Raw genomic sequence first — 57,671 nt, 5'->3', positions numbered from 1 at the left:
TTTTCATCAGCAAGTGCAACATTGTCATATATTGACTTCTTAAACAGCTTACTGTCTTGAAATACGAATGAAATGCTTCGTATAATAGCTTCTTTTGAGTATTCTTCAAGTCTGTGGCCGCCTATCTTAATAGCTCCCTTATCCACCTTGTAAAATCCTGATAAAAGCTTTGCTATTGTAGACTTTCCTGAACCTGAATGCCCTACCAGAGCGTATGTTTTCTTCTCCTTAAGTGTAAATGACAAATCCTCCAAAACTTTATTTTCACCATACGAAAAACTCACATTTTCAAATTCAATATCATAGTTGTCAAAGTCAGTTCTATCTCCGTATGAGAGCTTGTCTTCCTGCATTTTTTTATACAATTCTTCTAAGTGGTCAATGGCAAAGTTCGCATTAAAAATATTCATGCTTGCCCACATTATCTTCATAAATGAAACCATGATTACGCCACTTATAAAAAATATCATAATAAGCTCAACCGCCATAAACTTCGGATTTTTTACCTCTGCAAGGAAGACGCTAAGCGGTATGCTTATAATTGCAATCAATCCTAGGAATATCAGCTGGTATAAAACATACGGCCTTTTACAAGAAATAGAATAATCAAGGGCATACCTTGAATAATCCGTAATAGCATCGTATAAAGCCTTAAAGGACTTTAACCTGGTACCAAATATTTTAACAACCTGCATACCTCTGATATACTCAACAGTTTCTGAACTGAGTCTGTCAAGGGCTTCCTGATACTTTTTCATAAAATCTTTGTTTCCCATCATCATGCACATAATTAGTCCACAAACAACCGATAATACTACAATGAGAATCCCCACTCTAATGCTTATTAAAAATGACAAGACCAGTGTAAAAATCGGAACTAAGAAAGCTTGTGAATTGTCAGGCAGCATATGTGCCACTGCCATATGTGTCTTGGCTGCATTATCATCTATTGTTTTTCTGATATATCCTGAAGAATTCAGGTCAAAAAATCTAAAACTTGAGTCTGTAAGCCCGTCAATTCCTCGTTTTCTAAGGTTTGTCTCAAGGCGGAATGCCAGCTTATGTGATACAAGCCCGGATGTAAGATATAGGGCAGCACTTACGCATAGAAAAACTACTATTTTAACCGAATACACTCCGGCATTCTCATAGTTATCATTTACGATAACTTCATTCAAAAACAAGTATATGTAGTAATATCCATATACCATTAAAAAGGCAGATACCGCCGAGATTAATATTGCCAAATAGCCAAGCAGTTTAACCTCCGGAACATACCTGAATAATTTTTTATAAACTCCCATTACCATTCTCCTTTCCCTGTTCAAACAAATAAACCATCATGTCCTCCAAATACCTCCTGTTCTTCTTAAAGTTCTCTCTAGCGTCTAATACATTAGAAGCCAGTATTAATGCGTTCATGTAATCAGTAATAAACTGAGCTATATTAGGATTAAATAGCCATTCTGAATCATTTTCAAAGACTCCCTTAAAGCTCTCCATAGTCTCAGTCTGTAAATCAAGCATCATAGTCTTTAATTCCGGATTTCTTTTCCCGGCGATTAGGAACTCTACATAAAGAGGCATATAGGGGTTGTCATCAATTATCTTGTCTACAAGCTGTCTTGCCATAAACTGCATCTCCTCTCCCTTTTTACATTCGCTTAAATGCTCTTTTATGACATTGTTTCTGTACTCAATTCCAAACCTCATAATATCCTTAAATATCTCATTCACGCTTCCATAATAATGATATACACCCCCTTTAGATAAAGTAGTTCCAGCGATAATCTCCTCCATAGTTGCCTTTTCCAATCCCCTTTCGGAGATTACCTTTGCCGCCGAATTCATTATTTCTTTCTTTCTTTCAGCCGCAGTAAGCCTTTTTGTGTCAGTCATATCGTCAACCTCCATTTTTACCGACGCTATCGTCGGTAAGAATATTATAAAACTGTTAGACTAAGCTAACAATAGGTTTATTGAGAATAATTGTCAATAATTCAAAAAATTTTTCTATAAAAAAACACCCAGGTTATTCACCTGAGTGCCATAATAACTCTCCTTCATCAATGCCATCACTTCGTAGTTATACCAATCTCAACCTTTTCTTCTTTTGACAATGTTCTGCCTGAAAGAATCTCATCAACCTCCTTTGATGCCTCTTCTTCACTTAAAACCCTGTATATGGAAGTTACCATATCGTAAGACCAGTCACTTATTTTTTCACCACTTTTCTCAAAATAATCTCTGTCTATAGTTATTAACTTACCATCAGGAGAAATGTTACCGCTCACATTATACCTCCTTAATGCAATATCAAGAGACAGCTTTAGCTTTCCTGTTGAAAAATCGATTAGATAACATTTTCTATCTACATCATTGTTTCTGATTATCATTAGTTTATCAGTGTTTTCATTATATAGGTTTACATCATAAAAGCTCTGAGGTGTCTTTAGGCATTCATCATCCATATCCCAGGAAGAAAGCCCTGAAGTACTGCTCCACTTAAATATGCTGTTTTTCTTGATTCCTCTTACTATTATTTCATCTTGTGCTTTTTCGACATTTATAATCTCGCCGTTAATCTCATCTATCCTCTTTCCTGTCTCAAGATTATACAAATATGCAGTTCCGGATAGCATATTCACCGCCACTATCTTAGAATCCTTAGACAGCTTGATATTTAATACATTATCTTTTATCTCACTATAGTTCTTTACCAGCTTCAAATCGCCTACATCATAGACGTTTAACCCCTCTGCACTGTCCACTACAAAGATATTCTTTGAGTCATCAGAAAAGGTGATTACTGAAGCCGCATTATTTATCTGTATCATCCTTTTCTCATTCTTAACAAGGTCGTAAAGCTTAAGTGCCTTAGGTGCAGCATCAGATATATCCTGCTTAAATATCAGGGCATAATATCTGCCATCATTAGATATCTGGCAGAGATTTGTATTTTCTGAGAGAGAATACGTAGATGGTTCATCTACAACAATTTTCTTCATCGTCCTTGCGTCATCATCTGAAACTGCCAAGTCTTTACCATCAAAAAGCAAAAGATGTGAGCTGTCGTTTGAGCTAGCCATTATCCTTGCATTGATAGTATCAGCCTCTACCTTTGATTTTAACTCTATTATCTTAATCGTCTGGCTTTCGTGAGAGTTCGCAAGTATCTTACTTCCGTCTTTTAAGAAAATGAATTCAGTTGGCACACCTCCACCATAACTAAGTCCGGATTCTACTACAGTCTTATCTCTCCAGATTGAATAATTCCCATTTTCTCCAAATCCCACCACAGTATTAGTTGCATCATTATAGGTAAAATACCTCATATTTAAGTTTGGAAAATATATTTCATCAGTTACGTCACCACTTTTTCCATCTAGTATAAATACCTTAGGACTTGACTTAAGTACAATCTTATCGCCGTTGCTACTTTCTATAAGCAGGTTTGATTCGATTATATTATTCATTGTAAGCTTTTTATTAAATACCTCTTTACCTGTTTGTCTTGAAAGCTTCAGGACTTCTGAGTTTGTAAGCAAAAGAAGATTATCCCCGTCTAGTGAGTATTTTGCAACCATATAAGGCTTTTCAACTTCTGCTCCTCCAAGGCCCTTCCCTTTTTGTCTCGGTATCACCTCAAGAATCTTGCCATCAACCACATTTCTTCTTGTAAGCTGCTCTTCAGAGTTAGAGTTTAAGGCTACAAGCATTTCATTTCCATCTTTGCTTATATCAATTGATATTATCGGTTCATTTACCACAAATTCGCCCAGTTTTTGCCAGTTAGCTGTATCATAAGTATAGAAAACTATGGCATTATTAGAATTTACGGCATAAAATAGCCTTGTTCCATCCTCAGAGAACCTTGCAAGCATCGGAACTCCCTCTATCTCAAGCTTTGCAGCCTCTTTTCCACTCGCAAAGTCATATACAATACAGGTATTGTCAAATGATGCTGATGCCAGATATTTATTATCCTTTGAAAAATCAACCATTTTTACCTGCTGGCTATGCCCTGTAAATACCTTAATAACCTCGCCATTTTCCACCTTTGCTACTGCCGTATCATTGTTCTCAAGTCCATAAGCCACATATTTCTCATCATTGCTTACAGCCATAAAGGTAAGATTGTTTTTAGTTGAAATGGTCGTAAGCGTGGATGCACCGCTGTGGTATAAGCTGCTGTTTAATATATACTCTTCATCGGCTTTTAGGGAAGAATAATACTTCATGTCCTCACTAATCATTCCCATAGCCTCTTTTGCAACCAGAACTCCTTTTAGGTAGTCTCCCTCTTTGAGGAATTCCTTAGAGGTCTTCATAAGTATATTGGCATTTGACTGTACAGCCTCTATTCTTGCCTGCTCAGCCTTTTGATAAGCATTTGCCATAAATATGCCAAAGAGCAGAAATGCTGCTCCTGATACTATAGATATATTTAATATTCTCTTACTTCTTCTCTCTTTATCCCTCTGTTTAAGGTCGCCAAAGGTACAGCCAAGGATGGCTGCCATTATTCTGTACTTTTCAGTTTTTAATATATTGAGGGATTCTTTTGTAAGCTCCTTAAGGCTCTGTCTGTCATTATCCTGAAGATAGGCATATCCCTTAAAATCAGATTTTAATACCCTCTCAGGTCTTAAATCCGCTGCCAGTATCTCATACTCCGCTTCCTCATTACTACTTTCTTTTCCTCTTAGAGCCTCAGGAAAAGCCTCAAAAGGCTCACCCTCTACCAATACAGGGATAATTCTCTCTTCCCCGTGTATACTCTTAAATATCTCGACCTCTTTCTTACACCACTCAGATAAAGGGGTACGCTTTGAGCAAATCACAATCAGATATCTGCTGGTTTCAAGTGCCTCTTTTATAGAGGTGCTAAGGTCTCTTGCGGCTAATTCTTCTCTGTCTCTAAACACTCTAAATGTCGGTCTTTTGCCATTCTGATAGAACTCCTTAGGGGCTTTGAAGGTCTCTATCATCTGATGAACCTGCCTTGCTATGCTTTGGTCAGGCTCCACATGTCTATAGCTTATAAAGGCTGTGTACTTGTACTCTTTCTCGTTATAAAAAGCTTCTGCTTCCTCCATCCTTTCAGATGAAGTGCTGTCTATATGCTCTTTTTCCATTTTATTTCTCCGTTTTAAACAATGTAAATACCGATAACAAATCATACTCAGGATGACAGATGTCAAACTTATCACCTATGATTATGTCCCAATCATCTATGAGGCAGGGATGAGTTTTTAAGTTCTCATCCTTATTTTCTCCGTAGACAAAATTCATTGCATAGTAGCTGTTACACCACCTTTTATGCTCAAGTCTTGATAGAAAGTCTAGTATAGGATTGTCACTTAAATACCCTCGAAATCTTATCTTAAACTCTTCCCAGTCTTGTTGCATAATATCCTGCAAGGCACCAAACTCTTCAAACTTTTTAGATAAATAATTCCTTATTTCATCATCTGAATTGTCAAAGAAAATTTTTCTAAGTATCTCTTCCTTAACTCTGGCATGAGTAGCTGACAATCTTGACGATGTCCTCTTTACATAGGAGAGTTCGTTCCAACTGCTGCCACTTCCCATCCCTGACATTTCCACGGCTTTATTATAGCTGTCATTGAAAGTCTTGGCCCTTTCATCAAGTGACTCCCTTATCATAATATCGCTTGTCATTATCTGAGAAACATCGCCAAATACAAGGATATTATCGCTGTTCTTTGGTAAAACATAGCTTAGGTCGATATTGGATACATTTCTAATTATCTTAGGAAGACTTCCAAAATATCCTGTCAATGTCTTAAGGTATTTAAGGCTTTTCACCACATCCTCATCCATCATAAAAATAAGCGATAGGTCTCCCTCATTTTTTATCTTGGTAAGCCCCTCCTGCAGCGAATTCCTACTGCTTCCAATATCAATAGCCTTTAAGTTCAAGGCATTTTTTAGTCCCTCATTTTTGTCAAGTATTGCTGCCATCTTAGAGTCCGCTGCCTTGTCCATTATACTTACTTTGGTATTTGCTTTGAGGCACAAGGTCATATCATTTGCAATGTGCTTTAATAAGACCTCAGTCAGTTCATTCACGCCTAGAATGAGGATATGCATATTTCTAATGCTTTCACCAATTTTTTCTAAAGAAATCATATTATCCATTTGTGACAGGTCATTAAGACTGCTTTTTAGGCTCTTAAGTACGCATTTATCCGACATAAGCATCCTAACAGTCAAATCCCTCTGGTCAAAATGTACGGTATCTATCTTCTTAAGAACCTCTGCCTCCTCTCTCGCGCGGGTGATGACATCTTCAATGTAAGAAGATACTGTCTTTGATTCACATTTTACATAACAGGTAATATTTCTTTTTGGCTTAATTCTCTTTATTACATTGGCATATAGAGCATAGTTTACAAGGTCTGCTTCGGAGCAGAAAAACATATATTTAACCTTATTTATATTTACAGTATTTAAGAGCTCCCTTATCTCATTTTTACCGCTTTTTTCAAAATCAATCTGATATGTAGCTATCCCCTTTTTCTCGTATTTAGCCTTAAGATTGTCATCAATAAACTGCCTTGATATAAGGGAAATCTTATACGGAGTCTTTTCATTCATCAGATTGGTGATTAACGTCTCTGACATCAGGCTTTTTTCAAAAATTAAAATATGATTCCTGCTAAACTTGTTGATTACTATGTTTTTCAGGTGAAGTAAGGTATTGGATATCTTGGTAAATACGAAGGCGGAAGTAAGAATCGGTGCCATCCACTTTGCGATTTCATAGATAATCCCCGGACTGTCATCGGGTGATATCGGAGGTGTAAATAAGAACATCTTTAAAATGCCAAACAGTACATTGGAAAGCCTTAAAAAAGGATTCTCTATGCTCACACTATAGTATTCATAAAGACTCTGGAAACCAAAAACCAGAGTCATAGCAAATAGAACAAAATATATTTTTTTCTTGTAGTAAGTTTTATTTTCCTTCATTATACCACCCTAAACATTGTACAAATCTTATCTATTGATATACAGCACCGTCTTATCAAAGCTTTTCATATCCTTAACACAGGTATACATCATCATTTCCCTAAGTTCTTCATTCATTCTTATCATCTTCTTAACTACACCGTCTTTACCATCCTTTAATAGAGGAGGGAGGATGCCTCGTCCGACTGAAACCGCGTCTGCTCCAAGAGCCAGAGCCTTATAAGCATCATAGCCTGTATCCATACCGCAGTCTACAAAGATTTTCATATCTGAGTTTTTAAGTTCCTCTTTTATCTTAGGGAGAATCTGGAGAGGAGCTATTGCAAAAGGAAGACGGCCATGGTGATGAGATACAACTATTCCTGCACAGCCTGCGTCTCTTGCTTTAAGCGCATCCTGTACGGAAAGCACACCCTTTGCCACAAATGGAAGGCTAGAAATACTTACATATTCCTTTAAGTCCTCGAAGCTAACCATTCCCATAGGGAAGCCGTCAACTACATCGTATTTTCCGTCTGTTCCGGGTACATGGTCAATATCCACGCCAACTGCAGTACTTCCACATTCGATGGCAAATCTAATCTCTGATATGATTTTTTCCTTATCTGCAAATGGCTTGATAATGCGTACAGTATCAGGATTGTGACTTGTTATCGAACGGTAAGCCTCATCATCCTCCATGCCTACCCAGTTCAGGCAGTTCATCTCTTTTGCAGCCAGACTGTATTCCTCCATAGGAGTACGCCCATTTTCCAAGACTTTATTTAGATGTGAAAATGCAGGCGTCATTATAGGGGAAGCATATTTTTTCCCAAATATCTCTGTCGTAGTATCAACTTCCGTGCTGTCTATCACACGCATTTCAACGTGGATATTATCAAGAAAAGCACGATTATATACATTGGCGTCATCTGCCTTTCCACTGGTTACAGGTATTACACCCGGCTTACCCGGCCAGATATTTTTTGTCTCTTCCATAAAACCTCCTTTTTAATTACTATGTATTTGTCGAAGTTAAAACTTAACTCAAGTTTCAAACATTGTTAACTTCTTAACAGATATTCTTAATCAATATTTCAAAATAACCCTTAACAAATGCCTCATCTGCAAATGGCATCACATTGTAATTGCCTTTGATGTCTAAGTTACGAAGGCAGTTGCTTATAATAAAAACTAAGAGCAACATAGACCACCAATGCTATTAATAAAAATAGAGAAATAAATGCCGAAACAAACTCCTCCTTTTCCTCCGAATCCAAGATTTCCCTTATCTGCAAAGGTACAGGGAAGCCTGTAGGACAATAAAAATACAAGATTACTCCCAAAGAAAAGACAGGACTATCCATTTTCTCAGGAAATACCAGGAAAAACGAGGCTATTATCCCACTACAAAATATGAGTCTGATAACTGCCAACTTAAAAAGACTTGATAAATAACCTTTCTTTAGCCTTATACTATAACCCAGGCTAAAAAGAATTAGTCCTGAAACAGGCGCTATTATCGCATTCATTGTATTTTCATAGATTGAGCCAAAGGTACTGCTTTGTGACAGCAGTCTCTGTAAGCCCGTCAAATTGGTAATAACTGCAAGCAGGGCCGCTATTACAAAGGGTGCTGAAATTACCTTTTTCACCAGTGGCAATAACTTTAGCTCATCTTTGCGCCTTATCTGTAAGACCGTAGGAACGAAAATAAAGTTAATTAGGATGCCCGCAAGGTCAAAGGGAATCAGATTCAAAATATAGGATGAACCCACAATACTCAAATACAAGGGAAGAGCAACAGCCCCTCCCTCGCAGGTTAAAAGTAAAAATGGAGATAAATCCCTTAAGTTCTCCGGCAACATCCTACATATTATCTTTCCTAAAAAGTAAACGACAATCCAGACTCCTATTAAATATATTATTTCGAGAGCAATATCTCTGTCAAGGACAGAGCCTGCAACTATATGGTAGATAAGAAAAGGAAATAATATATCTAATGCGATAGTCTTTAGTCCGTTATTTTGTTCGTGATTTATCCATCCCTTCTTTCTTGCGTATATGCCTAAGAAGAGAATGAAAAATACAGGAAAAATAGTAGATATTGCTTGCATATTATCCCTCATAAATCGGATACTTCTTAGTCAGGCCTGAAACCTTAGAAAGTATCTCTTCCTTGCTGTTTTCAAAATCAGTTGCAACCTTATAGAGGCAGTCTGCTATCACAGCCATATCCTCTTCCTTAAATCCTCTAGTAGTTACAGCAGGTGTACCAATACGAACTCCTGAAGTTACAAATTTTGAGCGAGGATCATTAGGAACACTGTTCTTATTCAGAGTAATGTTTACTTCATCGCAGAGGTTCTGCATATCTTTACCTGATACCCCTTCGAAATTAGTCAAATCTACAAGCATAAGGTGGTTGTCAGTACCTGAAGAAACCAGCTTAAAGCCCCTCTTAATCAACTCGTCTGCAAGAGCTCTGGCATTTTTTACAACCTGCTCTTGATAAGCCTTGTACTCAGGCTTAAGTGCCTCACCAAAGCAGACAGCCTTAGCTGCAATTACATGTTCAAGCGGTCCGCCCTGGATACCCGGGAATACTGCCTTATTGAAGTTATACTTTTCTGCCGCTTCCGCTGTAGAAAGTATGATACCTCCCCTTGGACCACGCAAAGTCTTATGAGTTGTGGATGTAACTATGTCTGCATAAGGTACAGGGCTTGGATGAACCCCTGCTGCAACAAGACCGGCTATATGAGCCATGTCTACAAAAAGCACAGCTCCTACCTCATCAGCTATCTCTCTAAACTTCTTAAAATCAATTACTCTAGGATAGGCAGATGCACCTGCAATAATCATCTTAGGCTTGTGCTCCTTTGCAAGAGAGAGGATTTCATCATAATCTAAGAAACCTTCGTCTGTAATTCCATAAGGCACAATATTGTAAAAAAGTCCGGAGAAGTTCACCGGTGAGCCGTGAGTAAGGTGTCCGCCTGCATCAAGGCTCATACCCATAATAGTATCTCCCGGGGAGCATACAGCCATTGTAACTGCCATATTGGCCTGAGCTCCTGAATGTGGCTGTACATTGGCATATTCAGCTCCAAATAGCTTCTTCACTCTTTCAATAGCAAGTGATTCCAATACATCTACTTCTTTACATCCGCCATAGTAGCGCTTTCCAGGATATCCTTCGGCATATTTATTGGTAAGAATAGTTCCCATAGTAACCATTGATGCAGTAGACAAAATATTTTCTGAAGCTATCAGCTCGATATTGTTCTGCTGCCTCTCATACTCAGCTATTATCCCTGCTCCTACCTCCGGATCTATCTCACGGATGTAATTCATAATCTCTTTAACCATACTTCCTCCTCCAATCAAATGTGTTTTAGTTTGCACTATATAGACCATTATATGTGTTTATAGCTGTATAGTAAATTAGGAAAAACTTATTACCCCTTATAACTTAATTATCTTTAATGAGTCTTATTGTTTATCAAAAAGTATCCGTTCTCATCATATCGCGGTTTCATGCTTTTTTCAACAATAATTATTTTCTTATATCTTTGTCTTCTTTTACCGTACAAAATTTGTTTCCTGGTGTTCTTCCTTTTCAGGTAAACCGTACTTTTCCTTTCCAAGTGCTATACTCTTCAAGAGAAATGTTATATTTCTTGCAAGAACTCTCATTGTCTGCAACCCTTCCTCATCCTGCAGAGCCTCTCCTTTGTCCGTGCCATGAATGCTATTCCAGTACTGGCTGGATGCAACAGGCATGCCACAAATAGTGAAATACTTATTAAGCTCATCGAAGGTTGCAGACAGTCCTCCTCTTCTTGCACAGACTACACTGGCACCTACTTTCATTGACTTATCAAAATGTGAGCTATAAAACAGCCTATCAAGACAGGCTATAAGTGTCGCATTTGCAGAAGCGTAATACACTGGAGATGCCACTACCAAGCCATCTGCCGCTTCAAACTTCGGAGCTAGTTCATTTACAACATCATTAAAGACACATTTTCCTTTTTCATAACAATACCCGCAGGCTATGCAACCTCGTATATCTTTGTTTCCAATCTGAACTACTTCAGTTTCTACACCTTCCTTTTCAAACACCTTTACCATCTCATCAAGGGCAATGCTTGTATTTCCCTTGACACGTGGGCTTCCATTGATAATTAAAACTTTAGGCATAATCATTCTCCTTTCGTACACTGTAAGTATATGTGTATATTGTTCTCTTTCCTGTCATGACCTCTGCTTAATAAGGTAGCTTATTTCTGAAGCTCTTTGTTTGCCTTCTCAACCTTTAATCTGAGTAAGATAAGAGTTATTAAGAGATTAAAAATCATCGGAAGCCAAAGGTACATAACAAAGAGCATATTAACAAAAGACTGTGACTTAATTGTGGAGTTTTGAACCATCATCCCTCCAAATATGCTTCTCAGGATTACACCATCCACTTATATAATCCAACATATCTCCAATCCATTCTTTAGATAATCCATCCTGTAAGCCATCGTAATATTGAAAAAATAAGTTATATGTATCTTCCTTACTAGTACCCATATCATGTATTCTAACTAAAATACCATATCCCTGCTTACCATAGTCATAATAGTTTTCCTCCGTAATATCATTAGATAGTTGTTTTATCTTAGAAAATAAATTTACAAAATCATCCATTGTACCACCTCTAATTTCTTTTTAGCTGTATTTAAGTCAGAAAACTACATTTCAATTTCATCAACAAGCCTTTAAGCTTAATCTCCTTGACTAGTCCACAGTTTCATGATAACAACAAGGGCAAAGAAATGGGGTTTCACCGTGTATAGATTATTTCCGAAAGGACTTGCTCGTTTCTTTTTTATATCACACATATTTAATATACGCAATACTATCAGTTTGATATATTTGCCAATATTATATCCATATTAGAATAGAACAGCGGCAAATTAAGCTTTTTTAACTTCCCAGTCTCATAAACACTTTTGCATCCATACATAATATCCGTTAAATCATTATGTAAAGTCATGATTCTTCGTGTAAGTTCATTGTTTTTAAACATCATCTTCATGATTATGCCCGCGGGCCTTGCGGGTATTCTATATGGTAAAAGTTCATTTTTATATGGCCTTAAATCTACCCCTCTCGCCTCTACCACCTTAACAGTTTCTCTTATCGTTTTTACTGCAATAGCAAGCATTTGTGGGCTGTTCATTAGGTTTATGGCAAGCTGTTTTGGTTTATTGATATTTCCTCCCTGCGCAGCAGAAGAGGTAACCCCTGCATTGATTGCCATATGAATCCATATCCACTCTACCATGTCGTAAGGAATTTCTGTTTTCAAATCTGCGGATACAAGAAGTTCTATTAAAGAACTGTAATTAGTGATGTTTGATTTTCTTTCGCTTTCAACCATTATATGGTTAAATAACACACAATCAAGCATATTCAGCGTCATACTTCCACCAGCTGTAGGAAAACCTATAATATAGCTATAATCGCCAACTATTTTTTCAATTTCTTTACGACTATACCAAAAATTGCAGAATAAAATCAGGCTTCCTGTAATATTGTTTTTATTAAGTGTCGTTATGGCGTCCTTTATCTTCCCACTAGCCACACTCAAAATAATGAAATCATACTCTGTATTTGGCTTTGCAATATTCACTGTATATTTATCTGATTTTTCTTCTCCTTTTTTATTATAGCGGCCATCCAATATTTTGATGTTTAGGCTTGATGGGACATTGGGGGTATTCATCTCTCTAAGCAAATGTTCAACTTGATGACCCGCTTTTTTAAACACATAGCCATAAGTTGTACCTATTACACCTAGCCCTAAAATACATATCTTCATTTATCCTTACTCCTTATGTTTCAATTTAGTTATTACTCTATCTGATATCATTACAAAAACATATGCCCTTTATAGTAAGCCTATTCATCCTGCCTTTTCGCTTCTATTTTCCAACCTATAATCCAGGCAATGACTAGAAGATAATTCTCTAAAGCACCGATTAAATTAACAATTTGATGCACCTGTAGATAATGTATAAAATGATTAGTCCCAATACCTATTCCACCTAGAATAAGAGCAAGTAAAATTGATTTAAGATAAATCCAATTGTAATGCCTATAAGCAGTAATCAATATAACTAATACCGCAATATTCCAAAAGCCAATTTCTCTTTGCCACCCTGTAGAAATGCCATAAGCAGCATTCCTTCCCATATATTCAGGAGCGAAAATCTGAAGCAATGCTGCCCCGGATATTGCAATAATGAGAATTATAAATAGTACTCGCAAATAAGTACTCATTTTTTTCTGATTCATTGACTTAACCTCCTTATAATCATAGTAAATAGCTTTCTTCAATACTTGGATTTAGGCAGGAGAATGAACTTGTCCCTCCAATAAAAACTCACTTATAAAACTCATTATTCCTTCCTTTGCCCCAAGCGACTTCTCTAGCATATCTACATACACCTCAATATCCTTGTTGCTATAAGCCCCATAATCGAACATATTCTGACTCATAATCAACAACATTTTAACTCTCTCTTCAACATTGGTACACGCAAATATTCCCTGCGCTATCCCTTCTCTTACAATATCTGAAAGAATAGGAACTGCCACTTCAACAATTTTCTTACCAATTTTATCGTGCATTACAATATTTTCTTTTCTTTCCAACACATCTGTTATAACAATCTCATCTTTGTTTGGCTGAAAAGCATACACGACTGAAGCCAGTTTCTGCGGTATAGGCACAGGATTCATAAGAGCTGCTTTCGCTATATTTTCAGCTTTCTCAATCATCATTTCAATAACTGCTTCCAATGTTGCCTCTTTACTTTCAAAATAGTAATAGTATGTTCCCTTTGCAATACCCGCCTCAATAATGATATCGTCTACGCTTGTATTCTCATAGCCTTTTTCAATGAACATACGATATGCAATATTTAGCAGATCTTGCTTTCTTCGCTCACCTTTCTTCATATTCACACCTCACCCTCGACTTTAAGTCGGTTTTTATAATATAACGCCAATTTGTTTTTGTCAATATTTTTTTCGACTTTTAGTCGATAATAGTTATTAAAATTTTTCAACAAGCAATTACTATTAATAAATACTAGCTTAAATCAGTAATCTCCCACACAAACTTTCACCTGAAATAAGACAATATTTACATACAACAAAAAAAGATACACACTCTCACTAATATGTGTATCTTGTGAAACTCAAAGAATTCTTGAATATAATAGCACAACGGATAAGCGCGATAATACTTTTGCTGTAACCCCATAATCGTTAACGAACTGTCTTGTCACTCCCGAAACTTTAGCCAAAAATCGCAACAATCATCGCCTCGTCCTAAAGTCTTTGTTCGCCACCAGAACAATTTTGGATTTAGGTTACCGTATCCTGCGTCATCTCCATCGCAAAATGCCATTGTAATTTCAGGACAGCCGTAGCGTTTGCAGGTATCAAAGTATGGACAGCGAACCATATTGAAGCGTGCTTCATTACCACAGCTTTCAGGAAACTCATAGATAAATCCCGCATCTGTACCAAAACTTTTCTGTATTATTTTAAGGAAGATCTTTGGCATCTTCTTTTCTAACCTAAATAGTTTTATTATCCTCTGAAGATGTGGCTCAATCTTTTTGGCGAGACGTTGAAAATACTCACGAATGTACCAAACAGCCTTTTCCTGTTCAATGCCTTCCGCCAACAAGGTTTCATATACTGCAATACAAGGATAAATACGCTTATATGTATGGGCTTTAAGAGCTTTCGAATCATTGCTGTTTTCGGCACACAACTCCTCAAGCCTTTTTTGTGCATTCTTTTTGATTTTATCGGCTTTAACTTTACCAATATCATCTGCTGCAATATCACAAACACTTCTGATTATTTTATTAAGTTTCATTGCATCTCTCCAAAGCAAATTTACTGTTTTATAACTTTACAGTCATTTTAATAGACAATAATCGTTCAAGTTAAATGCATGTATTCGACTTAAATAGTTTACAATTTTGATTTTATCTCGCCCACCAACTCGTGTACCGTTGTACAAGGACACATCTCTGAGGGTTTTGTTTTCCCCTCTCGTATACACTGTTCCAGCTTTTGCCTTGCTATTTGCAATGCTTTTTCCTCATTCCCTGCTTTATAAAGTTTTGCATACATCTTCTCATCAGCCTTTAAGTACTTCTGTCCTATCATCTTCTCATATCTACGTCCAAATTCAGCGCAACAATTCCAAGAGTCCTGTACTGCAGGCATTGAACCTAGATATGCATGCAACCATATTTCAAAACAAGGATTTGACCAACCAACCTTAATCCCTTTACTCTCAGCTTCAAAAATAATTTCGTCAAAATCCTTAACCTTATCTCTATCAAATACAATCCAAGGAACTCTATATTGCGCATCATAAGCTGTAAGTTCCAGGCATTTATCAATCATTATCCGTGTTTTTGTTTCTATAACTTTAATAACAAGTTTATTTCTTACGCCCGCCTTCAATGATTGATGAAGCCCTGTAAAGAAGCACCGCTCAGTAGCCTCCGTATCTGTAACAATCAGATAGTAGCCTAGTTCCGGATTTTTAAGTTTTCTACTCTGTTCACGATTTTTCCTAATACCTGACCTATCTATTTTCGCCATGCTATTCCTCCTTTAAAATATCTATACTCTTTAAGGTAGGAATCGCGCCATACTTCCCTATCAGATAATTTTTCTCATAGCTTTCGTCCTTTCGGATACGAGCTCCATCTTCATCCACAAAATCTGCTAATGAATACAGGGCAGAGACACCTTTTTCATCCTTTTCAACAAACCAGATTTCATCACGTCTCAATAGCTGGTTAGATAATTGCCAGGTATCATGCGTAGTAAATATAATTTGTGCGTGATTAACGTTAATTTCAGGATTCAAAAATATAAGCAAAAAATTCCTAACAAGCAATGGATGTAAACGTGCATTTAACTCATCTATGAAGAAAACGCTTCCTCTTTCCAAAACTTCTTGAAGCTCAGGATATAAGGCAAACATTTTTAGCGTTCCTGCCGATTCCCCTCCTAGGGGAATTTCAGCCATTTCATCTGAGTCATTCATCTTATGAAGTGCAATTATTTTGTAAGCCTCTTCTTTAGTCTCTCCCTCTAGAGGTACTTTTTCAATTCGAAAGTCTTTAATATGTTCATCGAACGAAGAAAAATACTCAATTATCTTTTGCTGTACACTTTTGTCTTCCACAAATCCCTTAGGCAGCCTTCTTGACAAAAAGAAATTGGTAAATGGATTTCCAAAATCAGCAAATTCATTTGCTAAAAACCAATCTCTAATTACTTTACACTTGCCAATTTTTAATTTTGCACCTAATGAAATAATGAGAACCTGCTTTTCTAAAGCAACATTGATATTCTCTCTGCTACTTTTAGATATTCCTGATAAATCTAGCTCGTCAGCAGTCTTTCCACGATAAAATACAACACTGTATTTTCTAGCGGTTTTTGCCTTTGAATTAAGCCATTCCTCTGTCACGCCCTCTTTATTTATACAAAATCCATAGTTAAAAACCTTTTCTGTCTTATCATCAGGCAAGGTAAAATAAACCTCGAAACTTGATTCATCATTAATGGATTTTGAGTCAAATAAAAAAGGCGTTGGGCTAAACTCTTCAAACTTTTCATCTTCATCACCATATTTAAAGGATTCAGAAACATAGTTTGACATATACCCAAAGGCGTTGTAAATATTAGACTTTCCACTTGCATTTGCTCCGTAAATAGCAGCAACAGGCAATATCTTTTCGTTTCCTATGGTAACTACTCTCTCAGAAAACTCTGTCATCTTTGTTGCAGATAAATCCAAAGCGGCTTCTTCTTTAAATGATTTATAATTTTTAAAATTAAACTGAATCAACATATTAATTACCTCACATCCTTTCCTGCTTATTATTATATACTGTTTTTACCAAAAATCAACCCTTAAATGTGATAATTTCTCATTTGACTGTATATAGACCCTTTAGCCCAAGCTTAGTTATTAATTGTCCACCCCGATATTTCCTCTCTTGATCGCAGGAAATCCCTATATAAGCCTTCTTTTCCTGCAAGTTCTTTGGGACTTCCATCCTGTACTACCCTGCCATCTTTAATCGCAATGATATGATCTGCATTTTTAATAGATTTAATACGATGCGCTATCATAATTACTGTCTTATTTTTAGTAAGGGCTTCTATAGCAGCGATGATTTCGTGTTCATTCTCAGCATCCAGTGCTGCTGTTGCTTCATCCATTATGATGATTGGAGCGTCTTTTAGAATTGCACGAGCTATTGATATCCTCTGCTTTTCACCTCCTGAGAGGCTGCTGCCTCCTTCATCAAGCACTGTATTATATCCATCAGGAAGTGCCTCGATAAATTCATCGATATTTGCAGCCCTTGCAGCCCTGCGGACTTCCTCAATCCCTGCCCCCGGTTTACCGAATGCTATATTATTATATATGCTGTCCTCGAATAAATATACTCTTTGAAATACCATGCTGATTCGTTTCATTAGTTCATCATAGTTCACATCTCTTATATCTACTCCTCCAATTTTGATACTTCCTCTGTTTATATCGTGAAATCTCGGAATTAGCTCACATAAGGTAGTCTTTCCGGAACCTGATGGTCCAATAATTGCAGTAAGGGAATTTTCTTTGATTGTTGCAGACACCTTATGCAATACCTCATTATCTCCATAAGAAAATGTCACCTCATTAAGCTCTATGTCATTATTTCCCATAGGTTTAGGATTATCGCTCTGTCTCATTGTCTGTGTGGCTTCAACCTCTCCAACCTCCTTAAGCCCACTATCTAACAGCCCCATCATAGATAAAATTGATCCTGCCTGATTTAGAGAAACATATGCCATAAAACTAAATATAATGAGAATTATTGTCTTAAAAAGGGCAAGGCTTCCTTCCTTATACATCCAAAGTGTAGAGACAATAATCAACATTTCAAATATTGCTATTACAAGTCTGCTTAAGAACTGCGATGGCATAGATTTATTGGTTAGACTTATATTAGCTTCCTCGCTGTCCTTAATAGCCTCATTTAACTGAACATTTCCTTCCTTAACGCTAAATGTTTTTGTGACTTTAATACCCTGAACGAAGGTAAGAGTTGCCGCCGCTAAAGCGCTCTGTGCTTTTTGTAAAAATGGTGCATTCTTCCTTGATAGTCTCATCTGAAAATCCACAGTAAGAAGATAGATAACCATGCCAACTCCTGTGATAACACCAACCTTTAACTCATAAAAACAAACGGTTATAAACATGGCTAATGCACTGAAAATACCCGACACCGTAGTAATCATTGCCATTGCCGCACCGGTTTCAATACCACTAAGAGTAGTAGTAAGTGTAGCTACAATTTTCCCCGATGAATTGTCACTGAAAAATCCAAGCGGAAGTATCTTTAAGAAGTTCCCCAGTCCAATTCGCTTATCGGCTGTCATGTAAAAGCCGACAGCCACACTGCCGGACTGTTCAAAAAATGATGTTATAAAGCTTCCTAGTGCACACACTATGGTAAGTATAATAATATTCCTTATTGCAGTGGCTGTAGGTGTACCATTTATTATTACATCTATAACCAGCATTATTGCAATAAGCTGTGTAACTCCAATAAATGCATGTACAAGCGACATAATCAGTGTGATGATAAAAGTTTTATGCTGATATTTACTAAATTCCCAGAGTTTTTTAACTGTATTTATCATATTAGTCCTCCCAAGCAGGAGTTTTATCCCCCTCTGATAGCTCCCACATCATCCTGTAATCAGAACAAGATCTCATCAGTTCTTCATGTGTGCCCATCTGTTTAATGCGTCCGTCCTCTATATATGCTATTTGATTTGCATTCTTAATAGTCGTCAGTCTATGCGCTATAACAATCAGAGTCTTACCTCTTGCCGCTGCAGACAAAGATTTCTGAATGGACGCTTCATTTTCAGGATCAGAACTTGATGTGGCTTCATCAAGTATCATAATAGGAGCATTTTTCATCATAGCTCTTGCAATTGTAATTCTTTGCCTTTCACCACCTGAAAGGCTGCCTCCACCAGAGCCAGCCATAGTCTCATAGCCATTAGGCAGTGACAAAATGAACTCGTGGCAACCTGCTTTCTTTGCAGCCTCCTCTATCTCCTCATCGGTAGCATCATTATTCCCAAGGCGAATATTATCTCTAATTGTTTTATCAAACAGGAAGGTGTCCTGGTCTACAAAAGCAATTCTTTCGTTTAGCGCCTCTTGTGAATACTCCCTTATGTCACAGCCCCCTATGGTTATACTTCCATAATCCACATCCCAATATCCTGCAAGAAGCTTGCCGACTGTGGATTTACCACTTCCTGAAGGCCCCACTAAAGCCGTCATACTTCCTTCTTTTATCTTAAAAGAAACATTATCGGCTGCCTTTTTGTTTATATTAGCTAAAGCCTTTCCCAAACCATCATTAGAGAATTTATCATAGGAAAAACTTACTCCTTTAAACTCTATATCGTTATTGTTAAAGTCTGTTTTATCTCCTCTTCTAAGTTCGGGATAATTTAATACATTCCTGATTTCCTTAGCGTAAGTGCCCATTTGAGCAACCTGGTCAATATAGGTTAAAGCTATCATAAGGGGTGAAAATATTCCAAAAGACAGTATTATCAAGAGGAAAAACAAGGATGTCTTTAGACTGCCGTCACTCCAAAATATCAGTCCTGATATAAGAACAGGGAATATTGAAAATGGTGCAATTGCCATACCCAAGGAGGAATACACCTGAGTTTCTCTCATCCACCCAACATTATAGTCTGCATGTCCTTTAATAGCCTCTACATACTTTAGATAGCTTTCCTTAGTTCTACCAAAGTTCTTGATTACTTCAATACCACTTACAAATTCAACTATAGCCTGGTTCATACTTTTTGAGGCTTTTAGCTGGCCCCTAAACTTCTCTTCATAACCCCTCATCATACCCATGGTGACAGAAAATCCAAGTAATATCCATATAGTCATAGCAAGAGCTACTCTCCAGTCTATAAAGAACATCCATACAATAAGGAATAACGGCCCTATAAGGTTACCCGTCATCTCAGGTAACATATGAGCAAGTGTCTTTTCCATTCCTTCAATGTTATCAACCAATATGGTCTTAAGCCTTCCACTACCATTTACTTCAAAGTATCCAAGCGGAAGTCTGAGCATCTTCTTGGCAAAAGCTATTCTAATATCTCTTAAAGTTTTGAATGCTGCCTTATGAGACAACCAGGTGGACAAATTCATTGCAAGCCCACTACCAATTTTGCATAAAGCTAAGAAAACTCCAAAGCTTACAATCTTACTCCAATCCGAATGGGAAGAAAATAATTCTACAACTATCTTTCCTGCAAAGATATAGGTGCCTACATTAAGTAATACTGAGAGTACGCTGATAATTACAGACGAAGAATATCCACCTCTATACGGGCGCATAAATCCCCCTAGTTCCTTAAAGAATGATGCCGATTCTCTTCTAGTACCTTCTTCAGTTTTCATCTTCATAATCTCCTTTGTACATTAAGATTTGTTTCCTAAGTTCTTAGAACAGACTAAATTAGCGAACGACTGATTTAAAATGTAGTTAGTTAATACTAACATAATACCATATCTTTTCTTAATCTTCAAGGTTGTTTCGGAAATTGTTCATACAGTAATCAATACCATGATTTTAAAAAAAATAGTAGAGGTGTTTTGCACCCCTACTATGCAGAATAAAATTCCTTAGCTTATTGTGTGAAAAATTATTTTTTATTTTTTAAACTCTTTTAAGAACTGCTCACCTGTACCGTATTTCTCATATACATAGTCGATATCCTTATCTCCTCGACCTGAAAGATTGACAAGTATTGTACCTGAGTTCTGATTTTTAGCATGCTTAATTGCATACGCCAAAGCATGTGAGCTCTCTATTGCAGGAATGATACCTTCATAACGTGAGAGCAAGAAAAATGCCTGCATAGCCTCATCATCAGTTACGGCTTCGTACTTTACTCTTCCACAATCTTTCAAATATGCGTGTTCAGGACCTACAGACGGATAATCAAGTCCGCTTGCTATAGAGTATACAGGCAGTGGCTCCCCATTTTCATCCTGTAAGAGCAGGCTTTCAAAGCCGTGAAGAATTCCCTTTTTACCAAAGGTCATACTTGCAGCATGGTCTCCTACGCCACTTCCTCTTCCTAGTGGTTCTACACCAACAATATCAACAGGTTCAGGAAGAAACGCTTCAAACATTCCTATGGCATTGGAGCCTCCTCCAACTGATGCACAAACAACATCAGGTAGATTGCCTGTCATTTCCTTAAACTGATCCTTCGCTTCGATGCCTACAATTGACTGAAAATCACGAACAATCATAGGAAATGGATGAGGTCCTACAGCAGAGCCTATGCAGTATATTGCATCCTTATATTCTTTAAGATATGCTTCAAATGCAGCATCCACAGCCTCTTTAAGCGTCTTAAGTCCGTGGGTTGCAGGGATTACATTGGCTCCAAGCATTTTCATCCTTATTACATTAGGATGCTGCTTTGCTATATCAACTTCTCCCATGTAAATATCACATTCAAGACCAAAGTATGCCGCAGCAGTTGCAAGTGCAACTCCATGCTGTCCTGCACCTGTTTCAGCTATGAGCTTTTTCTTGCCTAAGAATTTGGCGAGCAAACCTTCACCCATACAGTGATTTATCTTATGTGCGCCGGTATGGTTAAGGTCTTCTCTTTTAAGATATATCTGACATTTTCCTAGCAATGAAGATAAGCGTTCACAGTGATAAACAGGGGTAGGTCTGCCTTGAAATTCTTTTCTGATACGTCTTAATTCATTAATAAAACGTGCATTATTGCAAATCTCCGCATACGCCTCGGTAATGTCCTTAAAAGCAGGAACTAGTTCAGGAGGTAATATCATTCCTCCGTATTCCCCGAAATATCCCTTTTCATCAGGAAAGTTCTTTAGGTAGTTATCAAAATCACGATAAGTTTTCATAATTACTAATTCCTTTCATAATAAAATTAAACGTCTTATCTCGTAAAAATAATTAATGTTATCATTACGGCATTTTATTGTCAAGGGATTATTTTAATGAGTTTAAAGTGCCCCCTTCGGGCAATTCATAACACATTCCATGCACTTAATACACTCCGTTCCGTTTAACCTATTTCTCGAATTGTCCGTAACGTCCACATTCATTGGACATACCCTTTTACATTTTCCGCAATTGATGCACTTTTCTTTATTACAGGTTATACGCATCAAAGAGAAGTAAGTCATCGGTTTAAGGAACACTGTGATTGGGCAAATATACTTACAAAATGCCCTGTTGTCCTTAAAGGCAAATGCCAGTGCTATCCCTACTGCATAGTATACAATGTTCCCAATGATAAAGGCCCAGAACATGATGCGTTCTATGTTTCCGACCTTAGCAAGAAACAACGCTGCCACAAAAATAAAAGATGCTGCAAAGGTTATGTACCTAATCCACCCAATGTTCTTTCTTGGGTTTTTAGGTATCTTGTAAGGAAGAAAATCCAGAACCATAGCCGTCCAACAGGCATATCCGCACCATCCTCTTCCAAAAAGCAGCGGCCCAAATATCTTTGCTACCGCATAGTGAATAGTTGCTGCCTCAAATACGCCTGTAAACAGGTAGTACCAGAATCCCTCTATCTGCATATTCTCGTTACAAATAAGTCCAAGATAAACAAGCATATAAAGACCTACCAACAACTGGACTATACGCCTAGCATGCTTGTATTTTCTGATAAACAAAAAAATACCTAGCGATATGGACAGTCCTATGTAGCTAAAGTTAAACAGATAAAAGAGGTTATCTTTCGTCAGCCACAGCACTACTGCCACTGTTTCAAATATCGAAAGCATAATAATAGGCAATAGATATTTTTTTATTTGCATAAACACTACCTCTTTTCCTTTTTATAGTTCCAGGCTATTCTCATTTAGTAAGAAGTCATATATGCTCATTGTGAGGATTCCATCATTATCATGCAATGTCTTTACAACATCCTTCATCAGTTCGGCCTCTCTTTACAACCACACCGATAGTATCACAAACAAGCCCAAGTTATGCAACGAATAGGCATTTTCTACATTCTATTTTCTCAGATGCTCAAGCACTACAGGATATGTATCGGTCCATAGAGGAAAACACTTCTTCCAAGCTAAAATATCCTGCCTTTCGTATTGCCTCCTTTCCTCCAACAAAAGCGAGTACTGCGGGTGCTCCCAAGATATTTTCCTGTGCTGCAAGCGAAATATTCTCCTCCAACGGCACATAGCCACAAAATACCTGTGGATGAGACTCATTCCAAGCTCTAATTTTCTCCTTTAAAGCTTTGCAAGGGATGCACTTTTCTGAACCAAATAGAAATAGACTAAATTTCTCTTGTTCTTTGAAAGTTATATACTCTTGTGATGTTTGAATTATTTTCATTTCCTGCATAAATATCCTTCTTCGCCCAATTCATAACACATTCCATGCACTTAATACACTCCGTTTTGTTTAACCTATTTCTCAAATTGCTTTGCAATATAACAAACTTTCTATCATAACCAAAAACAAATTTTCCTGATTTATTTCAAATCCCTTGGCTGTAATTCTCTTATTAAAATATTTAACTGATTTATCGTGATTGAGAAATTTATTGACACAGAGATACTGCTCAATCTCGTCAAGTACAAAAGCACTTTCCTTCAGAGATAAATCACTAAAATTGTTCGCATAATGAACACTTTTCATAATTGGTTTTAGCTTTGTATTAGGATATTCTTCCCCTAGTGTATCTCTTAATAAAATCACAAGGCTGTTAAAAGTCTGACATTTCAAATCCTCTACGCTAACATTTTTAATGATGTTTTCATTGCGTAAATGTTCAATTAGTTGAATCAAGCTTTGTTTTAAGTCAGTAACGATATTTTCACTCATTAAAGCACTTCTCCTTTACAAATTTATGATTTAATTATCAAGCATATTCTTCCACATTTTCAAACACTCTTCTAATTATATCTTCATAGCATTTACTATCAAAATCCAACTTATGCTTTGCCATTTTCTTCTTAATGATATCCGAAAGCTCCAAAAGATAGTCATTATACATTTTAAGAAACTTACTTACATTTTCTTTCTTACCAGAATTCCACTCATTAGAACAAAAATGAACATATACAATAAATTTCTTAGTTTTAAGATAATAACTTGCCTGATAAATTCCAGACTCTGAATAATATTTTGATATATTTCCACTAAGGCAAACGCAAATATCCATCTTCTGCAATGCCTCTATCTCAAAGCTTTCAAATAAAGATTTCATTTCTTTTCTTATTGTTCTTGCAGCAGATAATATACTATTTAACTCATCATCCGTTCCGCCAACAATAACATTCATATTGACTTTCATATTTATTTCCATTCCTTTCGCTTTGCTCAAGGCACAAAACGTTATGAAAATGTTTCCTTGAGCCTATTTTTTATTTATAATTCTTCTTGTAGGGAACTCGGTATACTACAAATCGCGGGGAGGTGAGTGGGCTGTCCGGCTTGCCGGATGACCTCATATTTATATGTGTAGTACGCCTTTTCAAGCACAAATAAGTGTGTCGTTGAACACGTAATCTTATCTTTGTATAAACAATCTCGTTTATGGCTTAGGCGTTCAGTCAATGCCGTCTCTCCCTATAATCTCTAATGAATCTTCTGATTCTGAAAGGAGTCCCTATGGCTTTAAAAATCGTGTACAAAATCTGTTGTGGTATTGATGTCCACAAAACTTTTGTAGTTGCCTGTATCGCTTCTACGAACGATAAAGGTGTCACTTCTTATGAGAGCCACCGGTTTTCTACCTACACGAGCGGTCTGAAAACTTTGTTACAATGGCTACTCAAACGGAATTGCAAGGATGTCTGTATGGAATCCACCGGTAAATATTGGATTCCTGTTTATAATATCTTAGAAAATGACTGTTCGATTGTCCTTGCTCATCCCAAATATGTTAAGGCTATCCGTGGAAAGAAAACTGACAAGAAAGATGCCAAATGGATTGCTGACCTGTTCAAGCATGATCTTGTTGCCGGTAGCTTTATGCCGCCCGCTGACATCCGTCAGCTCCGTGACCTTATGCGTTACCGTTTCAAACTGACCTGCTTTCAATCAAGCGAAAAGAATCGTTTGCAGAACTGTCTCACGGTTTCCAATATCCAGTTGGGAAACGTTGTTTCGGACACCTTCGGCAAATCTGCTCAGGCGATACTGGATAAACTTTTGGAAAATCCCGCAGATACCTCTTTTGACCTTGAACCCCTTGTTTACAAAAGTTTGAAAAAGAAACTTCCTGAACTCCGTGACGCTATTGACGGTTATATCACTCTGGAACAAGCCGGCAAACTTAAGGTAATCAAAGCTCATTATGAAAGCTTGGAATCCCGGAAAGCAGAGCTTGAAGAACTCATTCTTGCGCTCGCCGCTCCCTATCAGCAGGAACTTGCCATTCTCCAAACCGCTCCCGGTATCCGTAGCGACTTTACTACCATCGGAATCATTTCCGAAATCGGTACCAACATGGAGGCTTTTCCTTCGGCGAAACACTTATGCTCATGGGCCGGTCTTACTCCGACCAACAATGAAAGTGCAGGGAAGAAAAAATCTGTCCGGGTTTCCAAGGCCGGATGCTATATCAAACCTTTACTGGTCCAGTGTGCAAATGCTGTTGTTACCAGCAAAAAGCATCCGGAAATTCGCAACCGCTATCTCCGTCTCAAAAAGCGTCGCGGTCACAAGAAAGCAATCATTGCCATTGCAAGAATGCTTCTGACTGCATTATATCATATGCTGAAGAATGGTGAAACCTATAATGCGGAACTTTATCGGAAATCCGATTTGCCTCCTGTTGACCGGGAAATCACGGTAGAACAGGCAATTATCATCGCAAGAAATCAAGGTTATAAAATCAAGTCAGCAACTGCATAGCCTTAACTTTTAATATTCAATTTTTAAAGCAGCCACCGAAAGATGGCTTGTTTGTCATGCGATTAAGGGAATGGATACCCTCTACTTTTCATTTTCAATCTTTTCCCTCAAATTTTAGCTGTATAGTGTAAAAACTGCCTGTTTATATTGTATCAGGAAAAGCTTTCTACCTGTTCTACCAGCTCTAAAATAAGTGATGAAAAACTCTCTGCAATTTCCTCAAGGTCAGCATAGTCATTGTTATATCCACGCACTTTACCGCTTTCCAAGTCTATAAATACGATACTTCCATCGCCTAACCCTCCGAAAGGAAACGCAGGGCCGTGTTCACATTCACTCATATACTCCTCGTATGCCTCATAGTTCTCCTCTAGCTCTTTCAAGCCGAAAATCCAAGGTTCTGCCAAATAGCAGCCACCTAAGTTAAGTAGCAGCCAGCGGTATTCTGTCGGAATAGATGCATATTTTGCTTCAAACTGTATTATTCTATCTTCTGTTTCAGGACAGATCCCTTCTGTAAATGCACTTACTTCGTAAGCAGCCTTAATCCTATCAAAGTATTTTGCTAAAACAACATTACTCATATGCTCCCCCTCGTAACTTGTTGACCTATTTCTGTTTTTCCTGCATTTTCTTCAGTAGTTTCACTATTCTTTCCCTATTCCCTGCGGTTTCACTCCATTTGCCTCAGCCCTTATTCACCTTGAATCTGTACTTCCCTTTTCCGTGTCCGTATACTGGTTCGATAATATTCTTCTCAACCAACTCCGCCAGCAGTTCAGATGCCCTTGAAGATTTTATAGCAATTACTCTCATCACATCTGAACGTCCAAAGATATCCTGATTAGTAAATGCCTCACGAAGTTTCAGAATATGGCTCAAGGTTTTCGACTGGAATTTTTTCTCAATGTCCATTTTCACAGCCTCAATGTCCGGTTTTGCAGTTCCAATGTACGGTTTTGCAGTTCCAATGTACGGTTTTTCTGATCCCTTAAAAGTGCCACTGATATGTAACCTCCTGTTATGAAGCGGATGATTCTCATTCAGAAGAAGGTTTCTCAAGAACAGCTCCAAAAACTCCGTAGTTTCATGTATACCGTTTTTTAAGTCATTATAGTTTGCCCTGACAAGCGCATTGCGGAAATACCACGCATTCTCAGCGAATATGTCATTTGTTACGTCAAAACCGAGAGTGCGTAGGTACTTGATAAAGAACACCGCAGTCGTTCTGGTGTTGCCTTCACCAAAGACATGAATTTGCCACAGTCTGGATATGAACACCGCAATATGATGTATGATTTCATCCATCGAAAGATTCTTGTAAGAGAACTTTTTTTCTTCGAAAAAATCGTAATCCAGTGTTGCTTTCAACTCTGTTGCACTGCCGTAAAGCACTGTAGCACCGTCAAGCACCCATTCTTTTTTCGTGATGTTATAATCCCTGATACATCATGCATGGGAATAAATCCCAGTGAAGAGCTTCCGGTGGATGGAAATGTACTCATTCGGTGTAAAACTGAACGCCTTCTCTGAAAGAAGTGCTGCGATTCTTGCCGAAACCTTGTCAGCTTCCTCGGTGCGATTGTCTGTATCGCTGACGGGATTCTCTTCATAATAGCTCTGCAAGAGGGCATTCGCTTCCTCAAAGGAAATCTCGCCTTCGATATTCCGAACGGCAGTATGCACCAAGTATTCTGATGTTTTAAGTCCGTCAACTGCCTGCAGACCAATAGCCGTATGCCATGCATAGCCTTTGTCCCGCTTATTCGGCTCTGACTCCTTAATATATTCCTTAAAAGGATCTTCATTCACCAATCATCACCTCGCTTTTCTTTTTTCTATGCCATCTCTCAAAGCCGCCTTAATCCTATCAAAGTATTTTGCTAAAATAACATTAACATTATAGTTTAATGCAAAGTGTAGCTATATAGTCATTTCCATAATGTGATAATCTGTTTCTCTTATCACACGATTCATAAAAATCTATCATAGCCAGACCATTTTTAAGTTGTCCTCTAATCTGGGTTTCTAAGGTATGGCTAAATTCATATCCATATTCCGGATTTATGGTTATCTTGCCTTCCTCTTCAAGCTCTTTTGAATTAAAAGGCAGCGAATACTTTAATAGTAATTCCTCATCGGGTTTGTCCCATACGATGTCAGCATCATACATGTATATCCAAGGATTCATAAATCCGACCATTAACAATCCACCCTTTTTCAATACTCGAGAGGCTTCTTTATATACGTTTTCTAAATCTTCTACATACACATTTGAAACCGGATTAAAAATAATGTCAAAAGTTTCATTTTCAAATGGAAATGGTTTTGTCATATCGCTTTGAACTGTATTGATTCTTAAGCCTTCTCTTTTAGCAACCATATCATCTCTTTGTAATTGTGATTTAGAAAAATCCATTATGGTTACATCATAACCTTTTATAGCAAAAACCGGTCCTTGCTGTCCACCACCACAGGCTAAACCTAATATCTTTTTCCCGTTTGCTTTTTCAAACCATTCTTTGGGAACTTTTTTCCCAACAGTTAATGCAACAGAAATTGGATTATTTCTAACTTCTTCTAATTCTTCATGTGTCAATGGCTCAGTATAGTCATTTTTTACATTATTCCATCTGTCTTCATTTAATTTTATATAGTTGTTCACAGCTGGTCTCCTATCGATATTTACAATCGGCTAAGTGGTCATTTACAATCCCGATAGACTGCAGAAAAGAATACGTGATGACCGGGCCTACAAAACTGATGCCACGTTTCTTCATGTCTTTGCTCAGTCGAGTAGAAACATCAGACTCTACAGGTATTTCTGAGAGTTCTTTCCAATACCTGTCTATTTGCAGTCCGCCTGTAAAGCCCCAAAGATATGAATCAAAAGAGCCGAACTCATTCTGTATCTTCTGTACTGCCAATGCATTCTTGCGGACACTGAAGATCTTGTTGCGGTTTCGTATAAGGCCTGTATCTAGCATTAAAGCCGTAAGTTCTTCATCTGTCATAACTGCACAGGCATTAATTTTGAAATTGTGAAATGCTCTGCGGTAATTCTCCCGCTTACGCATTACCGCTGCCCAAGAAAGTCCGACACTTGCCCCTTCAAGGCATAGCATCTCAAATTCAAAATCATCATCATGACTGATCTTGCACCACTCGTGGTCATGGTATTCTTCAAGTATTGGATCATCTTTCGTCCAAATTCGACACTGACTGCTCATTGTGTTTCCTTTCTCATATACTCAATTTTATAATTTGTCTCGCTTTCCGCTTCTATAAAAACGGCACCATATACACAGGGATATAATTAATGCCATTTTCCCACTTATAATCCTTCGTATGAACGACGTATTTATCTCTTATACGGCTACTGAATTTTCTACAAAAATTGTCCAGCGATTTATGATTTCTATAGTTTCCTGATTTAACTTCCACCGGACATATTTTATCGCCTGTTGATATTAGAAAGTCGATTTCATGCAAATGATTTGAAGTTTCACTCCCCATTGTATAATAAAAAAGTTTATTTCCTTTAGCAGTTAGCATCTGTGCGACTGCATTCTCGTATACATACCCCAGGTTTGCCTCTAGTTTATCAGAAAGCAGTTTATTATAGATTATATTTTCAGTGTACTTCTTATCTCTGAAAGCAAGAGTTACAAACAATCCTACATCAGATGTAAAAAGCTTATAGCGCCCCGCATCCTTCTCAAGCGGCATTCCTACACTTGGATTATTAGCATGATATGCAATAAGCACTGTATATGAACTCAACATATCAGGGATAAGATCCTTCATTTGTTCTGATTTGATGCCAGTTCTAGCATTTGCCAAAACATATCTTGATGCATTACCACTAAGGCTAGCTGGAATCGCATCATAGATATCTCCCGCAAGGCCTGTCCCATCTATTTTTGTGAAATCTTCCTCGTATAAATCTATAATTTCTCTTTTAGCTTCATCAACTGCCTGCAGATTATTATCTGCCACATACGTTTCAACTGCCTGTGGCATACCTCCAACAAGCATATACAGCCTAAAAATACGCATCAGGCTCCTATGCATCGCATTACCGGCCGTCCTTTTATTTTCCAATAGAATTCGAATTGTATCTGCAGTTACTTCATCTCTAATTGCCCATAGAAATTCTTCAAAATCCATGGGGTACATATCTATTTTATGTTCCTCACTTGGTATGAGAATATCCTTCGTATTTTTCCTTATAGACAAAAGTGAGCCCGTCTCTATATATTTATATCTTCCGTCCGCAACAAGGTACTTAATAGCCTGCCTTGCCTTAGGCAGAAGCTGTACCTCATCAAATATGATTACTGATTCCTGCTCATACAGTCTAACACCAGTCAGCTGTTGCAGTTGGAGAAAGAAAAAATCCAGATTATACATATTCTCGAATAAGCTATTGATATCTTTACTGGTACGAGCAAAATCAAGCAATATATATGATTTGAATTCTTTACTTGCGAACTCCTCGACAATCGTTGATTTTCCGACACGTCTAGATCCTCTTATCAAAAGTGCATACTTATCGCTGCGATTGTTTTTCCATTCAAGAATTTCATTATATATTTTCCTTTTAAAAACTGTTGTCTCCATATACATCACCTCACTATAATGATTTTACTCCAAATCCCCATTTATGTAAAGTGCAATATGCCTTAAATCCCCATTTTAATATTTATGAATTTTCCTCAAATCCCCATTTGACAGTCTTACTTTTGTAACATCTGCCTTTATAAAATACATTAAACTGATTTGCCATGAGCAATTCGTCTTTCTTCGTCATAAGCTTCAATGCCCCTAACCCTCTCGTATATATAAATCAATATCCCATTGGTTTAATTCAACACTTTGTTTAGTAAAATCAGTTAAACATACATGAATATTATTATGTGCATTAAATTGTTGTATTTCTTTTATTTCTCTTTCACATTTTTAAAGAGTTTCTCTTGATTGACTTCATAATATGATAAAGCGATATTCTCTTTCTAAAGGGAATCCATATACTTGAGGTAGTACGGAAAAGCGTATTTTTTGATATCTTCTGTTTCCTAGTATTAGCTATAAATCAGGGATATGTTCCAATTTAGTCTATTTCCATCGCAGAGCGCAAGGCTCACTCTAGGATGCCTACACCTTCTTATAATAGCCTATGAATAAGCCCTTATTTTCTACACTTTATTTACTTATTGGGTGCAACTTTTGACATCAATATCACACACTCAACTTGCTCATCATTGTCCAAACTTATATTTAGATCCTCATCAATGATAGGTAGCTTAAAAGTAATGGATTTTAGCCATTGTCCATTTGGTTGCTTCTCTTCATAAATTTGAATTTCAGAAATCAAAGCTGTAATTAACTGTCTACGCTCTACATCATTCATTACCTTGTAAAGTTTATCAAAATAGATCAAAATCTTATATATGTTATCTCCTGTAAGTTTCTCAGCTTCAATAGTTTGTTTCTTTGCTTTCGCATCAATTAACAATGATTCTAAGTCTTCAATCTTATCATACATACGATAAAGTCTATCGTCTAAGTCCTGTTTTCTTCGTTTGTAGTGCTTATCATCAGCATCCAAATTATCTATTTCCTCAATTAGCTTAAATTTCGTAGAATGGCTCTTCCTCAATTCTTTCTGGTAATTATCTATCTCTTTTTCTATTTCAGAGGTATCTACCTTCATGTTAATTTTTTCTTGCATCATAGAAGCAAATTTGGGATTGCTTACTATCTTTATAATTACCTCAGCAACTGCATCATCTAACAATTCTTCTCTGATTTGTTTATTGTAAGTACATTTATGACCTCTTATCATATGCCTATGTTTACAGCCATAATAATAAAAATCTTTATACTTTGTACCATCTTTCTTTTTCTTAATACACTTGTTTCCAAACATTCCCACTCCACATATTGGACATTTTACAATTCCTGAAAGCAGATGTGTGCGTGTATCTTTCCCTTTATTCACATGCTCATATTTCTTTGCTTGAGATTTTAACTTAACTTGAGCTGCTTGCCATAGCTCATCAGAAATTATAGCTTCATGAATACCTTCAGCTATTAAATATTCATCTTGTTCAACTTGCTTATATTCATTTCTTGTTCCATGAACTTTTTCTAAAGTTCTTCTTCCAAAGGCTATTTTCCCGTTATATACAGGGTTTTTTAATATCTTTCTTATAAGACCTGCGTCGAACAATGGATTTTTCCCATTTTGTCTTGGAATTTTTCTTATACCATGATTTTCTAAGTATTTAGAAAGTCCATTAGCTCCAATGGTTGTATTTACATACTGATCAAAAATAGTTCGTATCGCAACTGCTTCTTCCTCATTGATTATCAATTTCCCATCAATCAGTTGATAACCGTAAGGAGCAAACCCTCCATTCCATTTGCCTTCTCTTGCCTTTTGAATACGCCCTTCCATCGTTTGAACACGAATATTTTCCCTTTCAATTTCAGCCACAGCTGATAAAACTGAAATCATCAATTTACCTGCATCTTTAGATGAATCAATCCCATCCTCAACACAAATCAAATTGACTCCAAAATCTTGCATTGTTTGTAGAGTTGATAAAACATCAGCAGCATTTCTTGCAAATCTTGACAGCTTAAACACAAGAACAAAAGATACTCCATCCTTTCCGGATTTTATATCTTCCATCATGCGAGTAAACTGTATTCTTCCCTCAATAGATTTTCCAGACTTTCCTGCATCTTCGTATTCTCCAACAATTTCATAATCATTATAAAGAGCGAAAGCCTTCATTCTTGATTTTTGTGCCTCTAAAGAATAGCCATCTATCTGTATTGATGTAGATACTCTTGTGTAGAGGTATACTTTTATTTTTTCTTTTGACATAGCATTAACCTCAATATATTTCTCTATATCTTTATAGTTTCTAAAAAAAGTTTGGACTTATATCTCAAGTATATTATAGCACTTTTATTTCTTTTTCTCAATCTGTGTTTTTGCCATGTCAAAAATATCTTCATTTTCAATGTTATTATCTACTGGCATTGGATCTGGCAGATTATCCAAATCTAAAACACCAGCATACTTTGTAATCAGATTTGCAAACAAATCAGCCAGTCCATTCCAGTCATTATCCACATACATCCCCCTTTCTTCAAACTCTTATATAATCAATCTATAGCTTTCTCGTTTAACTAAGTTTTATGACATTAACGGGTGCTTAGGATTAGCAACATTGGAATCTCACCACCGCCCCTGTTAAGATGAGCCGGCTTTCACTAAAGAAGTATCATTATCATTACTTAGGTCAACGCTTACATAGTTATCCCGTTCTTTGCTTTAAGAGAATTTATTTATCGCTCGTTTCCTTATATCCTTGTCTTTGACAGTATTCATTTAAACCGAATTTAATCAGCAGGAAAGTCATGGCGTAAATATCTTTTGCTCACTAAGTAATTAAAAGTCCCGTCTTGGTCTATTCAATTGTCAAAGAACAACTGCCTAATGGCTATAAGAGAGAATTCCCTTTAAATATCTTGAATTTCATTTCCTATCTTCTAAAAAATTAAAGAGGACAGATCTCCCTTCACTTTATAAAGGAAAATCCGCCCTCACATACAGAGTATTTTCTACAATAATTTTTCTAAAATCTCTTTGAGCTTTCTTAAAATTCTATCCTTTCGCCATTGTATAGTCTGATAAGTTACTCCCTTATCTCTTGCAACACTTGATAAAGTTTCATCATTGAAATACAAGCGTTCAATAATATCTCTTTCTTCTGCATTGAGCTTGGATATAGCGTTTCTGACCGCTTCAATCATCATCTGTGTTTCCACAATCTTTTCGACATCAACGCTTTCATCAACAAGTGTTTCTGCAAAATGTCCATCCTGATCCAAAGACGAAAAAAAGAGCAAGTGGTTTTTTCTGTCCACCTGCTCTAAATACTTTTCATGTTCTCTTTCCCGCCAGTAGACTTTGTATATCTCCTCACTGACTTTAACCTTTTGTCCGTTGACATAAAGGTAATATTCTTTTTTCATTTCGAAGTCCTCCATTTCTTTTGACTGACTGTTTTTCAGACAAAAAAAGGAGGACTTCTGCATCCAGGCATAAGAAGTCCTCTAAAATGAACGAAATTCGTTCTTTTTTGAAATGTATTTAATTGTTTAAGAGAGTATGCGTAAGCACAGACAACTACAAGGATTATAGAAAAAAGGAGTATTTTTATTCCATTTCAATTCTACAAGGAAACTTTTACACTTGTTCATCTCCCTTTCCCTCCATTCATTATTGATAAATAGCATCCATACCCTCAGCCTCTTTTGATTATTTTCGCTTTTATATCAAATGTCCTTATCTTTATGCTTTGTCTTTCCCCATTTTATTAAGTTCACTAAGCATCATAAGTATTCCAACAGTAATCATAATGAAATCTACCAGTGGTTGTGTGAACCATACTGCTTTTATTCCAAATACCATTGGCAAAAAGATCATTGCAGGAACAAATAAGAATAACTGTCTAAGCATAACAATAGTTCCGGCTTTCTTTCCATTTCCGATTGATTGGAAGAATGTAATCGTCATAACCATCACGCCATACAAGATAAATACAGAATAGAACAATCTGAAGTTTCCTACTCCCTGTGCAATAATGCCTGCCTCTACGCCGAACAAGGAAAGGATCTGACTTGAAAACAGTAAAGATGGAAGCCAAAAGATTGCTGCAAGGCTAAGTCCTCCAATAGAAAATACCTTCATACCTTGTCTTACTCTATCAAACTGTTTTGCTCCGAAGTTTGTACCAACCACAGGTTGCAGCCCCTGACTCATTCCCCAAAGCGGAATAAAGGAAAAGGCATATACACGAAGCGATGCTGCCATCAAAATTCCGTTCGTATCTCCACCATATTTAAATGCCATTTTATAAAGCATGGTCTGCTGTATCATAAATAGGAGCTGCATCATCATAGCGGATGAACCGACAGAAAACATTTCTTTTTTAATTTCCGCATCAGATTGTATCTTATGAATTTCAACGACCTTACTCTTTTTCAAGAAATAATGTAATGTTACAGCAGCTTGAACAAACTGTGCTGTGATCGTTGCAAGTGCAGCACCTTCAATGGCATATTCACCCATAACGGTCATTAGTATCGGATCAAGGATGATATTAAGCAAAGCACCAAATCCCATAATCAGCATGGCTTTTTTCATCAGTCCTTCTCCACGCATTACCATGTTGGCAGACTGTGTAAAGTTCACAAATAGAGAACCGATGAAAATTACTCTAAGGTATCTGATTCCATAGGCTTTGATTTCACCTGTCGCACCTACCATATCTAAAAAGTGTGGTGCAAGAAGGATTCCTCCAACTGTGATGATCGCTGAAAACAAAATCACCCAAAAGATTAGATTACCCATGATTTTATCTACGGTTTTCTGGTCTCCTTTTCCAATTGCTCTTGATAGGACAGACGCAGAACCTACACCAAGCAAGGTTGAAATACCGCTGTTAAAAAAGGTGAGAGGCATTGCGACACCACAAGCGGTCATTGCTGTTTGTCCTATAATTTTACCCGCAAAAATCCCGTCCATGAGAGGATATAAACCGATGACTATCATTCCGATTACCGCTGGAATAGATAGCTGAAAGAGTAAGTCTATCGGTCTTTTGGTTAACAGTTGTTCTTTCATGTTTTCTTTCATATATTCCTCCTATTCGTACAACATCTATATTTTTATAGGCATTCACTTTTTTGATAAAAAAATTTTTCAATTAGTTTTAAATTTTCTTCATTCATAACACCATGCCACTTTACTTTTCCATTCTCTAAAAACATATAATAATCACAACAACAAGCTACTAATTCAGGATCGTGGGTAATAATGAAAATAGTTTTGCCGGACTCTTTGAGCCTTATCATTTCGTTTGAAACTTCTTTCATATTTTTAAAATCAAGACCGCTTGTAGGTTCATCTAAAACCAGAATCTCTCTATTAGAAGCAATAGCACTTGCGATCGCCACTCTCTGTTTTTGACCTCCTGATAAAGACATTGGGTGACAATCCAAAAATTCCATCAAGTTAAGTTTTTTGCATATCTCTTTTACCATTTGTTCTTCATTCTCATTATCTTCAATACTCAATAGAATTTCTTCTTTAACTGACTCCGTAAATAGTTGGTGATTGACATCTTGCATCACCATAAAACACTTTCTTAGTCTTTCTCTCGTAGAGTAAGTATCCGTTTCTATCTCTAAAACTCCTTTTGCTTTTTCTTCAACTCCACATAAACATTTTGAAAATGTTGACTTCCCTGAACCGTTAGAACCTAAAACAGCAATAATAGCATTCTGAGGTAATAAGGTGTTTTTAATATTAAGAAACGGAGTCTTGTTATAGCTAAACTCAAAATTCTTAATATTTATTTTGCTGTCAACCTTAATAAAGTTCTTAAGATCTTTAAAATTAACAGGATTTATACTTCTAAGCCCCATATTGTTTAAAATATCATTAGATAATCTTTTAAATTCTTCATTCGTGAATATAGTGTGTATCTGTCCATCTTTCATATAAATGAATTTATCTGCAATATCTATTAAATACCGTAATCTATGTTCAGCAATAATTATAGTTGCCTTTTTTTCTTTCCATTTGTTTATAATAGCTTTTAACATTTCTATCGTTCCAATATCTAAATTAGAAGACGGTTCATCTAATACATATATTTCAGGCTCCATAACAGCCGCTGAAGCACAAGCAATTTTTTGCTTTTCACCGCCTGACATTGAAAACAAATTTCTATCAAGTAAATTTCTTATGTTTAATTCTTGTGTTACCTTTCCAATTCTCGTACATATTTCTTCTCGTGGAACTTCAAAATTTTCACAAGCAAGTGCAATTTCACTTGTAGAATCTACATTAAAAAACTGTGTTCTTGGATTTTGAAATACTGATCCTACATATCTGCTCAATTCATCAATTGGATTTTGTGAAATTTTATAATCCCTTACTATAACTTCTCCCTCCAATGTTCCCGTATAATATCCGGGAATAAGTCCATTAATCAATCGACTTATAGTAGTTTTTCCACAACCGGATTCACCACAAAACACAATCACTTCTCCATCGTCGATCTTTAAGTTTACATTATAAATTCCTGCATTTCTATCAACACTGTCATAAGTAAATGACACATTTTTAAACTCGATCATTCCTTATCCCCTCCTATACAAAAATAACCCTATAAGAGTGATTGAAATACATAAAATAAGTGCATCATATATAGTAAAACATACTTTGACTACACTGGTTCTTTTTCTTAAACCTCCCAATCCTCTACTTATTGCAGCTGCTGATAATTCATCCCCTATTTTAGCAATAGACATAATTAAAGGGATTGTTACATATTCCAAGTACAAGCCGGGATTTTTCCATGCTCTTTTGTTTTTAAAATGAATTCCTCTCATTTTCATAGCAATTTTAATTGAACTATGTTCTTCCTTTAAAGTTGGAATAAACCTGAAAACAACTGCTGTTGGAATAATAAATGCATTTGGAATTTTCCACTTTACCATAGCTGCTATAAACTCACTTGTCTTTGTAGACATTACAATATAATAACCCAACATAAAAATCGGAAATAGCCTCAAAATTAAAGCATTCAACAAAACGGAAATGGTATTTATAAGAGTAGGGAAGGTGTACATATCTTTTGTAAAGTGTGCTATCAAAGCCAAAGCAAACAACCCCCCATAAATAAAAGCAATTCTAAACTGCTTATTAGATAACAGCAACATTATCGCCACAATGGCGGATATAAGGCTAATCACAATATCCTTATATCCGACAGACATTATGGTTGTGATAAATATCATAAAGAGAATTTTAGTACGAGGATCTAAATAAAAACCCTTCGGCTCATTAGGTCTATATACCTCATACTCTTCCATTAAACGATACCTGCTCTTTCAAAATGTTTTTTAAGCATTTTTCTTCCCAAATTCGCACCAATAATTGAACCAATCAAAATAATTACAAGTGCGGCAATTCCCATCCAAGATGGCATATATTTCGCAAGTTCTGTTGCATATTGTTCTCCCATTTGTTGCTTAACACCTTCCATGTAGGTATCCGCCATTACCCACATTGGCATTTGGCAGCCTATCATTCCACAAGAAAATAACCAAAACCCCACAATGTTCTTTTTGAAACTTTTAAAGCCTCCCGACCTCATAACTAAATCACTCAGTATACCGAATGGTATACATCCTACTAATGCTAACCAAGTGTAACCCATCAGATACCAGAAAACCCCAATAATAATTGACATAATCGTAACCATGCCAAATTTCTCTGTTTTTGTTAAAAACAACATGAATGGTATCCCTGTAACAATTGGAATTACTAAATAAATAGCCGGGTATAAGATAGGAATGGCATTCATCATTCCTGCCACAAAAAATATGACCAAATAAATCGCTGTGTAAATCCCGACATTAATTAAATCTTTTGCTGATAAACCTTCCTATAATGTCAAGCCCTAAATCATTTAATTTCAGGCTTTTCTTTAAATATTTACCTCATAAAACAGAGCAAAAAATGTATGACAGTCATTGTATTTTATACTGAACAGCTAAAAGAGGGTGTAGTTTATAAAGCATCCCATTGTTTTGCTTTATAAAGGCTATAAATCCTCTGCTAACTATGATGGTGAACCTTCCGTGTCTAAAGGGATCGTGTCCCAACTTCCTTCGTCCCACCTGTCCATACACCGAGTGCCTGCTAAGCTTTCTAACAGGGTCATGCCCTACGGAGAGAACTACTGCAAGCTACAGCTCTTGTTTGTTTTTTGATTTTACTGACCTGCATACTCCACAGGGTACGGATATTCCGTGGATGCTTACCCTGACTCGTTTTGCTGGTCATTGTGATGATGCAGCACCTGTAGCGCTCCATCGTTATCGGGTTTCCTTCCAGAACCCTGCCCGATCTCGGAATAATCCGACACCCGGCAAGGCTCTGGAATAAATTTTGCTGTCGACTGTTTTACGCTACAATAGCTTCCTTATTTTCCGGACGTCTGATGTCCATCAACATCTTCTTCGGAGCATATTTCGTACCAGTATTCAGAATCGTATAGATAATCCTCAGAAGCTTGCAGGCTATCACAATCAATGACTGCATCTTTTTCAACGGATTATCGGCTCGTGTCGTATAATACATATGGAGTTCTTTGAATTCCTCTGCATGGGCCACTGCTGACTTTGCTGCCTGGAACAACCAATACCTTAGTCGTTTACGTCCCCTGTGGCTGATTTTGGTTTCTCCCTTATGCTTTCCTGAACTGCATGCCACAAGGCCTAATCCGCTTAATTTCTGTATTTCCTTAACATCATCAAATCTTGAAATATCTCCCATCTCTGCAAGAATACCGGAAAGTGTATTTTCTCCAATCCCAGATATCTCCAGAACGTTACCTGTATGCGGTATCTCCTGACATTTCTGGTTGATCTGGTTCTCTATAACAGCAAGTTCAACATCCAGTTCCATGATTTTCTGCACGAACCACTTTACAGCTGCCTTGCTTGCAATAGATCCATCCTTAATCCCAACACTTGCTTTTGCGTACTGTAAGATTTCTCTGGCTCTGCTGTACCCGCGTCCTCTAAGTTTAGCAGCATGCCAAATCTGTCTTATCCCTTCTTCTCCAAGTGCGGTCAGTTCATCCGGAAATGGTGCCTCTTTCAGCAGTTCAAGGCTAAATGCTCCATCGACTTTTCCCAATGCTTCCTTATACTCCGGGAAATATATCTTCATCTCCCTGTGCATCCGGTTGATTGTTCGAATTCTGTCTTCATTCAGTTGGTCTCTGAACATGGATAACCTACGAAGTTCAGCATAGATTTTTTCTGGAAGATATGGCATACCAAAGTTGCCATCCTTGACAAGATTTGCTATCAGTTTTGGATCCTTCCTGTCATCCTTCAGCTGGCTGTTATCTTCAACCTCCTTTGTCTGCTTAACAGCATAAGGGTTTACCTGAACAACACTGATTCCATTTGCAATCATCCAGGTAGCAAGGCAGAACCAGTAGTGACCGGTCGGCTCTAAGCCAAGTACTATCTGACTCTTATCATGTTCAGCAGCTATCTTTACTGCCCATTCTTTTGCACTCTGGAATCCCTCATAATCATTGTTGAAAGAATATGCGGACTTACTGAGTTCCCGTCCTCTGGTATCAATTGCTCTCACATAGTGCGTTTCGCTGCCTACATCACATCCCAAGATAAGCATGTCATCGCTGATAAAAGAGAGTTTTTTATTTTTATCGAACTTACCATTGGTTTCCAACTCACGCCAGGTTGAAGCTGTGAGATTTTCCTTAATCACCTCCGATTTTTTCAAAAGTTCCTGCTGTTCAAAAATATTTGCTGTTACTACTTGATTTTTTTTCTTTGTGCCTTTAATATTCATTTTAGATACCTCTTGTGTTTTTTAGATTTTACCAACTGGCAGGTCAGTAATAATCTAAATTTACTTGAGGTATTTTTTTATGTCAATCTCTTGACCTATTTATAGTATACAGGAAGCTTTCTTCTTCTGTAAGGGAATTTAATGCCTTATTCAATTCTTCGATTTGCATTTTTACTTCTATAATTTTTTCAATATCAATGCTTTCATCTACGATGTTATCTACAAAATGTCCGTCATAATCCAGTACTGAAAACGGTATTACATTATTTTTCCAGTCTTTCTTAATAAGGTATTTTTCATGCTCGGTTATCTTCCAGTAGGCTTTATAGACTTCTTCACTGACCTTAACCTCTTTTCCTTTGACATAAAGGAAATATTCTTTTTTGTCCATTGTGTATTCCTCCTTTTCTGTTCTCTGATTTTGCTTTTTGAGAATAAAAAAGGAGGACTTCTACACTTTGGCGTAAAATGTCCTCCGAATTGAAAAGAGTTTACCTTTTCTTTAGATGTATTTAATTGTTTGAGAGAATAGACAACTATAAGGCAAATAGAAATTTTTGTTATCTATTTCTTTTGTATATAAAGATTTTTCCATTTTAATCACCCATCCCTTATAGTTAAACAATATTCATACATCAAACCTTTCTAATTTTTTATTTTGTCTTTTAAGCTACCTAAAACTGTTTGTAATTTGTTGTTTTCCCATCTTCCTAAGTCCATTAAGCATTAAAAACAGTCCTAACATAATCATACTAAAGTCTACGATAGGTTCTGTCCACCAAACTGCTGACGCTCCAAACACCTTTGGAAATAGTAATATTGCAGGAATAAATAAAACTAACTGTCTAAGCATTACAATCATGCCTGCTTTTTTTCCATCTCCTATGGATTGGAAAAATGTAAGTGTCATAATCATAATTCCATATAAGATGAATGTAGAATAAAACATCTTAAAATTTACAACACCAACTTCAATAATCTCCCTTCTCACACTGAATAATGATAGTAATTTTTCTGAACAAAACATTGATGGTATCCATGAAGCTGCTGCAAGAATTGTTGCACCATACATAAAAATCTTCATCGTATCTTTTACTCTTCCGTATTGTTTTGCTCCGAAATTAGCTCCAATAACAGGTTGTAAGCCTTGACTCATACCCCACAGTGGAATAAAGGAAAACATATATAATCGCATTGTAGCAGACATCAAAATTCCCCAATCATCTCCTCCATACGCAAAGGCTTGCTTAAACAAAAATGTTTGCTGTACTGCAAATAAAATTTGCATCATCATTGCCGAACTTCCTATACTAAACATTTCGCTATAAATTGCCTTGTATTTTTGAATTTTATGGATACCCACAAAAGCACTTTTCTTTGAAAAATAGTGGAATGTCAATATTGCTTGTACAATTTGAGATATAACAGTGGCAATAGCTGCACCTTCAATCGCATATTCACCCATCAACTTCATAAAAATAGGATCTAAAATAATGTTTAATATAGCTCCCGCTCCCATAATCATCATAGATTGCTTTAATGCACCTTCGCCACGCATTGTCATATTTCCCGCTTGAGCAAAATTCACAAATATAGAGCCAAAGAAAACTACTCTTAAATATCTCACACCGAGTTCTTTAATATTTCCTTTAGCACCTACCAAATCTAAAAAATGAGGTGCAAAAATCAAGCCAAATATTGTGATAATTACAGAGAAAAATATTACCCAGTAACAAAAATTCCCGAATATTTTATCTGTCGTTTCTTTATCGCCCTTTCCGATTGCTCTTGATAATATTGAGGCACTTCCAACGCCAATCAATGCCGATATTCCACCATTGATTATTGTTAAAGACATGGATACACTAATGGCTGACATAGCATAATCACCAATGAGCCATCCTGCAAACACACCATCCATAAATGGATACAACCCTATGACAATCATCCCGATTATTCCGGGAATTGCCAACTTAAATAACAGTTCTTTAGGACTTTTTGTTAATAGTTGTGTTTTCATATCTTCTTTCATCGTATCATTCTCCTTTACCTATATTTATTTCACAAACTCATATACTTTTCCGTTACATCTATCTATAAATTCATAATCGTGTGTGATTATGATAATTATCTTTCCTTGTTCGGTCATTTTATTAAGAAATACAATCAAAATATCCATCTGCCTTTTACATAGTCCGCTTGTCGGTTCATCGAAAATTACGATGGGCTTCCTGCTCAGCATTGACATAGCAAGTAATAATCGTTGTTTTTCACCTCCTGATAATGAATTTGGGTGCATTTCTTTTTTATCAAATAAGTCTACCATCCTCAAAATTTCATTTTTTAATTCATCCTCTTTAGTAATAGTTGAAATTTCTTGCCATACAGATTCTGTAAAAAGTTGATAATTAACATCTTGCATAATCGCAAAAATATTTTCACATCGTTTTTTTACTTTTACTCCGTTATAAAACACCTCTCCTGTTCCTCTTGTCAGCCCCATCAGCAAATTGATAAAAGTGCTTTTCCCAACACCATTTTGACCAATGATGAAATTGATACCGGATTCAAAGGCAATACTGAAGTCAAAGATTTCCTTTCTTTCATATTTTTTTTTGAAATTCAAACAAGACAATGCTTTACAATCAAGATCTGAAGAATTTTTCTTTAACACTTCTACTTGCTTATATTTCCTGCTTAAAAAATTGTTTTTAGAAATCGCATTAAAACTCCTTAGATTGTGTTTTTCAGAAACCTGTTCAAAGAAATCATCACAAAACTGCTCTTTTGTGTATTCTTTATAAGTTCCATTTTCTATCACACACAATTTATCAAGCATATCTTTCAGATAAAACAATCTATGCTCCACAATGATGATAATTTTCTTTCTTTTTTTCAGTTCCATAATGGCATTCTGTAAATGCTCTATTGCAACCTGATCTAAGGAAGATGAGGGTTCATCCAACAAGATAATTTCATTTTCAGAAATCCCACAAGCTGTTACTGCAATCAACTGCTTTTCGCCTCCAGATAGTTCAAAGATATTCCTATCTAATAATTCCTTTGTACCTAAAACCGCTGAATAATACTGAATTTTATCTAAAATCAAATCTTTGTCTATGTTTCTATTTTCCAACTGAAAAGCCAGTTCATCGGTTGAATTGATACAATAAAATTGTGTTTTAGGATTTTGAAACACTGTAGATATAAATTTAGATCGTTCCAATATTGTCAAGCCAAACAATGATTTTCCGTTAAATACAATATCTCCTTCTAATTCTGCATTATTGTATTCCGGAATGATTCCATTGATAACTTTTAGCAAGCTACTTTTTCCTGTTCCTGAATGTCCTGTAATGACGGTTACTTCACCGGGTTTGAAAATCATATTTATATTTTTCAATATGCTTTCACCGTCAAAACCCACTGTTAAATTTTGTAATTCAAGCATATTTTCCCCTTATATATAGATAGATTATCCATGCCATTATTAAGAAAAACATAAAGTCAACAAGTCCCATATATGTTTCACTAATACTTGTTCTCTTTTGATTTACAGCCAACCCTTTCGTCATAGCTGATACCGTCAAATCATCTGCTGCCTTTGATAAGCACATCAATAATGGCACTAATCTATATTCAAATAATAAAATTGGACTCTTTATTAACCTTTTAAGCGTCAATCCTCTCAAACGCATAGCTTTTTTTATATTACTATAATCAATCCTTGCAGCATAAAAGAAACGTACCATTACCGTCAAGGGAATGGCTATTTCATCTGGACATTTCATTTTTTTTAATGAGTAAATGCTTTCTCCAACATTTGATGTAAGTATGGTATATCTCCCCATCAAAAATGCGGGGAGAATTTTTTTAATAACCATTACTATTATCAATAAAATTGCAACCATAGGATTGTAATTAAGCCCTATCAGAAATTTATCAGCAGCATAAACAAACAAAAGAGTAGCCACTCCAATAATAGCTACTCTTGTATATTTTGCGTGAATTAAAAGTATTATCGGAATTGTTGATATTAAAATGGCTTGCACGAAATACTTTGTTTGAATATTGCCTAATACCATCACATATGAAAGAACTATCGTCATAAAAAGTTTTGTACGAAAATCAAGTTTGATTATCATCCTAACTCTCCATGAAATCTTATTTTTCCATACCGGTTTTTTTGAAGTGTTTTTTTAGAAATGCCATTCCAATGCTGCAACCTATATATGCACCGATAATTCCTACTATTGCCATTACAACAATAATCCAATTTGGCATAACACTAAGCATCTTATCAATGAACTCTTGATCGTATCCTTGTTCTAACATTTGCTTAATATATTCATTTCTCGATATAAAAATTGGAAGCCAATTTCCTAACGTGCAAAGAGGAGCAATTGAAAATGCCAATCTTGCTTTCTTTACATTGGTATATTCTCCTGATTTCAAAATTATTTCAGCAATAATACCGGCGATAACAGCCGTTAATAATGCCCAAGGTCCATGTCCCATAGCAACATATATCAATGCAATCAATAATGATTGAATAAAAATCATTCCTCTTTTTTTAATCTTGGTAGAATATAGCATATTTACAGGTCCTACCAAAACTCCCTGTGCAAATGGGACAACCGGCATTAAAACCGGAACCATTGCTAAAAATGATCCAATCATCATAAATATGAATCCTAATACGGAAAATAATCCTATATTGATTAAATCCTTTACCTCTAATCGTTTGCTCATTTGAAACCTCCTAATTGTTTTAATTTTTCTTTTCTACATCAACAATATAATTTATCATTGTTTCTTTTATATATCGTTTATGCTCGCTATAAGACTTTCTCGCACCTAAAATTTCTGAACTTAATATCAATCCATTGATATAATTCACTAAAAAACCGTCACCAAATATATCTGCTTTAATTCCAAGCTGCTTGGCGATTAAACTCAGCTCATTAGTCGTATTAAGTTTCAATTCTTGATACAACTTTTCCAAATCCTCATTATATTTTTTTGCCTGTAAAAGGAGCGTATATAATCTCATCAAATCTGTATCAGCCAGTGACTTATCAACCAAAATATCACCCATTTTCTGATATTTATCTTTGCCTCGATTATTTTCCAAATACTCATTTATCAAGCTGTTTCTATAATCATTACCATCAAGCATTAAGTCTTTAAGCATTTCATTTGTACTTGCATAATGATGATAAACACCCCCTCTACTCATACCTATCTCTGTAATGACATCTTCCATCGTTGTGCTTTGAAAGCCTTTTGTTAAAAAACATTTTTTTGCAGCTTCTCTAATTTTCTTTTTTTTGATTTGTCCTACTTTTTGTTTTTCTTCCTTCAAAATAAAGACCTCTTTTCTACTCAACCAATAAAAACCGACAATGTCGTCGGTTTTTATTATATACTATATGATAGTTAATGTCAACTAACTATTGTATATCATTTTTGTTTTTTTAATGTTTTTAATATATTCACTTACCGGTATCCCTGTTCTTTTCAAACTCTTTAGCTTTTCCTGTTTTTTCTCCTCTCGCCTTGCCTTATATCTATCCTCATATTCTTTTTGCTTGCCGTTTGCTTTACGTTTCAAGTAGTTTTGATGAAGTTTGTCTTTTCTTTCCCGTTCTTTTTCTTCCTCCTCCCTTAATTTCTGCATTTCTTCTTCGGATAATTCTTCTTTCGGCGGTTCATAGTTGCCGATAAAGTTGAAGTAGATTTCGACTTTCTGATTGGCGGTTTGACTGCCTTTTCGATCTCGTTCGTGGACTAAGATTTTTTCTACAAACTCGTTAATGATGGTCGGTGTCAGTTCGTCAAAGTTATCATAGCGTTCAATCAACCGGATAAACTTTTTGGCTCTGTCGGTTTCTTTTTCGTATCGCTTGATGGCTTTTTCCAACTCATCGATTTCTTTACTAAGTTCCCTTTGCTCGGTTTCATACTGATTATTTAAGATTTCATATCGGTTATTCGGTATCTTCTCCAATATCATATCTTCGTATATTCGACACATTAAGCGTTCCAATTCCTGAAGTCTGTTTTTACTATCTATGAGCCTTGTCCTTTTCTTTTCCATTTCCATTTTTTCGCTTTCTTCCATTTCATTTTGAATGGAATGGAGAAAGGCTTCGTTATCTTCATCAAGGCTTTTCTTAATGTCTTGTAAGGTGCTTTGAATGAGATTTAAGACTGCTTCTGCTTTTATCCTGTGAGCGGATGGACAAAGTGTTCCACAAGGTACTTTTGTGTAGGCACTGCAAGTATAATAAGGGATATTCTTGTAGTTACTTGTTCTATGCACATACATTTTACTTCCACAATCGGCACAATACATCAGTCCTGTAAGGGGATGGTATTCTCCCCAACCATCAGGATACCTTTTTACATTTCCTCTTATCCTTTGAACATTGTCAAATGTTTCTTGGTCTATAATTGGCTCGTGGGTATTTTCAAATATCAACCAGTTATCTTCAGATACGTATTTACTTTTCTTGTCTTTGAAATGTTTTCTTGTTTTGAAATTGACTGTATGCCCTAAGTATTCCTGTTTCTTTAAGATACTTGCAATCGTGGAGCTGCACCAACGATACGGATATTCAAACACTTTGCTTTGATGTAGTCCATATCCCAATTTCTGCTGATGATAGGCGGGTATATCTATCTTGTCGGCTTCTAATATTCTTGCGATGGCATAGGGTCCTTTTCCGTCCATCGTCAGATGGAATATTCTTCGGACAACTTCTGCTGCTTTCTCGTCGATAATCCACTGATTTTTATCGTCCTTGTCTTTGATATATCCATAGGGTGGACTGCTTCCTGTATGCTTTCCGCTTTCGCCTTTGGCTTTGAATGTGGACTTGATTTTCCTTGAGGTATCTCTTGCATACCACTCATTCATAATGTTTCGAAAAGGAGTAAAATCATCGTCTTTGTAAAAGCTGTCTACATTGTCGTTTATGGCAATGAGTCTTACTCCCTTTTGTCTTAATATCTCCATACATTGACCGACTTTGAGGTAATCTCTGCCAAGTCTTGACATATCCTTTACGATGATACAACCGATATTTCCTTGATTAACTCCGTTCATCATTGCCATAAAGCCCGGACGATCAAACTGTGTTCCGCTGATTCCGTCATCGGTAAAATGAATGATGTTCTCCAAATGATTTTTCTTTGCGTATTCTTTCAAAATTTTCTTTTGATTGACGATCGAATTGCTCTCGCCTTGTAGTTCATCATCTCGGCTTAACCTCTCATACAAAGCGGTTATTTTCTCATAATTTCTCACGATTACCTCCTTTCGCTCAAATTCTTCAATAAAAAAAAAGAATTAAGCAAAACATTTTTCACTCAAATAGTGATGAAGTGTTCTTCTTAATTCTATTACTCCGGCTGCCAATTTGTACTTTTTATATTGCTTCACCGCAAAGTGTGTAGGCTCTTTCTTTTCCAATGCTTCAAAGAGTCTGTCTATCGGATTCATATAGGTTTCATCATCTTCTCTGACTTCTGAAGCGTCTATCATATCAAGAAGGGTTGCAAAGTTCTTTTCTTCTCTTGGTGCCTCATAGAAGATATATCCGATAAGGGCTGTATAGTAGAGTTTCTCGGCTTTTACCCAAAAATCCTCACCTGCCTTTTCTCCCTCACCTTTGGTATTTGCAATGATAGTCTGAACAAGTTTTAATATATCTTTCTCAGAACGAATATAGGCAAATGGATTGTATTTCATGCTTTTTTTGAAGTTAATGGTATTTAAAATTTTTATCTCATATCCGTTATCTTCAAGCATTTTGCCACACTCAAGAATGATCGTACCTTTTGGATCGGTAACACAATAGCTGCTGTGCATTTGCATAAGGTTGGGTTTTACAAAAAATCGAGTCTTACCACTTCCTGATCCTCCTATAACAAGTACATTCTTATTCCTTGCATACTTTGGATTAGACGGTCTGCCATTCATAGTTAATCGTTCTGTTTGAGTGAGCAAGATATTGTTTTGAAACTTTTCATCCATGTACGGCTCGATGTCTTTTTTATTTCCCCAGAGAGCGTTTTGTCAAGTACCTTTTTTGATTTATTGACGCTTTTATTTTGAAAAAATAAATAAGAAAAAACAGCAAACCTTTATGATTTACTGCTTCTAAAATTGTTCTATTCAATTAGACAAATTGGGATTTGTCATTTCCATGGACGATTTTTACCAAGCCATCCTTTCTCTTGCCAATATGTCTTATCTCTCTCATTCAATCCCTTTTTTTGAATAATTCTCATAATATTGAATAAAATCCTTGTTTTTATTGAAGGTCTTACCTTTGTATAGTTATTTTTTATTTTATTCGAAAGAGTTGTTGTTTGGCGGTCAACTTTTGATTTTATCTTCTCGTCAACTCTCTTCCAATCTGTTTCCCAAACTGCAATACCTAATTTATAAGTTTTAGCACATCCCCAAAAGAATGTGCTATCTGCCATATCTTTATTAGCTTTTTTCGTTCCTGCCCCAGCAGCTGTTGAAACACAGACAGCTTGTTTTGAAAACATACTTTCACTTGGTCGGTGAACCATCCATCTATAACCATAATGGTCAAGAAATGCTTTCATTGAACCTGTAACATGATATACATATACAGGGCTTGCAAGAATAATTATATCCGACTCGTCTATGGCATTTGTTAAAGGTTGCAACTGTTCGAAATGTGGACACATGACCTCTCCTTTGGTAAAGCAATTCCCACACCCAATACAAAAACAATTGAAATCCTTCGGTAAAAAAAATTCCGATACTTCTCCTCCCAATTTATCTGCAAGTATTCTTGAAACATTATATGTTGAACCTTTATGACTTTGACCATGTATAATAATAATTTTCATATAATCACCCTTACAACTTCTAATTTGTTTCACTTAATATCTTAAATATTATATCATATTTTTACTAAGTTTTACAGCCCTAACTCTTGCTTCTTTACCTTTGTTAATCCTCTCTTTTCTTGCAGTAATTTATCTATACAGCTTCTAACACTTTCAGCCTGTTCCACTTCTTTTCGTATATCTGTGATTTGAGAATATAGAGTATCTTTTTCTTTCCTCAAAGTGCCTATTTCTGATTTCCATTTGGATATATTTATGGTTTTGCTTTCTCCTAAATGCTCTTTCAGATATTTTTTGGCACTTTCAAATAAAATAATCTCTGCGGTATGTTCATTGTAGAAAGTATCTTGTTTGTTTTTCTTTAGCTTGGTATAGGCTTTATAGGTATCTTTATGCTTCAAATATTTCTCGGCGTGGTCGATAAGTTGTACTCTATCATCTATTTTCTTTTCGGTATCTTTAATAGTTCTTGTAGTCTTGTAGTTCTTATCTCTTAAAGTAACTATGTTTTCTTTCAGTTCAGATAAGGAAATGATGTTTTTTTCTTTTAAGAATTGATAGCTTTCGATGTATTGTTCTAAATCTGTATGATGGTTATCTGCATTTTTATGGATAAGATTTTCAAAAACGGATAGCAAATTTTCTTTGTATGGTAGGGTGGATTTGAGATTATCAGTTTCTGCTTTTTCTTCTTTTCCTATTCCCCTTATCCAATTTAACAAGGCTTTTATTCTTAACTTGATTTCCTGTAATAGTCTATTTTGTTTTCTGATTTCTCGATTGATATTTCCTCTGTCGGTGGCTATGCCTTTCTTCTCCATTTGGGTGGCTGATACGCCTAAATGAATGGTAGGTATTTGTTCTATTCCCTGTCTTTGATAGGAACGATGGTCTACTTTTTCCTGTATGTTATTTTCTTCAAGATATTTGTTTGTAATATCTGCCCATGCTTTTCGCCACTCTTCTGCTTTGTCTTGTTCGTTCCAATCTGTTGTATTGATTTTTTTGGTTTTGTAATTGCCGTTTTTGAGTTTTACTTTTTCTCCATTTTCATCAAGGATATATTCTTTTTTTGATTTTGCTCCCCATGTTTTATCTTCATTTAACGGTCGCATGGTAAGTAGGATATGTGCGTGTGGGTTTCCATCTCCTTTATTGTGCAAAGCAATATCGGCACACATACCGACTTTTACAAAATTTTCTTTTACATACTCTCTTACAAGATTTATTTGTTTTTCTCTGTCTAATTCTTTAGGCAAGGCAATTTCTATTTCTCTTGCAAGCTGTGAGTTTTTACTTTTTTCTATTTTCTCGACACTGTTCCATAATGCTCCTCTGTCTGAAAAATCCTGTGGTGCATTTTGTGGTAATAGAATTTCTGCATGTGCTATTCCGCCTTTTCTTGTAAAGTCGTGGACTATGCCGTCGTATTCGTTTTTTATCTTTTCACCACTTCGATAGGCGGAAGCTGCTACTGCACTTTTTCCTTTGCCTCTTGAAATAATCTTTATACAAAGATGGTATATCGCCATAAGAAAAAACCTCCTCTCTTTTTCCGATACGGGTATGGTGGCGATGGATAAGACTTCCTAAAAAAATCGAATAGCTTTTTATCCGATTTCTTTTGGGAAGTACACAAGGGGTAGGAAATTTATTTCCGTAGGGGAGTGTAGCTCCCCTGTATCAGCGTTAGCTGATATGCCCTCTGCTAAGAGCCTTCGGAGAACGCACGCACCTTTTAAGGTGTATATGTGCGCCCTTGTAAACAAGGGACTATTCCTCTGTTTCCGTTACTTCCTCTTGTGTTTCTGTAATTTTGCTTTCGTTTTGTTCTCTTTTTTCTATGATTTTTAAGATTTTTTGATTGACTTCTTCTTTGATGTTTGGGAATGTGATTAGCTGATAAAATTCGTCTTTGGTAAAACTCTTACTTTCGGTAAAGATACTTTCAAAGACTGCTCCTTTTTCATAAAGCCGCCTATCTCTTTTCTTTCTCTCTTCCTGTTTCTGTTGACTGATGAGCTTTTTTCTTTTGTTTTGTAACTGCTTAATTTCTTCTTCTGCCATTAAGATTTTTTCATCTATATTTTTCATTTTCCCTGTCCTTTCCGTTCCGATCTCACTACCTTTAACAGCTTATCTTGAAATGTATCCTTACTGTTTGAGTCAAAATATATCTCTGTTACAAAAGTTTTTCCTCTAATCTTTTTTATCATGATATTGTTAGGTTTTTGGGATATGGTCTGTTCTTTTACTGTCTGTATTTCATCGTTCTGTACTTCTTGTTTTTCTGTCATTCAATCCTCCTTTTACTTGCACAAAAAAAGATTTCCTGTGATTTAGGAAACCTCTTTTCGTATTGATTGATATTTGATTTTAGGTTGTTGCTTGTAGCTTCTTTCTTGCTCTATATTCTCGTGCTTTTATCCGTTCGTACTCTCTAAACTTTTCAAGATTTTTAGCTCGGTATTCTTTGGAATATGCCCTGTGATATGCTCTTGATTTTTCTTTCTTGGCTTCTTCGATTTCTTCTCTCATCTGTATCATTTCCTGTTCTGTCGGCTCTATTTCTTTTGTGAGTTCATTTTCAAATTTTCCGATATAGTTGAAATACACTTCTATTCTCTGAACGGCATATTTTGCTCTTTTGACATCTCGCTCATGCACTACAATTTTACTGATAAATTCATTGATGGCGGTAGGGGTAAGTTCTTCAAAATCTGAGTAGCTTTCTGCAAGCTTGATAAAGTTCTTTGCTCTTTGATTAGCGTTTTCAAATTCAGATAAGCGTTCCTCTATTTCTTCCTGTTCCGCTTTCAAAGTGTAATATTCTTCTGCATACTTCCTTGATAGTAATTCATAGCGTTTTACCTCGATATTTCCCAGTGCATTGTCCTCATACAGCTTATTCATAACTCTTTCTATCTGTTCCATTCTGTCTGTGATTTGAGGGATACGCTTTTGCTGTTTCTTGATTTCTTCTGTCTGCTCTTTAGCAAGACTACTTTTTACCAGCGCTTCAAATTCTTCTTTATTTGCCAATGAATACTGTGCTATCTTTCGCAAAACCTCTGTTAGATTTTCCATCACATCATCGACATCAATACGGTGAGGAGAATTACATTTAGGGTGTTTGGCTTTTCCTTTGGCGTATTCACTGCAATAGGTTACATGCTGTACTTTTCCGTTTTTGTGTATGGTACGAATGTGCATTTTTGTACCGCAATCTTTGCAATACATCAGTCCGGAAAGTGCGTGAATTTCTCCATCTCCGTTTGGTCTTTTTACAGGTGCGTTTTTTAATATCCTTTGTACATTTTCATAGGTACTTCGGTCTATGATTGGCTCATGCACATTTTCTATTATCTGCCACTTCTCTTTATCTACATAATGGTTTCTTTTATCTCTGTAATGTTTTTCGGTCTTGAAGTTGACTACATCGCCACAATACTCCTGCCTTTTCAGTATGTGTGTTAGGGTTGCTTTATTCCAGTTATAGCGGTTTTCTTCATTCAGCTTTCTGCTTTTCGCCGTTCCTCTGTCTTGCTGTTTCATATAAAAGGTTGGGGTTAGTATCTCATTTGTTTTAAGATAAACGGCTATCTGATTGCGGTTTTTCCCCTCCATAAAGAGCGTAAAAATGAGTTTTACGACTTCGGCAGCTTCTTTATCGACTATCCAAAAATCTTTGTTGTTAGGGTCTTTTATATAGCCGTAGGGGGCTTCTGTTGCGACGGGCTTCCCACTTGCTCCTTTGGTCTTAATTCCCGTTTTAACTTTCTTGCTGATGTCCCTTGCGTACCACTCTGACATGATATTGATAAATGGGGCAAATTCCAATGTGTTTTGGTCTTGGCTGTCTATACCGTTGTTGATGGCAATAAAGCGTACATTGTTTCTTCTAAATATCTCCATAGCGTTTCCCACTTGGAGATAATCTCGTCCCCACCTTGTCATATCTTTCATAATGACAATTCCGATTTTGCCTTGCTCTACATCGCTTATCATCTGTGTATAAGCTGAACGGTCAAAGAACCTACCGCTTTCATCATCGTCGATATAATGGCGAATGTTTATCAGCTTTTTATCTCTTGCATACCTTTCTAAAAATGCTTTTTGATTGACAATACTATTACTCTCGCCACCATCTCTATCTTCATCACCAACTGAAAGGCGGGAGTATAGTGCTGTGATTTTGTTTGTGTATTCTATCATGGCATTATCCTCCTTTTCTCGTGTCTATATATCACTCCTGTTCAGTTAATATTATGCAACCCATCTTGCCGAGCCGTACTCTTTTCCTTGTCTAAACTTCTTGGCGTTTTTACCTTTGGTATAGACAATAAATTTAATTAAGGCTGCTACTCCAACTCCTACCAGTATATCAATAAGATGTATGCTTGGGATAAAACTCATCGTATTAAGCTCAAGTATTCCTTGAAATATCCTGTCTATTACATCTCCGCCGGTATAGCTTCTCACATGATAGGAGAAAATATTCCCAATATAGAAAAATGCAAGATAGGGAATGTTTTGCTTTGCAAACTTTACCTTATCTTGCACCTTAAATAAGCCTTTGATGTCCTTTAATATTTTATCTATCATAGGCTCTGCTCCTTTTGTTTATTCTTGATTTTATCTTTAGAAACAGAGTTTTTAGCCATCTCCTTAAACTTCTCAATATTCTTATGAATGAACTCCTTCCTTTCCGTTTTCTTTTCTGATTCTGAAAGGGCATGCTTAAATGCTTTGTCCATAACCTTCATATCTTTAGCTTGAAAGAATACTGAGTATTTCCCACTTTCCTTATCTTTCATGACTGAAAACTTTACCCCATACCGATTAAGTTCCTTTTTGAGTTCCTTAAGTTCTGCTTCTTCAACTGGAATTTCTTCAAGCTGCCCCTTTTTAACCATATCTTTTAGCTTTACTTCATTTCCGTTAGTATTAACCAGCTTTTCAAGTCCTCCAAGTTTTTCTGCTTCTTTCATCAATTTCTTTAACAAGTTCAGAATTAGCTTTCCTGTTACTTTAGCAGCTCTAACTTCCATATTCAGTGTTTTTCTTGCTATTTCTTCATTGATCAACTTCTCTCACCTCCATTCAGCAGTCTGTCCTTATTCCGATTCAGTTTGTCCTTTTGAATAACCTTTCTAAAATCTTCTCCTACAACCATAACAGGAATACACATCTCTATGATTCTTGAGTAGATTCTTTGATACTCTACGCTATCCTTACAATTTTGGATTGTGTCGTAGGAAAGGTTAGTAGTGAAGATAGTCGGTTTCTGTTTTAAGTACCTGTTATTCACGATGTTATATACTTGCTCTTTGGCATAGCTTGTATCTCTTTCTATTCCTAAGTCATCCAAGATAAGAACGGAAGTATTTACAAGGGATTCAATATATGCGTTTTTATCAAGGTCAAATCCTCCTTTTTGCAGTTCGTTGATTATCTGTGAAAAGTTTCTAATCTTAACGCTTATCTGATACTGTTCAATCAGTGCATTGGCAATGGAGCAGGCAAGATAGGTCTTTCCGCTTCCAACTGTTCCATAGAACAGAAGTCCGATATTTTCCTTTTTCATCAATTCATAATCTTTTACAAAATTCTTTGCGATGATAAGGCTCTGATTTTCTTTCCCCTGATAGTTTTCAAAGGTATATGCCCACTGAATAATGGATGTGAAGCAGCTACTTTTTAATCTCTCGATTTCAAGTTGCTTCTGTCTTTCTTTTTCTTTTGCTTCTCTATCTCTATCGCATTTACAAGCAGTCTTAAATATCATCTGCTTTCCGAAAAACTCTAATCCTTTCCCGTCTTTTCTTTCATGGCACACTTTACAGTAGGCGTGTCCGTCTTTGATGTATTCTTTTTCAGGATCAAAACTATATTCAACATCTTCTATCATCACTTTTTCTAATTCCTTATTCATAGATGCTCTCCTTTGTTATATTCCTCCCATGTAGGGATATTGGATATTTTCTTACTTCCCTGATCTTTATAAAACCAAGAAAGAATTGTTGCTTTATGGTCTTTATATGTCTTTCCGGTACTTTGAAGATAGGTTGATAACCTCTCAATGTAGTTATCAAGCTCTCCTGCCATTTTTATTTGTAATTCTCCTATATCTCCATCCTTTAAAAAGACATTTTGAAATGTTCCAAGTCCGTTTTCCCCAAAACTATATTCTCTCTTACTATACTTACTCTTATTATTCTCTATATAGTTAGAGTCAACATTTTGAACTTCCTGAAGTTCATTTTCTTTACTTCTGAGGTTAAAATCTTTTACTTCTGAAGTTAAGTTTTTTGACTTCAAGAGGTCATTTTCTTTTACCGCTATTATGCTCATAAAGTCTTTGACATAAATGATGTTCGGCTTACCAAGTCCAAGTCTTACTCTTTCAATCAGCCCTATCCCTTTTTTGCTGTCTAACTCATCTAATGTTTTTATGGCAGTAGGCTTTGAGATATTTCTTCTTTTCATAATTTCCTCGACTGTGAAATAGATAAATACTCTGCCTTCCTTGTCTATCCAGTTATTCTTAAATGACATTCCTGTTCGTTTCAAAAGCATGGAATAAAGGATAATTGCTTCAGCAGACAATCCCTTAAATTCTTCTCCGTCTACCAATATTTCAGGTACTTTTAGAAAGTTAAATCTTTCTGCTTCTCTGTTATAGAAATAGTCAAAGTCCATCGCTTCACCTCCCTCCTTAAAAATTGGCAAAGAAAAAGACGATAGTTTTTTATCTATCGCCTTTGGTAACCATTTGTATGAATTTTTTTAGATTGATTTTATTGCTTCGTTGATTTCCTGAAGGAACGCTATAACAGCTGCTCCGACCATCGGTATTCCATAAGGACTTAACAAAAATCCTAATACCAATGCTTCTATTCCGATGGCAACTTCTTTTTGCATAAAAGATGCAATTGCTCCAAATATGCAAAACATCATCAGCAAGTATAGTAGGGCTGTTCCGATACCAAGTAGGAATGTCAGAAATGCTGTAAGGATACTCAACACCAAGCTAATTGGAAACAAGATTATTTTTATTATCCATCTCATCATTTAGTAGTCCTCACTTTCTAAAGCATACTTTGTATCTCCACACACCATATCAATGCAAACATTCACATCTATATAATTTTTTAGGACTTTTTTTCGTCCACCTTCGCCATCTTCTACAAATACATAATGCTTGTAAAACTGCTTAAAATGCAGGATTTTCACGATTTCGCTCTTTGTATCAACGCTATGCACTCCACATGCAAAGTTTCCGGGAACATATCACATAGACAGACCTTCTTCACCCTATACCCTGCCTTCTCAAACTCAGGGATGTCCCTTACAAGGCTGGTTGGCTTGCAGGCTATGTAAACTATATCTCTAACTCCGTAAGATAATACCCTCTTAAGCGCCTTAGGAGATACGCCATCTCTAGGAGGGTCAAGGATGATAAAGTCAGGCTTTTCCTTCACTTCATCAAGCACCTTAAATACATCGCCTGCCAAAAACTCCGTATTAGTAAGTCCGTTTAACTTGGCGTTTTCATTGGCTGAGGTTACAGCCTCTTCCACTATTTCTATACCTATTACCTTCTTTGCCACAGGAGAAATTATCTGTCCTATGGTACCGGTTCCGCTATAGAGGTCATATACCACATTTCCCTCATTGTTACCTACATACTCCCTTACCTTGCTGTAGAGCACCTCTGCGCCGAGAGAATTGGTCTGGAAAAATGAAAATGTAGTTATCTTAAACTTAAGACCCAGAAGCTCCTCATTTATATAGTCCCTGCCGAAGAGAATTTCCTGTCTCTCTGCCTTCACATCATCTGAAACTTCATCATTTACAAGATGGATGATTCCAGTTATTTCTCCTTCTAAGCTGACTTTTTTAAGCTTCTCCACCATCTCTGCTAGGATATCCTTCTCTTCTTCGCTCTGTTCTCCCTTTTCATACACTGCATTAGGAGAAGCTAGGAATTCCTTTAGGCTGTCCATTTCCATGGCTGTCTTTTCTGCCTTTGTTATAAAGTCAGAAGAAGTTTCAAGTGCTACCAGAATCTCTCCTGTCTTAGATGCCCTTCTTACAAGCAAATGCCTGAGATACCCTCTGTGCATTGCCTTATTGTAAAATGAGATTTCTGCTTCATTAAAATGCTCGAATACACATCTTAATATTCTATTAAAATCATCATTTAC

The 57,671-nt window shown here is 36.3% G+C and carries 50 protein-coding genes and 5 pseudogenes (2 of these 55 only partly in view); 1 reads left to right on the top strand and 54 read right to left on the bottom strand.

Annotated features, from left to right (window positions below; translation table 11 throughout):
- The 22 genes from JJN12_RS03845 to JJN12_RS03740 form a co-directional block, all read right to left on the bottom strand.
- Window positions 1–1,304 carry the 5' portion of an ABC transporter ATP-binding protein gene (locus tag JJN12_RS03845; protein WP_208428445.1) on the bottom strand. 451 nt of this gene lie to the left of the window's left edge, so the window shows 1,304 of its 1,755 coding nt (coding positions 1–1,304); the start codon lies at window positions 1,302–1,304; its stop codon lies off the left edge, out of view.
- Window positions 1,291–1,899: a TetR/AcrR family transcriptional regulator gene (locus tag JJN12_RS03840; protein WP_208428444.1), complete on the bottom strand. Its 609-nt coding sequence runs from the start codon at window positions 1,897–1,899 to the stop codon at window positions 1,291–1,293. The genes JJN12_RS03845 and JJN12_RS03840 overlap by 14 nt, the downstream gene beginning before the upstream one ends.
- 176 nt (window positions 1,900–2,075) lie before the next feature.
- Window positions 2,076–5,138, bottom strand: coding sequence for a toll/interleukin-1 receptor domain-containing protein (locus tag JJN12_RS03835; RefSeq protein WP_208428443.1), 3,063 nt, complete (start codon window positions 5,136–5,138; stop codon window positions 2,076–2,078).
- Window position 5,139: 1 nt separating this feature from the next.
- Entirely contained in the window at window positions 5,140–6,999 is a 1,860-nt protein-coding gene (locus tag JJN12_RS03830) for a hypothetical protein (protein ID WP_208428442.1), read from the bottom strand.
- Window positions 7,000–7,026: 27 nt separating this feature from the next.
- A complete protein-coding gene (locus JJN12_RS03825) occupies window positions 7,027–7,977 on the bottom strand; it encodes an alpha-hydroxy-acid oxidizing protein (RefSeq protein ID WP_208428441.1) in 951 nt (316 codons plus the stop codon).
- A 167-nt stretch (window positions 7,978–8,144) separates the two neighbouring features.
- Window positions 8,145–9,095, bottom strand: a complete 951-nt coding sequence (locus tag JJN12_RS03820) for an AEC family transporter (RefSeq protein ID WP_208428440.1) — start codon at window positions 9,093–9,095, stop codon at window positions 8,145–8,147.
- A gap of 1 nt (window position 9,096) precedes the next feature.
- A complete protein-coding gene (locus JJN12_RS03815) occupies window positions 9,097–10,350 on the bottom strand; it encodes a serine hydroxymethyltransferase (RefSeq protein ID WP_208428439.1) in 1,254 nt (417 codons plus the stop codon).
- Between the two features lie 213 nt (window positions 10,351–10,563).
- Window positions 10,564–11,184, bottom strand: a complete 621-nt coding sequence (locus JJN12_RS03810; RefSeq protein ID WP_208428438.1) for a flavodoxin family protein — start codon at window positions 11,182–11,184, stop codon at window positions 10,564–10,566.
- A 207-nt stretch (window positions 11,185–11,391) separates the two neighbouring features.
- Window positions 11,392–11,676: a hypothetical protein gene (locus JJN12_RS03805; RefSeq protein WP_208428437.1), complete on the bottom strand. Its 285-nt coding sequence runs from the start codon at window positions 11,674–11,676 to the stop codon at window positions 11,392–11,394.
- A gap of 214 nt (window positions 11,677–11,890) precedes the next feature.
- Window positions 11,891–12,853, bottom strand: coding sequence for a ketopantoate reductase family protein (locus JJN12_RS03800; RefSeq protein WP_208428436.1), 963 nt, complete (start codon window positions 12,851–12,853; stop codon window positions 11,891–11,893).
- A gap of 80 nt (window positions 12,854–12,933) precedes the next feature.
- Window positions 12,934–13,329, bottom strand: a complete 396-nt coding sequence (locus JJN12_RS03795) for a hypothetical protein (RefSeq protein WP_208428435.1) — start codon at window positions 13,327–13,329, stop codon at window positions 12,934–12,936.
- 51 nt (window positions 13,330–13,380) lie between these two features.
- Window positions 13,381–13,995 (bottom strand): TetR/AcrR family transcriptional regulator, encoded by a 615-nt coding sequence (locus tag JJN12_RS03790; protein ID WP_208428434.1) that lies wholly within the window; start codon window positions 13,993–13,995, stop codon window positions 13,381–13,383.
- A gap of 328 nt (window positions 13,996–14,323) precedes the next feature.
- Complete coding sequence (locus JJN12_RS03785; protein WP_208428433.1) at window positions 14,324–14,929, bottom strand: L-2-amino-thiazoline-4-carboxylic acid hydrolase; 606 nt, start codon at window positions 14,927–14,929, stop codon at window positions 14,324–14,326.
- A 98-nt stretch (window positions 14,930–15,027) separates the two neighbouring features.
- Window positions 15,028–15,669, bottom strand: a complete 642-nt coding sequence (locus JJN12_RS03780) for an RloB family protein (protein WP_208428432.1) — start codon at window positions 15,667–15,669, stop codon at window positions 15,028–15,030.
- A 1-nt stretch (window position 15,670) separates the two neighbouring features.
- Window positions 15,671–16,933 (bottom strand): AAA family ATPase, encoded by a 1,263-nt coding sequence (locus JJN12_RS03775; RefSeq protein ID WP_208428431.1) that lies wholly within the window; start codon window positions 16,931–16,933, stop codon window positions 15,671–15,673.
- Window positions 16,934–17,046: 113 nt separating this feature from the next.
- Window positions 17,047–18,780 carry an ABC transporter ATP-binding protein gene (locus tag JJN12_RS03770; protein ID WP_208428430.1) on the bottom strand — a complete coding sequence of 578 codons (1,734 nt, stop codon included), beginning with the start codon at window positions 18,778–18,780 and terminating at the stop codon, window positions 17,047–17,049.
- 1 nt (window position 18,781) lies between these two features.
- Window positions 18,782–20,587, bottom strand: coding sequence for an ABC transporter ATP-binding protein (locus tag JJN12_RS03765; RefSeq protein ID WP_208428429.1), 1,806 nt, complete (start codon window positions 20,585–20,587; stop codon window positions 18,782–18,784).
- 252 nt (window positions 20,588–20,839) lie between these two features.
- Window positions 20,840–22,081, bottom strand: a complete 1,242-nt coding sequence (trpB, locus tag JJN12_RS03760; RefSeq protein ID WP_208428428.1) for a tryptophan synthase subunit beta — start codon at window positions 22,079–22,081, stop codon at window positions 20,840–20,842.
- A 102-nt stretch (window positions 22,082–22,183) separates the two neighbouring features.
- Window positions 22,184–23,008, bottom strand: coding sequence for a 4Fe-4S binding protein (locus tag JJN12_RS03755; RefSeq protein ID WP_208428427.1), 825 nt, complete (start codon window positions 23,006–23,008; stop codon window positions 22,184–22,186).
- 214 nt (window positions 23,009–23,222) lie between these two features.
- Window positions 23,223–23,555, bottom strand: coding sequence for a thioredoxin family protein (locus JJN12_RS03750; RefSeq protein WP_208428426.1), 333 nt, complete (start codon window positions 23,553–23,555; stop codon window positions 23,223–23,225).
- Between the two features lie 72 nt (window positions 23,556–23,627).
- On the bottom strand, window positions 23,628–24,038 hold the full coding sequence (locus JJN12_RS03745; RefSeq protein WP_208428425.1) for a hypothetical protein: 411 nt from the start codon (window positions 24,036–24,038) through the stop codon (window positions 23,628–23,630).
- Window positions 24,039–24,075: 37 nt separating this feature from the next.
- Window positions 24,076–24,510, bottom strand: coding sequence for an Imm12 family immunity protein (locus JJN12_RS03740; protein ID WP_208428424.1), 435 nt, complete (start codon window positions 24,508–24,510; stop codon window positions 24,076–24,078).
- Between the two features lie 317 nt (window positions 24,511–24,827).
- On the opposite strand from JJN12_RS03740, the gene JJN12_RS03735 reads away from it, so the two are divergent.
- Window positions 24,828–26,075 (top strand): IS110 family RNA-guided transposase, encoded by a 1,248-nt coding sequence (locus tag JJN12_RS03735; RefSeq protein ID WP_208428423.1) that lies wholly within the window; start codon window positions 24,828–24,830, stop codon window positions 26,073–26,075.
- 152 nt (window positions 26,076–26,227) lie between these two features.
- Here JJN12_RS03735 and JJN12_RS03730 read toward each other — a convergent pair whose 3' ends face one another.
- The 32 genes and pseudogenes from JJN12_RS03730 to JJN12_RS03575 form a co-directional block, all read right to left on the bottom strand.
- On the bottom strand, window positions 26,228–26,659 hold the full coding sequence (locus JJN12_RS03730; protein WP_208428422.1) for an SMI1/KNR4 family protein: 432 nt from the start codon (window positions 26,657–26,659) through the stop codon (window positions 26,228–26,230).
- A 103-nt stretch (window positions 26,660–26,762) separates the two neighbouring features.
- Window positions 26,763–27,887 (bottom strand): annotated as a pseudogene (locus JJN12_RS14615) (Fic family protein).
- An 88-nt stretch (window positions 27,888–27,975) separates the two neighbouring features.
- Window positions 27,976–28,740, bottom strand: coding sequence for a class I SAM-dependent methyltransferase (locus JJN12_RS03720; protein WP_208428421.1), 765 nt, complete (start codon window positions 28,738–28,740; stop codon window positions 27,976–27,978).
- Between the two features lie 10 nt (window positions 28,741–28,750).
- Entirely contained in the window at window positions 28,751–29,305 is a 555-nt protein-coding gene (locus tag JJN12_RS03715; protein ID WP_208428420.1) for a DNA-3-methyladenine glycosylase I, read from the bottom strand.
- Window positions 29,306–29,357: 52 nt separating this feature from the next.
- The gene (locus JJN12_RS03710) at window positions 29,358–30,698 is read right to left on the bottom strand and encodes an ATP-binding protein (protein ID WP_208428419.1); all 1,341 of its coding nucleotides are present in this window, start codon (window positions 30,696–30,698) and stop codon (window positions 29,358–29,360) included.
- Window positions 30,699–31,284: 586 nt separating this feature from the next.
- The gene (locus JJN12_RS03705) at window positions 31,285–32,973 is read right to left on the bottom strand and encodes a recombinase family protein (RefSeq protein WP_208428418.1); all 1,689 of its coding nucleotides are present in this window, start codon (window positions 32,971–32,973) and stop codon (window positions 31,285–31,287) included.
- Window positions 32,974–33,057: 84 nt separating this feature from the next.
- Entirely contained in the window at window positions 33,058–33,225 is a 168-nt protein-coding gene (locus tag JJN12_RS03700; protein ID WP_004804344.1) for a hypothetical protein, read from the bottom strand.
- A 491-nt stretch (window positions 33,226–33,716) separates the two neighbouring features.
- Window positions 33,717–34,130, bottom strand: coding sequence for a sigma-70 family RNA polymerase sigma factor (locus tag JJN12_RS03695; protein WP_208428417.1), 414 nt, complete (start codon window positions 34,128–34,130; stop codon window positions 33,717–33,719).
- 319 nt (window positions 34,131–34,449) lie between these two features.
- Window positions 34,450–35,796 carry an MATE family efflux transporter gene (locus JJN12_RS03690; RefSeq protein WP_208428416.1) on the bottom strand — a complete coding sequence of 449 codons (1,347 nt, stop codon included), beginning with the start codon at window positions 35,794–35,796 and terminating at the stop codon, window positions 34,450–34,452.
- A gap of 32 nt (window positions 35,797–35,828) precedes the next feature.
- Entirely contained in the window at window positions 35,829–37,304 is a 1,476-nt protein-coding gene (locus JJN12_RS03685) for an ABC transporter ATP-binding protein (RefSeq protein WP_208428415.1), read from the bottom strand.
- A 3-nt stretch (window positions 37,305–37,307) separates the two neighbouring features.
- Window positions 37,308–38,042 carry an energy-coupling factor transporter transmembrane component T gene (locus tag JJN12_RS03680; RefSeq protein WP_208428414.1) on the bottom strand — a complete coding sequence of 245 codons (735 nt, stop codon included), beginning with the start codon at window positions 38,040–38,042 and terminating at the stop codon, window positions 37,308–37,310.
- Window positions 38,042–38,596 (bottom strand): annotated as a pseudogene (locus JJN12_RS03675) (MptD family putative ECF transporter S component); the annotation flags it as partial. The gene JJN12_RS03680 and the pseudogene JJN12_RS03675, both read right to left, overlap by 1 nt.
- Before the next feature lie 542 nt (window positions 38,597–39,138).
- Complete coding sequence (locus tag JJN12_RS03670; RefSeq protein ID WP_208428413.1) at window positions 39,139–40,566, bottom strand: IS110 family RNA-guided transposase; 1,428 nt, start codon at window positions 40,564–40,566, stop codon at window positions 39,139–39,141.
- A gap of 118 nt (window positions 40,567–40,684) precedes the next feature.
- Window positions 40,685–40,957: pseudogene (locus tag JJN12_RS03665) on the bottom strand (sigma-70 family RNA polymerase sigma factor); the annotation flags it as partial.
- A gap of 279 nt (window positions 40,958–41,236) precedes the next feature.
- Complete coding sequence (locus JJN12_RS03660) at window positions 41,237–42,598, bottom strand: MATE family efflux transporter (RefSeq protein WP_009535428.1); 1,362 nt, start codon at window positions 42,596–42,598, stop codon at window positions 41,237–41,239.
- Between the two features lie 24 nt (window positions 42,599–42,622).
- Window positions 42,623–44,017, bottom strand: a complete 1,395-nt coding sequence (locus JJN12_RS03655; RefSeq protein WP_009535429.1) for an ATP-binding cassette domain-containing protein — start codon at window positions 44,015–44,017, stop codon at window positions 42,623–42,625.
- On the bottom strand, window positions 44,010–44,711 hold the full coding sequence (locus tag JJN12_RS03650) for an energy-coupling factor transporter transmembrane component T (protein WP_208428412.1): 702 nt from the start codon (window positions 44,709–44,711) through the stop codon (window positions 44,010–44,012). The genes JJN12_RS03655 and JJN12_RS03650 overlap by 8 nt, the downstream gene beginning before the upstream one ends.
- A gap of 19 nt (window positions 44,712–44,730) precedes the next feature.
- A complete protein-coding gene (locus JJN12_RS03645; protein ID WP_009525612.1) occupies window positions 44,731–45,318 on the bottom strand; it encodes an MptD family putative ECF transporter S component in 588 nt (195 codons plus the stop codon).
- A 19-nt stretch (window positions 45,319–45,337) separates the two neighbouring features.
- A complete protein-coding gene (locus tag JJN12_RS03640; protein WP_026624318.1) occupies window positions 45,338–45,931 on the bottom strand; it encodes a TetR/AcrR family transcriptional regulator in 594 nt (197 codons plus the stop codon).
- An 84-nt stretch (window positions 45,932–46,015) separates the two neighbouring features.
- Window positions 46,016–47,878: a DUF4368 domain-containing protein gene (locus JJN12_RS03635; RefSeq protein WP_208428411.1), complete on the bottom strand. Its 1,863-nt coding sequence runs from the start codon at window positions 47,876–47,878 to the stop codon at window positions 46,016–46,018.
- A gap of 42 nt (window positions 47,879–47,920) precedes the next feature.
- A pseudogene (locus JJN12_RS03630) lies at window positions 47,921–48,646 on the bottom strand (VirD4-like conjugal transfer protein, CD1115 family); the annotation flags it as partial.
- A 125-nt stretch (window positions 48,647–48,771) separates the two neighbouring features.
- Window positions 48,772–49,461, bottom strand: coding sequence for a flavodoxin family protein (locus tag JJN12_RS03625; RefSeq protein WP_154478297.1), 690 nt, complete (start codon window positions 49,459–49,461; stop codon window positions 48,772–48,774).
- 71 nt (window positions 49,462–49,532) lie between these two features.
- Window positions 49,533–50,993, bottom strand: a complete 1,461-nt coding sequence (mobQ, locus tag JJN12_RS03620) for a MobQ family relaxase (protein ID WP_208428409.1) — start codon at window positions 50,991–50,993, stop codon at window positions 49,533–49,535.
- A 241-nt stretch (window positions 50,994–51,234) separates the two neighbouring features.
- Window positions 51,235–51,555 (bottom strand): DUF3847 domain-containing protein, encoded by a 321-nt coding sequence (locus tag JJN12_RS03615; RefSeq protein ID WP_208428408.1) that lies wholly within the window; start codon window positions 51,553–51,555, stop codon window positions 51,235–51,237.
- On the bottom strand, window positions 51,552–51,758 hold the full coding sequence (locus JJN12_RS14110) for a transposon-encoded TnpW family protein (protein ID WP_236013679.1): 207 nt from the start codon (window positions 51,756–51,758) through the stop codon (window positions 51,552–51,554). The genes JJN12_RS03615 and JJN12_RS14110 overlap by 4 nt, the downstream gene beginning before the upstream one ends.
- A 79-nt stretch (window positions 51,759–51,837) precedes the next feature.
- Complete coding sequence (locus JJN12_RS03605; protein WP_208428407.1) at window positions 51,838–53,676, bottom strand: recombinase family protein; 1,839 nt, start codon at window positions 53,674–53,676, stop codon at window positions 51,838–51,840.
- A gap of 60 nt (window positions 53,677–53,736) precedes the next feature.
- Window positions 53,737–54,066, bottom strand: a pseudogene (locus JJN12_RS03600) (VirD4-like conjugal transfer protein, CD1115 family); the annotation flags it as partial.
- A complete protein-coding gene (locus tag JJN12_RS03595) occupies window positions 54,063–54,548 on the bottom strand; it encodes a PcfB family protein (RefSeq protein ID WP_117281196.1) in 486 nt (161 codons plus the stop codon). The pseudogene JJN12_RS03600 and the gene JJN12_RS03595, both read right to left, overlap by 4 nt.
- Window positions 54,545–55,396, bottom strand: a complete 852-nt coding sequence (locus tag JJN12_RS03590) for an ATP-binding protein (RefSeq protein WP_208428405.1) — start codon at window positions 55,394–55,396, stop codon at window positions 54,545–54,547. Before JJN12_RS03590 ends, JJN12_RS03595 begins: the two co-directional genes overlap by 4 nt.
- Window positions 55,393–56,163 carry a replication initiator protein A gene (locus JJN12_RS03585; protein WP_009537707.1) on the bottom strand — a complete coding sequence of 257 codons (771 nt, stop codon included), beginning with the start codon at window positions 56,161–56,163 and terminating at the stop codon, window positions 55,393–55,395. The genes JJN12_RS03590 and JJN12_RS03585 overlap by 4 nt, the downstream gene beginning before the upstream one ends.
- An 87-nt stretch (window positions 56,164–56,250) precedes the next feature.
- Window positions 56,251–56,535, bottom strand: coding sequence for a CD1845 family protein (locus JJN12_RS03580; protein WP_009537708.1), 285 nt, complete (start codon window positions 56,533–56,535; stop codon window positions 56,251–56,253).
- A gap of 158 nt (window positions 56,536–56,693) precedes the next feature.
- Window positions 56,694–57,671 carry the 3' portion of a class I SAM-dependent RNA methyltransferase gene (locus JJN12_RS03575; protein WP_208428404.1) on the bottom strand. It continues 495 nt past the right edge of the window, so only the last 978 of its 1,473 coding nucleotides appear in the window; the start codon falls outside the window, past its right edge; it ends in the stop codon at window positions 56,694–56,696.

The organism is Catonella massiliensis, from assembly GCF_016651435.1.
GTDB classification, from domain to species: Bacteria; Bacillota; Clostridia; order Lachnospirales; family Lachnospiraceae; genus Catonella; species Catonella massiliensis.
The sequence above is the reverse complement of the archived record's forward strand: the minus strand, read 5'-3'. Positions and strand labels throughout refer to the sequence as shown.

Coding starts and splice junctions, on each gene's coding strand:
- JJN12_RS03655 (WP_009535429.1), bottom strand. CDS start 44,017: ATGCTTGAATTACAAAATTTAACAGTGGGTTTTGACGGTGAAAGCATA.
- JJN12_RS03605 (WP_208428407.1), bottom strand. CDS start 53,676: ATGATAGAATACACAAACAAAATCACAGCACTATACTCCCGCCTTTCA.
- JJN12_RS03780 (WP_208428432.1), bottom strand. CDS start 15,669: ATGGCGAAAATAGATAGGTCAGGTATTAGGAAAAATCGTGAACAGAGT.
- JJN12_RS03715 (WP_208428420.1), bottom strand. CDS start 29,305: ATGAGCAGTCAGTGTCGAATTTGGACGAAAGATGATCCAATACTTGAA.
- JJN12_RS03770 (WP_208428430.1), bottom strand. CDS start 18,780: ATGATAAATACAGTTAAAAAACTCTGGGAATTTAGTAAATATCAGCAT.
- JJN12_RS03585 (WP_009537707.1), bottom strand. CDS start 56,163: ATGGACTTTGACTATTTCTATAACAGAGAAGCAGAAAGATTTAACTTT.
- JJN12_RS03680 (WP_208428414.1), bottom strand. CDS start 38,042: ATGGAAGAGTATGAGGTATATAGACCTAATGAGCCGAAGGGTTTTTAT.
- JJN12_RS03590 (WP_208428405.1), bottom strand. CDS start 55,396: ATGAATAAGGAATTAGAAAAAGTGATGATAGAAGATGTTGAATATAGT.
- trpB (WP_208428428.1), bottom strand. CDS start 22,081: ATGAAAACTTATCGTGATTTTGATAACTACCTAAAGAACTTTCCTGAT.
- JJN12_RS03660 (WP_009535428.1), bottom strand. CDS start 42,598: ATGAAAGAAGATATGAAAACACAACTATTAACAAAAAGTCCTAAAGAA.
- JJN12_RS03645 (WP_009525612.1), bottom strand. CDS start 45,318: ATGAGCAAACGATTAGAGGTAAAGGATTTAATCAATATAGGATTATTT.
- JJN12_RS03690 (WP_208428416.1), bottom strand. CDS start 35,796: ATGAAAGAAAACATGAAAGAACAACTGTTAACCAAAAGACCGATAGAC.
- JJN12_RS03705 (WP_208428418.1), bottom strand. CDS start 32,973: ATGTCAAAAGAAAAAATAAAAGTATACCTCTACACAAGAGTATCTACA.
- JJN12_RS03835 (WP_208428443.1), bottom strand. CDS start 5,138: ATGGAAAAAGAGCATATAGACAGCACTTCATCTGAAAGGATGGAGGAA.
- JJN12_RS03695 (WP_208428417.1), bottom strand. CDS start 34,130: ATGAAAAAAGAATATTACCTTTATGTCAACGGACAAAAGGTTAAAGTC.
- JJN12_RS03810 (WP_208428438.1), bottom strand. CDS start 11,184: ATGCCTAAAGTTTTAATTATCAATGGAAGCCCACGTGTCAAGGGAAAT.
- JJN12_RS03710 (WP_208428419.1), bottom strand. CDS start 30,698: ATGGAGACAACAGTTTTTAAAAGGAAAATATATAATGAAATTCTTGAA.
- JJN12_RS03745 (WP_208428425.1), bottom strand. CDS start 24,038: ATGAGTGAAAATATCGTTACTGACTTAAAACAAAGCTTGATTCAACTA.
- JJN12_RS03825 (WP_208428441.1), bottom strand. CDS start 7,977: ATGGAAGAGACAAAAAATATCTGGCCGGGTAAGCCGGGTGTAATACCT.
- JJN12_RS03795 (WP_208428435.1), bottom strand. CDS start 13,329: ATGAATCAGAAAAAAATGAGTACTTATTTGCGAGTACTATTTATAATT.
- mobQ (WP_208428409.1), bottom strand. CDS start 50,993: ATGGCGATATACCATCTTTGTATAAAGATTATTTCAAGAGGCAAAGGA.
- JJN12_RS03580 (WP_009537708.1), bottom strand. CDS start 56,535: ATGATGAGATGGATAATAAAAATAATCTTGTTTCCAATTAGCTTGGTG.
- JJN12_RS03790 (WP_208428434.1), bottom strand. CDS start 13,995: ATGAAGAAAGGTGAGCGAAGAAAGCAAGATCTGCTAAATATTGCATAT.
- JJN12_RS03815 (WP_208428439.1), bottom strand. CDS start 10,350: ATGGTTAAAGAGATTATGAATTACATCCGTGAGATAGATCCGGAGGTA.
- JJN12_RS03685 (WP_208428415.1), bottom strand. CDS start 37,304: ATGATCGAGTTTAAAAATGTGTCATTTACTTATGACAGTGTTGATAGA.
- JJN12_RS03670 (WP_208428413.1), bottom strand. CDS start 40,566: ATGAATATTAAAGGCACAAAGAAAAAAAATCAAGTAGTAACAGCAAAT.
- JJN12_RS03740 (WP_208428424.1), bottom strand. CDS start 24,510: ATGAAAGTCAATATGAATGTTATTGTTGGCGGAACGGATGATGAGTTA.
- JJN12_RS03775 (WP_208428431.1), bottom strand. CDS start 16,933: ATGTTGATTCAGTTTAATTTTAAAAATTATAAATCATTTAAAGAAGAA.
- JJN12_RS03840 (WP_208428444.1), bottom strand. CDS start 1,899: ATGACTGACACAAAAAGGCTTACTGCGGCTGAAAGAAAGAAAGAAATA.
- JJN12_RS03800 (WP_208428436.1), bottom strand. CDS start 12,853: ATGAAGATATGTATTTTAGGGCTAGGTGTAATAGGTACAACTTATGGC.
- JJN12_RS03625 (WP_154478297.1), bottom strand. CDS start 49,461: ATGAAAATTATTATTATACATGGTCAAAGTCATAAAGGTTCAACATAT.
- JJN12_RS03735 (WP_208428423.1), top strand. CDS start 24,828: ATGGCTTTAAAAATCGTGTACAAAATCTGTTGTGGTATTGATGTCCAC.
- JJN12_RS03785 (WP_208428433.1), bottom strand. CDS start 14,929: ATGAAACTTAATAAAATAATCAGAAGTGTTTGTGATATTGCAGCAGAT.
- JJN12_RS03830 (WP_208428442.1), bottom strand. CDS start 6,999: ATGAAGGAAAATAAAACTTACTACAAGAAAAAAATATATTTTGTTCTA.
- JJN12_RS03650 (WP_208428412.1), bottom strand. CDS start 44,711: ATGATAATCAAACTTGATTTTCGTACAAAACTTTTTATGACGATAGTT.
- JJN12_RS03615 (WP_208428408.1), bottom strand. CDS start 51,555: ATGAAAAATATAGATGAAAAAATCTTAATGGCAGAAGAAGAAATTAAG.
- JJN12_RS03820 (WP_208428440.1), bottom strand. CDS start 9,095: ATGCAAGCAATATCTACTATTTTTCCTGTATTTTTCATTCTCTTCTTA.
- JJN12_RS03750 (WP_208428426.1), bottom strand. CDS start 23,555: ATGCAGGAAATGAAAATAATTCAAACATCACAAGAGTATATAACTTTC.
- JJN12_RS03730 (WP_208428422.1), bottom strand. CDS start 26,659: ATGAGTAATGTTGTTTTAGCAAAATACTTTGATAGGATTAAGGCTGCT.
- JJN12_RS03765 (WP_208428429.1), bottom strand. CDS start 20,587: ATGAAAACTGAAGAAGGTACTAGAAGAGAATCGGCATCATTCTTTAAG.
- JJN12_RS03755 (WP_208428427.1), bottom strand. CDS start 23,008: ATGCAAATAAAAAAATATCTATTGCCTATTATTATGCTTTCGATATTT.
- JJN12_RS03805 (WP_208428437.1), bottom strand. CDS start 11,676: ATGGATGATTTTGTAAATTTATTTTCTAAGATAAAACAACTATCTAAT.
- JJN12_RS14110 (WP_236013679.1), bottom strand. CDS start 51,758: ATGACAGAAAAACAAGAAGTACAGAACGATGAAATACAGACAGTAAAA.